General features: G+C 66.3%; 49 protein-coding genes and 7 pseudogenes (2 of these 56 running past the window's edge). 28 read left to right on the forward strand and 28 right to left on the reverse strand.

The window, feature by feature from the left end; translation table 11 throughout:
• A protein-coding gene (locus MSM1_RS16715) for a nitronate monooxygenase (RefSeq protein WP_213444657.1) crosses the window boundary here: on the forward strand, positions 1-732 show its 3' portion. 294 nt of this gene lie to the left of the window's left edge; 732 of the gene's 1,026 nt are visible here — the last part of the coding sequence; the start codon falls outside the window, past its left edge; it ends in the stop codon at positions 730-732.
• 35 nt (positions 733-767) lie between these two features.
• Here the strand turns inward: MSM1_RS16715 and ald are convergent, their stop codons facing one another.
• Positions 768-1,883, reverse strand: coding sequence for an alanine dehydrogenase (gene ald, locus MSM1_RS16720; RefSeq protein ID WP_213445655.1), 1,116 nt, complete (start codon positions 1,881-1,883; stop codon positions 768-770).
• A 98-nt stretch (positions 1,884-1,981) separates the two neighbouring features.
• On the opposite strand from ald, the gene MSM1_RS16725 reads away from it, so the two are divergent.
• Both MSM1_RS16725 and MSM1_RS16730 read left to right on the forward strand, forming a co-directional pair.
• Positions 1,982-2,497: an Lrp/AsnC family transcriptional regulator gene (locus MSM1_RS16725; protein ID WP_213444659.1), complete on the forward strand. Its 516-nt coding sequence runs from the start codon at positions 1,982-1,984 to the stop codon at positions 2,495-2,497.
• 318 nt (positions 2,498-2,815) lie between these two features.
• Entirely contained in the window at positions 2,816-4,213 is a 1,398-nt protein-coding gene (locus tag MSM1_RS16730; protein WP_213444661.1) for an IS1380 family transposase, read from the forward strand.
• A gap of 316 nt (positions 4,214-4,529) precedes the next feature.
• Here the strand turns inward: MSM1_RS16730 and MSM1_RS16735 are convergent, their stop codons facing one another.
• On the reverse strand, positions 4,530-5,399 hold the full coding sequence (locus MSM1_RS16735; RefSeq protein ID WP_213444663.1) for a DUF2971 domain-containing protein: 870 nt from the start codon (positions 5,397-5,399) through the stop codon (positions 4,530-4,532).
• Between the two features lie 522 nt (positions 5,400-5,921).
• Here MSM1_RS16735 and MSM1_RS16740 point away from each other — a divergent pair.
• From MSM1_RS16740 to MSM1_RS16750, 3 genes and pseudogenes are all read left to right on the forward strand, one after another.
• Positions 5,922-7,056, forward strand: a pseudogene (locus MSM1_RS16740) (IS3 family transposase).
• Between the two features lie 261 nt (positions 7,057-7,317).
• Positions 7,318-7,518, forward strand: a complete 201-nt coding sequence (locus MSM1_RS16745; RefSeq protein WP_236056819.1) for a hypothetical protein — start codon at positions 7,318-7,320, stop codon at positions 7,516-7,518.
• A complete protein-coding gene (locus MSM1_RS16750; RefSeq protein ID WP_213444665.1) occupies positions 7,515-8,294 on the forward strand; it encodes an ATP-binding protein in 780 nt (259 codons plus the stop codon). Before MSM1_RS16745 ends, MSM1_RS16750 begins: the two co-directional genes overlap by 4 nt.
• Positions 8,295-8,397: 103 nt before the next feature.
• Here the strand turns inward: MSM1_RS16750 and MSM1_RS22055 are convergent.
• Positions 8,398-8,530 (reverse strand): annotated as a pseudogene (locus tag MSM1_RS22055) (IS110 family transposase); the annotation flags it as partial.
• A 324-nt stretch (positions 8,531-8,854) separates the two neighbouring features.
• Here MSM1_RS22055 and MSM1_RS16755 point away from each other — a divergent pair.
• The gene (locus MSM1_RS16755; RefSeq protein ID WP_213440246.1) at positions 8,855-10,270 is read left to right on the forward strand and encodes an IS110 family transposase; all 1,416 of its coding nucleotides are present in this window, start codon (positions 8,855-8,857) and stop codon (positions 10,268-10,270) included.
• Between the two features lie 526 nt (positions 10,271-10,796).
• On the opposite strand, the pseudogene MSM1_RS22060 reads toward MSM1_RS16755, so the two are convergent.
• From MSM1_RS22060 to MSM1_RS22065, 4 genes and pseudogenes are all read right to left on the reverse strand, one after another.
• Positions 10,797-10,955 (reverse strand): annotated as a pseudogene (locus tag MSM1_RS22060) (glycine hydroxymethyltransferase); the annotation flags it as partial.
• A gap of 49 nt (positions 10,956-11,004) precedes the next feature.
• The gene (locus tag MSM1_RS16765) at positions 11,005-12,066 is read right to left on the reverse strand and encodes a PPE family protein (RefSeq protein ID WP_213444667.1); all 1,062 of its coding nucleotides are present in this window, start codon (positions 12,064-12,066) and stop codon (positions 11,005-11,007) included.
• A 14-nt stretch (positions 12,067-12,080) separates the two neighbouring features.
• On the reverse strand, positions 12,081-12,377 hold the full coding sequence (locus tag MSM1_RS16770; RefSeq protein WP_213444670.1) for a PE family protein: 297 nt from the start codon (positions 12,375-12,377) through the stop codon (positions 12,081-12,083).
• A 1-nt stretch (position 12,378) separates the two neighbouring features.
• Positions 12,379-12,600 carry a hypothetical protein gene (locus MSM1_RS22065; protein WP_236056821.1) on the reverse strand — a complete coding sequence of 74 codons (222 nt, stop codon included), beginning with the start codon at positions 12,598-12,600 and terminating at the stop codon, positions 12,379-12,381.
• A gap of 247 nt (positions 12,601-12,847) precedes the next feature.
• On the opposite strand from MSM1_RS22065, the gene MSM1_RS16780 reads away from it, so the two are divergent.
• Positions 12,848-13,615 (forward strand): methyltransferase domain-containing protein, encoded by a 768-nt coding sequence (locus tag MSM1_RS16780; protein WP_236056824.1) that lies wholly within the window; start codon positions 12,848-12,850, stop codon positions 13,613-13,615.
• A gap of 447 nt (positions 13,616-14,062) precedes the next feature.
• Here the strand turns inward: MSM1_RS16780 and arsM are convergent, their stop codons facing one another.
• Entirely contained in the window at positions 14,063-14,854 is a 792-nt protein-coding gene (arsM, locus tag MSM1_RS16785; protein WP_213444674.1) for an arsenite methyltransferase, read from the reverse strand.
• An 87-nt stretch (positions 14,855-14,941) separates the two neighbouring features.
• Between arsM and MSM1_RS16790 the strand changes: the two genes are divergently transcribed.
• Complete coding sequence (locus MSM1_RS16790) at positions 14,942-15,319, forward strand: helix-turn-helix transcriptional regulator (protein ID WP_213444676.1); 378 nt, start codon at positions 14,942-14,944, stop codon at positions 15,317-15,319.
• A gap of 72 nt (positions 15,320-15,391) precedes the next feature.
• Here the strand turns inward: MSM1_RS16790 and MSM1_RS16795 are convergent, their stop codons facing one another.
• The 5 genes from MSM1_RS16795 to MSM1_RS16815 all read right to left on the reverse strand — a co-directional run bounded on the left by MSM1_RS16795 (position 15,392) and on the right by MSM1_RS16815 (position 20,293).
• Positions 15,392-16,165: a methyltransferase domain-containing protein gene (locus MSM1_RS16795; RefSeq protein WP_236056827.1), complete on the reverse strand. Its 774-nt coding sequence runs from the start codon at positions 16,163-16,165 to the stop codon at positions 15,392-15,394.
• Positions 16,166-16,252: 87 nt separating this feature from the next.
• A complete protein-coding gene (locus MSM1_RS16800; RefSeq protein ID WP_213444681.1) occupies positions 16,253-17,659 on the reverse strand; it encodes an FAD-dependent oxidoreductase in 1,407 nt (468 codons plus the stop codon).
• A gap of 12 nt (positions 17,660-17,671) precedes the next feature.
• The gene (gene arsB / locus MSM1_RS16805) at positions 17,672-18,802 is read right to left on the reverse strand and encodes an ACR3 family arsenite efflux transporter (RefSeq protein WP_213444683.1); all 1,131 of its coding nucleotides are present in this window, start codon (positions 18,800-18,802) and stop codon (positions 17,672-17,674) included.
• Between the two features lie 106 nt (positions 18,803-18,908).
• Positions 18,909-19,283: a helix-turn-helix transcriptional regulator gene (locus MSM1_RS16810; protein WP_236056982.1), complete on the reverse strand. Its 375-nt coding sequence runs from the start codon at positions 19,281-19,283 to the stop codon at positions 18,909-18,911.
• A gap of 224 nt (positions 19,284-19,507) precedes the next feature.
• Positions 19,508-20,293, reverse strand: coding sequence for an IS5 family transposase (locus MSM1_RS16815; RefSeq protein ID WP_213444686.1), 786 nt, complete (start codon positions 20,291-20,293; stop codon positions 19,508-19,510).
• A 125-nt stretch (positions 20,294-20,418) separates the two neighbouring features.
• Here MSM1_RS16815 and MSM1_RS16820 point away from each other — a divergent pair, with 125 nt between their 5' ends.
• Positions 20,419-21,846, forward strand: a complete 1,428-nt coding sequence (locus MSM1_RS16820; protein WP_213444688.1) for an RNA-guided endonuclease TnpB family protein — start codon at positions 20,419-20,421, stop codon at positions 21,844-21,846.
• A gap of 121 nt (positions 21,847-21,967) precedes the next feature.
• On the opposite strand, the gene MSM1_RS16825 is transcribed toward MSM1_RS16820, so the two are convergent.
• Positions 21,968-23,083, reverse strand: coding sequence for a hypothetical protein (locus MSM1_RS16825; protein ID WP_213444690.1), 1,116 nt, complete (start codon positions 23,081-23,083; stop codon positions 21,968-21,970).
• Between the two features lie 63 nt (positions 23,084-23,146).
• Between MSM1_RS16825 and MSM1_RS16830 the strand changes: the two genes are divergently transcribed.
• The 4 genes and pseudogenes from MSM1_RS16830 to MSM1_RS16845 all read left to right on the forward strand — a co-directional run bounded on the left by MSM1_RS16830 (position 23,147) and on the right by MSM1_RS16845 (position 26,217).
• Positions 23,147-23,389 carry a transposase gene (locus MSM1_RS16830; RefSeq protein ID WP_213444692.1) on the forward strand — a complete coding sequence of 81 codons (243 nt, stop codon included), beginning with the start codon at positions 23,147-23,149 and terminating at the stop codon, positions 23,387-23,389.
• A pseudogene (locus tag MSM1_RS22545) lies at positions 23,386-23,493 on the forward strand (IS3 family transposase); the annotation flags it as partial. The gene MSM1_RS16830 and the pseudogene MSM1_RS22545, both read left to right, overlap by 4 nt.
• Positions 23,494-24,079: 586 nt before the next feature.
• Positions 24,080-25,342, forward strand: a complete 1,263-nt coding sequence (gene ltrA, locus MSM1_RS16840; protein ID WP_213444617.1) for a group II intron reverse transcriptase/maturase — start codon at positions 24,080-24,082, stop codon at positions 25,340-25,342.
• A gap of 47 nt (positions 25,343-25,389) precedes the next feature.
• Complete coding sequence (locus MSM1_RS16845; RefSeq protein ID WP_213444694.1) at positions 25,390-26,217, forward strand: IS3 family transposase; 828 nt, start codon at positions 25,390-25,392, stop codon at positions 26,215-26,217.
• Here the strand turns inward: MSM1_RS16845 and MSM1_RS16850 are convergent.
• Together MSM1_RS16850 and MSM1_RS16855 are read right to left on the reverse strand one after the other, a co-directional pair.
• Positions 26,189-26,788 (reverse strand): hypothetical protein, encoded by a 600-nt coding sequence (locus MSM1_RS16850; protein ID WP_213444696.1) that lies wholly within the window; start codon positions 26,786-26,788, stop codon positions 26,189-26,191. The genes MSM1_RS16845 and MSM1_RS16850 overlap by 29 nt on opposite strands.
• A 180-nt stretch (positions 26,789-26,968) precedes the next feature.
• Complete coding sequence (locus MSM1_RS16855) at positions 26,969-28,354, reverse strand: IS4 family transposase (protein WP_213440082.1); 1,386 nt, start codon at positions 28,352-28,354, stop codon at positions 26,969-26,971.
• A 174-nt stretch (positions 28,355-28,528) separates the two neighbouring features.
• Here MSM1_RS16855 and dapB point away from each other — a divergent pair, with 174 nt between their 5' ends.
• From dapB to htpG, 4 genes are all read left to right on the forward strand, one after another.
• Complete coding sequence (gene dapB / locus MSM1_RS16860; RefSeq protein ID WP_213444699.1) at positions 28,529-29,266, forward strand: 4-hydroxy-tetrahydrodipicolinate reductase; 738 nt, start codon at positions 28,529-28,531, stop codon at positions 29,264-29,266.
• Between the two features lie 52 nt (positions 29,267-29,318).
• Positions 29,319-29,774, forward strand: a complete 456-nt coding sequence (locus MSM1_RS16865; RefSeq protein ID WP_213444701.1) for a flavodoxin family protein — start codon at positions 29,319-29,321, stop codon at positions 29,772-29,774.
• 70 nt (positions 29,775-29,844) lie between these two features.
• Entirely contained in the window at positions 29,845-30,618 is a 774-nt protein-coding gene (locus tag MSM1_RS16870; RefSeq protein ID WP_213444703.1) for an SDR family oxidoreductase, read from the forward strand.
• A gap of 145 nt (positions 30,619-30,763) precedes the next feature.
• Positions 30,764-32,746, forward strand: coding sequence for a molecular chaperone HtpG (htpG, locus tag MSM1_RS16875; RefSeq protein ID WP_213444705.1), 1,983 nt, complete (start codon positions 30,764-30,766; stop codon positions 32,744-32,746).
• Between the two features lie 82 nt (positions 32,747-32,828).
• Here htpG and MSM1_RS16880 read toward each other — a convergent pair whose 3' ends face one another.
• Positions 32,829-33,578: a dienelactone hydrolase family protein gene (locus MSM1_RS16880; RefSeq protein WP_213444707.1), complete on the reverse strand. Its 750-nt coding sequence runs from the start codon at positions 33,576-33,578 to the stop codon at positions 32,829-32,831.
• Between the two features lie 110 nt (positions 33,579-33,688).
• Between MSM1_RS16880 and MSM1_RS16885 the strand changes: the two genes are divergently transcribed.
• The gene (locus MSM1_RS16885) at positions 33,689-34,489 is read left to right on the forward strand and encodes a thymidylate synthase (RefSeq protein ID WP_213444709.1); all 801 of its coding nucleotides are present in this window, start codon (positions 33,689-33,691) and stop codon (positions 34,487-34,489) included.
• A 60-nt stretch (positions 34,490-34,549) separates the two neighbouring features.
• Positions 34,550-35,038 carry a dihydrofolate reductase gene (locus MSM1_RS16890; protein ID WP_213444712.1) on the forward strand — a complete coding sequence of 163 codons (489 nt, stop codon included), beginning with the start codon at positions 34,550-34,552 and terminating at the stop codon, positions 35,036-35,038.
• A 338-nt stretch (positions 35,039-35,376) separates the two neighbouring features.
• Here the strand turns inward: MSM1_RS16890 and MSM1_RS22775 are convergent, their stop codons facing one another.
• On the reverse strand, positions 35,377-36,531 hold the full coding sequence (locus MSM1_RS22775) for a cobalamin-independent methionine synthase II family protein (protein WP_213444714.1): 1,155 nt from the start codon (positions 36,529-36,531) through the stop codon (positions 35,377-35,379).
• 443 nt (positions 36,532-36,974) lie between these two features.
• Between MSM1_RS22775 and MSM1_RS16900 the strand changes: the two genes are divergently transcribed.
• On the forward strand, positions 36,975-37,328 hold the full coding sequence (locus tag MSM1_RS16900; protein WP_213444716.1) for a hypothetical protein: 354 nt from the start codon (positions 36,975-36,977) through the stop codon (positions 37,326-37,328).
• A gap of 254 nt (positions 37,329-37,582) precedes the next feature.
• Here MSM1_RS16900 and MSM1_RS16905 read toward each other — a convergent pair whose 3' ends face one another.
• Positions 37,583-38,392, reverse strand: a complete 810-nt coding sequence (locus MSM1_RS16905; RefSeq protein ID WP_236056991.1) for an IS5 family transposase — start codon at positions 38,390-38,392, stop codon at positions 37,583-37,585.
• Positions 38,393-38,543: 151 nt separating this feature from the next.
• Between MSM1_RS16905 and MSM1_RS16910 the strand changes: the two genes are divergently transcribed.
• Complete coding sequence (locus tag MSM1_RS16910; RefSeq protein ID WP_213440920.1) at positions 38,544-39,794, forward strand: IS256 family transposase; 1,251 nt, start codon at positions 38,544-38,546, stop codon at positions 39,792-39,794.
• 499 nt (positions 39,795-40,293) lie between these two features.
• Here the strand turns inward: MSM1_RS16910 and MSM1_RS16915 are convergent, their stop codons facing one another.
• Positions 40,294-40,524, reverse strand: a complete 231-nt coding sequence (locus MSM1_RS16915) for a hypothetical protein (protein ID WP_236057275.1) — start codon at positions 40,522-40,524, stop codon at positions 40,294-40,296.
• Between the two features lie 65 nt (positions 40,525-40,589).
• Positions 40,590-40,874, reverse strand: a complete 285-nt coding sequence (locus tag MSM1_RS16920) for a hypothetical protein (RefSeq protein ID WP_213444720.1) — start codon at positions 40,872-40,874, stop codon at positions 40,590-40,592.
• Between the two features lie 211 nt (positions 40,875-41,085).
• On the opposite strand from MSM1_RS16920, the pseudogene MSM1_RS22075 reads away from it, so the two are divergent.
• The 4 genes and pseudogenes from MSM1_RS22075 to MSM1_RS16935 form a co-directional block, all read left to right on the forward strand.
• Positions 41,086-41,466: pseudogene (locus MSM1_RS22075) on the forward strand (DUF3027 domain-containing protein); the annotation flags it as partial.
• A 267-nt stretch (positions 41,467-41,733) separates the two neighbouring features.
• Positions 41,734-42,486 carry an FAD-dependent thymidylate synthase gene (thyX, locus tag MSM1_RS16925; protein ID WP_213444722.1) on the forward strand — a complete coding sequence of 251 codons (753 nt, stop codon included), beginning with the start codon at positions 41,734-41,736 and terminating at the stop codon, positions 42,484-42,486.
• A gap of 15 nt (positions 42,487-42,501) precedes the next feature.
• Positions 42,502-43,404, forward strand: coding sequence for a 4-hydroxy-tetrahydrodipicolinate synthase (dapA, locus tag MSM1_RS16930; protein WP_213444724.1), 903 nt, complete (start codon positions 42,502-42,504; stop codon positions 43,402-43,404).
• A 19-nt stretch (positions 43,405-43,423) separates the two neighbouring features.
• Complete coding sequence (locus MSM1_RS16935) at positions 43,424-45,100, forward strand: ribonuclease J (RefSeq protein WP_213444726.1); 1,677 nt, start codon at positions 43,424-43,426, stop codon at positions 45,098-45,100.
• Positions 45,101-45,116: 16 nt separating this feature from the next.
• Here the strand turns inward: MSM1_RS16935 and MSM1_RS16940 are convergent.
• A pseudogene (locus tag MSM1_RS16940) lies at positions 45,117-45,569 on the reverse strand (hypothetical protein); the annotation flags it as partial.
• Between the two features lie 82 nt (positions 45,570-45,651).
• Positions 45,652-45,966, reverse strand: a complete 315-nt coding sequence (locus MSM1_RS16945) for a putative quinol monooxygenase (protein WP_213444728.1) — start codon at positions 45,964-45,966, stop codon at positions 45,652-45,654.
• A 136-nt stretch (positions 45,967-46,102) separates the two neighbouring features.
• Here MSM1_RS16945 and MSM1_RS16950 point away from each other — a divergent pair, with 136 nt between their 5' ends.
• Entirely contained in the window at positions 46,103-48,583 is a 2,481-nt protein-coding gene (locus MSM1_RS16950) for a DNA translocase FtsK (RefSeq protein ID WP_213444729.1), read from the forward strand.
• Positions 48,584-48,597: 14 nt separating this feature from the next.
• Here MSM1_RS16950 and MSM1_RS16955 read toward each other — a convergent pair whose 3' ends face one another.
• From MSM1_RS16955 to MSM1_RS16970, 4 genes are read right to left on the reverse strand one after another with little or no spacing between them, the layout of a single operon-like run.
• Positions 48,598-49,674 (reverse strand): PDR/VanB family oxidoreductase, encoded by a 1,077-nt coding sequence (locus MSM1_RS16955; RefSeq protein WP_213444730.1) that lies wholly within the window; start codon positions 49,672-49,674, stop codon positions 48,598-48,600.
• A gap of 12 nt (positions 49,675-49,686) precedes the next feature.
• Positions 49,687-51,498, reverse strand: a complete 1,812-nt coding sequence (locus tag MSM1_RS16960) for an SDR family oxidoreductase (protein WP_213444731.1) — start codon at positions 51,496-51,498, stop codon at positions 49,687-49,689.
• Between the two features lie 22 nt (positions 51,499-51,520).
• On the reverse strand, positions 51,521-52,429 hold the full coding sequence (locus MSM1_RS16965; protein ID WP_213444732.1) for a metal-dependent hydrolase: 909 nt from the start codon (positions 52,427-52,429) through the stop codon (positions 51,521-51,523).
• A gap of 19 nt (positions 52,430-52,448) precedes the next feature.
• Positions 52,449-55,703, reverse strand: coding sequence for a thioester reductase domain-containing protein (locus tag MSM1_RS16970; protein WP_213444733.1), 3,255 nt, complete (start codon positions 55,701-55,703; stop codon positions 52,449-52,451).
• 688 nt (positions 55,704-56,391) lie between these two features.
• On the opposite strand from MSM1_RS16970, the gene MSM1_RS16975 reads away from it, so the two are divergent.
• A complete protein-coding gene (locus tag MSM1_RS16975) occupies positions 56,392-56,718 on the forward strand; it encodes a hypothetical protein (protein ID WP_213444734.1) in 327 nt (108 codons plus the stop codon).
• Positions 56,719-56,752: 34 nt separating this feature from the next.
• Here MSM1_RS16975 and MSM1_RS16980 read toward each other — a convergent pair.
• Positions 56,753-57,671, reverse strand: a pseudogene (locus tag MSM1_RS16980) (retinol dehydrogenase) (its annotated part continues 110 nt past the right edge of the window); the annotation flags it as partial.

The following is a 57,671-nucleotide window of genomic DNA, read 5'->3' on the forward strand; positions in this document are numbered from 1 at the left end:
GTGGGCCGCCCCCGCTTCGGCGACGACGACGGCTGGCAGCGCAAGCTGGAGGTGGTGGCCGATGTCCGTCCCGAGGTGGTGTCTTTCACCTTTGGCGCCCCGCCGCCGGACGTCATGCGGTGGCTCGGCTCGCTGGGAATCGTGCTGCTGGTCACGGTGACGTCGGCCTACGAGGCTGGTGTGGCGGTCGCCGCCGGCGCGGACGGCCTCGTGGTGCAGGGGCCGGGTGCCGGCGGGCACCGCGGCACCTTCGCTCCCGACGTGGAGCCCAACACCGAGTCGCTGAGCGAGCTGCTCGACCGCATCGGCAGCGCCCATGATGTTCCGCTTATCGCGGCCGGCGGTTTGGGCACCGCAGAGGACGTCGCCGGGGTGTTGCGCCGGGGAGCGGTCGCGGCGCAGATCGGCACCGCGCTACTGCTGAGCGACGAAGCAGGCACCAACGCCGCGCATCGCGCTGCTCTGCAGGACCCGTGGTTCGCCAATACGGTGGTCACCCGGGCATTTTCGGGGCGTTATGCGCGGGGCCTGGAAAACGATTTCACGCGACTGTTCGATGGGGTCGCCCCGCTGGGATATCCGGAGGTCAACCACATGACCTCGCCGATCCGCACGGCCGCCGCCGCATTGGACGACCCACACGGCATGAGCCTGTGGGCCGGGACCGGATACCGGGCGGCGTGCCGCGGGCCGGCGGCAGAGATTGTCAAAAGGCTTGGGACGGTGGGCTAGCGGTTGGGGTCGGACAGCGCCGGTGAGGCCCGGTGTCAGCGCAGGACGGTGGCCGGGTCGGTGAACGGCAAATCCAGGTCACTGGCCACCTGCCGGGACAGCAGCGCCCCATCGTGCGTCGAAAGACCTTTGGCCAGAGCCGGATCCGATCGGCATGCGGCCTTCCAGCCATAGTCTGCGAGCTTGATCACATACGGCATGGTGGCGTTGGTCAGCGCGGAGGTCGACGTTTTCGGCACGGCGCTGGGCATATTCGTCACGCAATAAAACAACGTGTCGTGTACGGGGAAGGTCGGCTGATCGTGGGTGGTGGGGTGCGAGTCTTCGAAGCAGCCACCCTGATCTATCGCGATGTCCACCAGAACCGCTCCCGGTCTCATCTGCGCGACAAGAGAATTTGATATCAGCTTGGGCGCTTTGGCGCCGGGCACCAGGACGGCGCCGATCACCAGGTCGGCGCGTTTGACGGCGTCTTCGAGCTCATAGGCCGAGGAGTAGCGGGTGCGGACGGTGCCGGCGAACTCGGCATCGAGCGCGCGGAGCTTGTTGATGTTGATGTCGAGAACGGTGACGGCCGCTCCCATACCGCTGGCGACCCGGGCGGCGTTGTAACCCGCCTTGCCGCCGCCCACCACCACGACGTCGGCCGGATCGACACCGGGTACACCGCCCATCAGCACGCCGCGCCCGCCGTGGGTGCGCATCAGGTGGTAGGCGCCGACCTGCGCCGAGAGCCGTCCGGCGACCTCGCTCATCGGGGCCAGCAGCGGCAGCGTGCCGTCAGCGGTCTGCACGGTTTCCAACGCGATTGACGTGATGCCGGATGCCAGCAGCGCGTCGGTGCAGGCGCGGGATGCGGCCAGGTGCAGAAAGGCGAACAAGGTCTGCCCGCGCCGCATGCGGCCGTATTCGGGCGGGGTGGGCTCTTTGACCTTGAGCACCAGATCGGCTTTCGCCCAGACCTCGTCGGCGCTGCTGACCAGCTGAGCACCCGCGGCCTTGAAATCCCCGTCGGTGATCGCCGAGCCCTCTCCGGCACCCGCCTGAATGAGCACCTCATGGCCACGGCGAGTCAGCTCGGCGGTCCCGGCAGGGGTGATGGCCACCCGGAACTCGTTGTTTTTGGTCTCGGTCGGAATCCCGACGCGCATCATCGCTCCTCGCCAGAACTCTGAAGATCCACTTCCAGTGTGAAGAACGTTCGATAACTGCGGCAATAACGATGATGAATATTCTGTAATATTGGTATATGCCTGCTAAATCAACAAAGTTGAGCGCTGGTCGCGGTGGTTCTGCGAAGGATGTTCGGCCCGTGGCGCTCGATGACGTGGACCGCGCGATCCTGAGCGCGCTGCATGCTGATGCCCGGATCACCAACAGTGCGCTGGCCGGGCGGGTGGGCGTCGCGCCGTCGACCTGTCACAGCCGGGTTCGGCGGCTGCTGGAGCTCGGTGTCATCCGGGGGTTTTACGCCGACATCGACCCGGCGGCGGTCGGGTTGCCACTGCAGGCGATGATCTCGGTCAACCTGCAGTCCACCGCGCGGGGGAAGATCCGCAGCTTCATCGAGCAGATCCGCAGTAGGCGCCAGGTGATGGACGTGTATTTTCTCGCCGGGGCCGACGATTTCATCCTGCACGTGGCCGCCCGCGACACCGAGGACCTGCGGTCGTTCGTGGTCGAGAGTCTCAACGCCGACGCCGACGTCGCCGGCACCCAGACGTCGCTGATCTTCGAGCACCTGCGCGGGGCGGCGCCGGTCTAGCGCCAAGGGCCGGTCTAGCCGGGGTCTAGCTGCCGGAGGAGGCGGCCGGTGGTGGCCCTGGCCCGCCTGATATGGGGTGAAGTTTGTCAAGTTGGCAGGGTGAAGCGGCGGCCACGACCGTCGCCGTGGCCGCCGCTTCGTTGGCCGGATGAGTTCGCGGGGGTGTCGAGCGTGTCGTAATCGACGCGGGTCAACTCTGACCCTGATTTTTCAGCCGGCTATGGATTGAGGGCCGCGTCGTAGCGCGGAAGTGCCCTTCCTGCAAGGGATAATCGTGTTTGTGGAAGGCGACGATGATCCCAGAGAAAGGGCACCCGTGTGGTGAATGCTACCGGTTTGTTGTTCGATGTCGATGATGTGGTGCTGGCGAGTCCGCAACACCCGGTGCCGCACCCGCTGATCGGCGCGGGCGAGGATGATCTGACGCCGGTGGCGGGGGTGGCGTTGTGGGGTCCGCTGCTGGACCGGCTGGGTGTGGTCGGCGAGGCCGATCGGCGGGGGTTGCGTCTGATCGGGCCGGGCGGCTATAGCGGTGGGCAGTGTTATCGGGCGTTGACCGAGACGCTGCTGGCCGGTGGGGACTTCTTGAGTGATCGGGTGGTGCTGGCCGACCCGGCGACCACGGTGCTGCGCGGGACCAACCCGTTGCCGTCGGTGCCCACGTTGTGGCGGTTTGTGGCGGGCGCGGATTTGGGTCGGGTGGCCAAGGCCGGCGCGGTCAACCGGGTGATGCTGCGCCGAGCCTGGGCTGCTGGCGCCGCCCCTGAAGGCGACCGGCTGACCATCGACCCTGATGCCACCCGGGTGGCGACCTACGGGGCGGGCAAGCAAGGCAGCGCATTCTCGCGCACCGGGCAGAGCGCGCTCTCCCCGCTGGTGGGCGTGTGCGGGGAGACCGGAGACGTGCTCGCACTGCGCGCCCGCGGCGGCGCAGCTAACGACGGGCCGGCGATGGGCAGCTTCATCGACGAGTGCGTGAGCGCGATCCCGGCCGGTTGCCGCGATACCTACCGGTTGTGGCCGCGGGTCGACTCGGCCGGCTACCAGCAGCAGGTGATCGAGGCCGCCGAACGCCACGGCGCGGACTACTCGGTCACGGTCAAACAGTACAAGCCGGTCGCGGCCGTGATCCACGCGCTGGCCACCGACCCGCACACCGTATGGGCCCCGGCAAAAGGGCAGGAGACCGACAAGGGCAGCCAGATCGCCGAGACCACCACCACGGTGCTGGGACGGCGTGTGCGGCTGATCGTGCGCCGCCAACCCAAACAGCCCGGTGAGCAGCTGGCCTTCGATGACCTGGATGGCTGGCGGCTGCACGCGATCATCACCAACGTGCCCGCCGAGCGGATGAGCGCCGCCGAGGTCGCCGCGCATCACCGGCTGCGCGGCGGCGTCCCCGAAGACACCATCCGGGCGCTCAAAAACGACTTCGGGATGATCCACGCCCCGGTGCAATCGTTCTTCGGTAACTGGCTGTACTGGCAGGCCGCCGCGCTGGCCCACAACATCGGGTGCTGGTTGCGCGCCCTGGCGTTGCCCCGCGCGGTGCGTCGAGCGCGGGGAAAACGACTACGCCTGGCATTTCTCAACGTCGCCGCCCGGCTGGTGCGTCACGGCCGACGCCTGCACCTGCGTTTTGCTGCCGCCTACCCCCACGTGGAGGCGTTCGCCACCGCGCTACCACGCATCCGGGCGCTACCGGCCTTCGGTTGACCGCCGCGAACCGGCCCGTCAACGCACACCTCGCACCCCATCTTCAACCCTCCACCGCCACAACGCGATCGACCTATCCCTAAAACCGGTCACCACAGCCCCGCGGCCGCGCCCACCCCCCAATTACGCCATCACCCAACAGCCTCCAACCCCCATCAGCGCATCCCAACAGCGCAGCCACCACCGCCCCGGCCACCGAAAACAAGATCATCACAGGCCGGCTGAAAAATCAGGGTCAGATTAGAGACGCTGGCCGGCCTGTGTGTCGTGCGGGTCGGTGGTGGGCGCTCTTTGCCCCATAACTCTCGATCGCGTACTAGCCGCGAAACGGGGCCGTGGACTGCGTAATGAGCACAGTGTCGGGGTTATAGTTACTAGCTCTTAATGCTGCACGCACGGCACGCTTAGCATGGAAGTCGCCACCCGGCCCTATTACGATTTCGGCGATGCAAGATGGATCGAACCGCAATTCCACATATGGAATTAACCGTGGCGAAGTACGCACCTTAACCGGAGGGCCGGTACCACCGTAATTCGACACGATAATTCGCCATTCGGCCTCCTGCTGGAATGCCTCATGCTTTACCGCGGCCAGAAGTGGCATACAGAAATTCATAGCATCGAAGTACCCATGTGTACCTGGATGCCCTACGAGTCGCCGGGTTTTGAAATAGTCAATTATGGTCTTGCAAATCTCATTAATGCCGTTCTCCCCATAGACGACTTTTTTGAGTTGCCCAGAAGTTTGTTCCAACCCCACCTTTCGGAATCCAATTGCGTACCCCCTCTGGCCATAGGCTCGCCATTGTCCAAGCTGATCGTGTTCTTCGCTAAGACACGCTACGTAGGTAGCGCCGTCGATATACTGGCCTGGATTGGGTGTCGGCATGTCTTTATCAAGGTGAGCGAATCGCTTGATAGCGTTCAGCGCGGACTTCACTATCGATGATCGGGTCATTTGCTGCGGATCGCGAGTCGCGTCGTCCTGACGCACAGACTCCAACAGCTCGCTCATTCGATCGATTAGCGGCTCGGCTGCGTAAATGATTTCCTGCCAGTCATTGAGGAATGCCGTGTCCGACGCTCGCAGCAATCGTTGCCTGAGGATGCCGTCCAGTCCAGCCGCCGAAGTGTAGTGGTATAGGCAAGTGCGCCGATCGAAGCCTTGTGGATCGTTCGTCTGCATAGTGCAGCAAGTTACCAGTCGATCTAAGTATAGGTGGCGTCCCTTGAGCGGTGTTAAAGTTCGGACATAGATTCCGCTGAATTGCGATTGCGATTCTATGCGATGGAACCGACAGAATCGACCGTCGTCGCTCCGGTCTCGATGTGTACTTCCGAAGTTCTTTGCGGCAGCTGAGTTGGCGGGTCCCGCAACGACCTCCACGGCTCCTGCAGCAACCGCAGGCCGGCCAGTGTCATGGTGAACCCGCGTCAGCTGGCCGAAGCGCGGCCGAGCACAGCTCACACCAGCTTCAGACAGGAGTGCTCGCTGGGAAGCCGACCGACGACCTTGACTCCGCGGGTCTCCCCCCAGCGTGAGCACCCACTAGATCAACGGATACAGCCCTGCAGATAACCCTGTCGCTGACGGTGATCATGGACCGAACTGCGGCGTGCCTCCCGCTTTCCGGACTGCGGACCAAATAAGGTCCGATCCGGAAAGGACGAGGGGAATTGGCCTGAGTTTCGTGACGAGGTTGCGAGGCTGGTAGTCGAGTCGAATCGGTCGATCGCGGAGGTTGCGCGCGAGTACGGGCTGAACGAGACGACTGTTGGCGGCTGGGTAAAGAAATACCGGGCCGCACACGCCGCTGATGAGCCGCCGCTGCAAGTGTCCGAACGCGCCCGGTTGCGGGAACTCGAACGCCGTACTCGGGAACTGGAAATAGAGAACGCGTTCCTGAAAAAGTAGCGGCGCGCTTCGCGAGGGAGCCACGGTGACCGAGAAATTCGAGTTCATCGATGCGAAGCGCGCCGCCGCTGAGCAAGGCGCGGGGCTCCCGACGGTTGCGCGGATGTGCGCACTGCTTAAGGTGTCCAAGTCCGGTTGCTCCCAGTGGTGGCATCGGCCGCAAAGCCTCACCCAACGACGCCGCGAGCCGCTCGCTGATAAGATCGCCACCTTGTTTGAGGCCTTCGGCGCCACGTGCGGCTAGCGGCGCATCCATGCCGAACTCGTCCGGGCCGGCGAACGGGTCGGGCCTGAGCTGGTTTGCAAGCTCATGGGTGAGATGGGCCTGACTAGGGCGCGGCCCCGACCGTTTCGCACCACCACCGAAGCGGACCCCCACGCGCCCGACACCGTTGAGCTGGTCAAGCGCGACTTCACTGCGCAGCAACCGGCAACCAAGCTCGTCGGGGACATCACGCACATCCGAACGTGGCAGGGCTGGTTGTATTTGGCTGTGCTGGCCGACTGCGCTACCCGCGAGGTGATCGGGTATGCGAGGGCTGAGCACAGGCGCACCGAACTCGTCGTCGAAGCGTTGCAGATGGCGATGCGCAACAGACGACTCGAACCCGATTGCATTATGCATTCCGACCGTGGCGCACAATATACGTCGGCGAAATACCGGGAGAAATTGGTCGAGCTGGGGTTGCGGCATTCGGTCGGGCGGACCGGCCAATGTGGGGATAACGCGCTCGCGGAATCGTTTTTCGCGAGCCTGAAGAATGAGCGGGTGCATCAGATGGTGTACCCTACCCGGAAGAAAGCGCGGGTCGATATTGCCAAGTGGATTGAGCTGCTCTACAATTACCGACGAATTCATTCCGCGCTCGGCTACCGGACACCGCATGAAGTCCGCACCGAGTACCTGAATTCACAGCTCGCCGCGTAAATGGACGCGAAATCCGCAGTCCGGAAAACGCGGGGCAGCCCACTGGCATCGTCAGACACAGTGGGATACACCCCTGACCAACCTACAGATAAAGCCGGCACGCGCGGGCGAGTACAACAGCCTCGCGCAAGGCACCGGTGGCTGGGCCCGGCTCGGTAAGCCGGAGGGGACCTAACGATGGCCTCCCTAGACATCTCATCGAAGACCACATCGATCCTGCTTAACACCGACGGCACCGACGATCCCGATTAGCTGGTCGGCGTGGCGGCCGGAGAGCTGTTCAAGTGGGCGTGGCTGATCGGCGAGTTCGCCGGCCGGCTCGAAAACGCCGACGAACACACCCGCGCCGACTTCGACCGATTCTTCGGCGGCTACCGCGCCGCGGACAAGACCGCCTGGTTCGCCGCGCACATCGCCGAGCGCATCGCCGCGCTGCTCGACGAGGATCGGGGCCAACCATGAGCACAACAACACCGCCACCACCGCCACTAGACGAGGAGCTGATGCGGCTGCTCAAACGGATGCGGCTGCCCTACATCCGCAACGCCGCGCCCGAGCTGCTGGCCACCGCCAAGGCGCAACGCTGGGAACCCGCCGAGGTACTCAAAGCGCTTCTGGCCGAAGAGGTCAACGGTCGAGACCGCTCCGCGCTGGCGACCCGCCGCACGCAAGCCGGGTTTCCCACCGGTGAAACCTTCGCCGCGTGGGAGCCGGCACTGTCGTCCATCCCGGCACCCATCCAGGCCGCGTTGCGCACCCTGGAATGGATCCACCGCCGAAAAAACCTGGTGGTCTGCGGGCCCTCCGGCACCGGCAAGACGTTCCTACTGGAAGCCCTCGGCCACCAAGCCGTCGAAACCGGGCTACACGTCGCGTGGTTTAGCCTCGAACAACTCGGCGCCCTGGTGCGCCGACACCGCGCCGATGACACCGTCACCAAGGCCATCGGCCGCATCCTGCGTGCTGATCTCGTCGCCGTTGATGACATCGGCCTGCTGCCGGTCGGTGCCGACGCCGCAGAAGGGCTCGACCGGCTTGTCGATGCCGCCTACGAGAAACGCTCGATCGCGTTGTCGAGCAATCTTCACCCCGCAGGATTCGACGAGCTGATGCCCAAGACGCTGGCCAGCGCCACCGTCGACCGGCTACTGCATCATGCCCACGTCTGCCAAACCAGCGGCGACAGCGTGCGGCTCACCCAAGCCATGGCCGGCAAGGGGGTGAACGCCTTGACCTAACCCGCCGGGCACGTCTGATGGCCACGACCGGGCAGATCTCGTGGCCACCAGCGGGCAGTTCTCATGACTGCCACTGGGCAGTTCCCCATGTCCCTTGACATCTCGCTATGATCTGGCGTCAACCGGCGTTCGAATAACTCTCCGGTTTCACCGTCCAACCCGCACGCGACAACCGATCGCGCGTGCACATCCAACCCAACACTCGTACGCTGACGCTTCACTGGGGCCTCCCACATCTTGTGGCTCTACCGGCCAGGACCACCCTGTCGGGCAACCCACGTTTACATGTGAGTTCCCTATCCCTTCCGGGGGACGCCTTGCGGGCGTGAAAATGGGGTCGGGTCGCCTGCCGACGCCGATGTTTCCTTGGGCGTGTGAGCCCGCATGTGAGTTTGGTGCCGGGGCCCGACCTGGAAGGGTCACGCACTGTTGCTTCGAGCACGCCGGTCAGAATTTCGGTTCCCTTGACCGAGGCCCCAGGCGACCCACCCGATATGGATGGATTCGATGGGAGGGTAACAGAAGTGGCGGCACGACGCAGGAGCAAGCAGAAGCAGGTAGTGACAGCCACGCCGCAGGAGATTCCCGACGGCGACCATGAGGTGGTGATCGAGCGGGCCGCGGCGGTCGACGTGGCCAAGGTGACCGGCACAGTGTGTGTGCGGCTGCCCGGCAAGTCCGGGAGGCGGTTTTCTCGGGTGTGGGAGGTGTCTGCACGCACCGGCGCGATCGGAGAATTGGCCCAGCAGCTGAGGCAGCAGGGTATCGAGAAGGTGACTGTCGAATCGACTTCGGACTATTGGCGGATCTGGTATTACCTGCTCGAAGACCAGGGTTTGGATGTGCAGCTGGTCAACGCCCGCGATGTCAAGAACGTGCCCGGCCGGCCTAAAACCGACAAACTCGACGCTGTCTGGCTGGCTAAGCTGACCGAGAAAGGCCTGCTGCGGCCAAGTTTCGTGCCGCCGGCGCCGATCCGGCGGCTGCGGGACTACACCCGGCTACGCGAAGACCTGACCCGGGAACGCTCGCGCTACTGGCAGCGGCTGGAAAAGCTGCTCGAGGACGCCGCGATCAAGGTGTCGGCGGTGGCCTCCACGCTGGACACCCTGTCCACTCGGGACATGATCGAGGCGCTCATCGCCGGGCAGCGCGACCCGCGCCGGCTGGCCGACCTGGCGCGGGGGCGGATGAAAACCAAGCGATCGGAGCTGATCGCCGCGCTCGACGGCCGTTTTGATGACCATCACGCCGAACTGGCGCGGATGCTGCTGGGCCAAATCGATGCACTGTGCGCCCAGATCGACACCCTGACCGCGCGCATCGAGGAGCTGATCGCCGAACTGCCCGACGATGCTGTGGCCATCGATTCCTCCGGCAGCGGCGATGGGCCCGGCACCAGCGCGGGTGCGGGCACCGACGCCGATCCTGACGCCGGCGGCAGCGATTCGGCCCCGCTCGATCCCGCCCCGGCGGCCGATGACCTGCCAGGTGTCATCGGCCGCCTTGATGAGATCCCGGGCATCGGCCAACGCGCCGCGCAGGCGATCATCGCCGAGATCGGACTGGATATGAGCAGATTTCCCACACCTGAGCATCTGGTGTCGTGGGCGCGGCTGTGCCCACGCACCATCCAGTCCGGGCCAATCACCCGCGGCGGCAAGACCGGCAAAGGCAACCCCTACCTCAAAGGCGCGCTCGGTGAGGCCGCGGTCGCGGCCGCCAAAACCGACACCTTCTTGGGCGAACGCTACCGGCGCATCGTTAAACGCCGCGGCAAACTCAAAGCCCTGGTCGCGGTCGCCCGCTCCATCCTGGTCGTCATCTGGCATCTGCTTTCCAACCCGGCCGCCCGCTTCTGCGACCTCGGCTCCGACTACCACACCAACCGCGTCGCCGTCGAACGCCGGGTACGCAACCACATCGCACAACTGACCGCGATGGGCTACCGAGTCACCCTGCAGGCCGCCGCCTAACCTAAACCGAGACCCTCAATCACATACCGCAGCAGCCGATCTCGCCTCTTAACAGCGGCGTGTCGCCCAATACCGCACTCACCAACTTGTGGTCACCTTGAGTGTTTTCCGGTCAGTGGGGCCCCAGCCCCCCATACCGTCTAAACATGATGCGTTACATGATGCGTTGTCACCCAACGCCGCACCGACGATTCTGACACTACGACCCCGTGGTCGGCGCGCAGCGCACCGGATCGTGGCGATTGTGACGCCTCGCGTCCAGTCAGTCCTTGATCCGGTCGCGATGCGGCTCGATCAGGGGCCACGTCGATGTCCGCGTGCCTGGATGTCGAGTCCGGGACACTATTCCGCGATCTACGCCGGCTACTGCTCGGCGGTCAGCGGTTTTCCGCCGGGATCGATTGCGAGGCCCGCGGTTGGCAGCCGCGCCACCCAAGGTGGGGAATTACCGGACAACCTGACAAGCAATGCGGAGAATTCCAGACGGACAATCCTTTAAACGTGGGGAATTACGTGTCCGGTGACAGTTGCGGCTGGTGATCACGCCAGCATCCAGCAACGCAGCCTCAGCCTGGCGCCCGGTCAGTCCGAACGAGGCGACATCCGGCATCATGATGTGATTGGCACTGCCTTCGGTAAACAGCCGCGCCCCACGCCGCAAGAACCCGTCGGCCAGCGTCTCGGCGATTATTGGCGGCGCTCCCCGCTGGTGTGCAGCGGCCAGGGGCCGGGGATCACGGCGCGGCGGCTCGGAAGGCGATATCGCTTACTGTGTGCGCGGCCAGGCCCGAAGCCATTTCACGCCCCGGCCCGCCCGTTTCGGCCGCAGCGGCTGCCGGGGCGCCAGCGAGGCTGGTGAGCGGGGACGCCGCAGCGGCAGGGCTAGTCGTCGGCGCCGCCGCGATCCAGCTCTGTGGCACCGACAAACCACCGATCGCGCCTGCCCGCGCCAAACTCACCGACACCCCATCAGGGCCGCCGTACAGACCCCCCAGGGTTTCCGCGGCGGCTGCCATCGGTTGCAACGGGCGCGGAGCGGCCGCGGCGGCGTGGACCGATTCCACTCCGGCCGCGATGAGCTGGCTCCGCGCCATCTGCACTATGCGGGTAGCCAAGTTGGGGGGGCCAACAGGGGGGCCAATGGAGGCCCAGATAACGTGGGGCGCGGTTTCCAGTACCGCCTCGGTCACCAGGTGTGCCGTCTGCGCGTTCGTGGCGGCAGCGGCGGAGGATTGGGCGAGCGCGGCGGCTTGGCCGGCCAGCCCCGCCGGGTTGGTGATGGGTGGTGCAGGAGTAAACGGCGTCAGCATCGAAGCGGCCGCTGACGCCTCCGCATAGCCAGACATCGCGGCAGCGTCCTGGGCCCACATCTCGGCGTAGTGCGCTTCGGTGGCCGCGATCGCCGGGGTGTTCTGACCGAAAAAGTTTGTCGCGATCAGCGTCATCAACAGGCTGCGGTTGGTCGCGATCACCGCTGGGTGCACCGTCATCGCAAACGCGACCGAAAAGGCGGCCGCAGCCGCCCTGGCCTGGATGGCCGTCTGCTCGGCCTGGGCGGCGGTGGCGTAAAGCCACGCCACATATGGGGTGGCCGCGGCCGCCATCGCCGCCGACGAGGGACCCAGCCACGGCCCGGCGGTAAGTCCCGAGACCGCCGATCCGTAAGACGCCGCCGCGGAATACAGCTCGTTGGCCAGCCTGTCCCAGGCAGTTGCCGCGGCCAACATCGACCCTGGTCCCGGACCGGCATACATCCGACCGGAGTTGATCTCCGGCGGCAGCACCGCGAAATCCATAGCCGACCCTTTCCTTAGAGCGCGACCATGCTGGTCGGCTCGATGGCCGCATACGAATCCGCGCTGATCCCCGATGCGGCGACACACAAGTCGTGAGTCGTTGCGGTTTGGGCACCGATCGTCTGGTCTAGGGCGGCGTGCGCGGCGAACCGCGTGGCGGTGCCCGCCGATACCTCATCAGCGGCTGCGGGAACACAATCGGTGGTCAGGCCCGCGTCAACCGCATTCCCGGCGCTCATCACCGAGCCGCTACCTGCCGCGTTGCCGGCCGCTAACATCACGGGCTCGGGCTGTGTGATCACAAACGGCATTTTATGTTCTCCCAACTTGACGGTAGTCGGTGTTCATAATTTTCTCGCTAGCCGCCGGCGGCCAAGCATCAGGTTCGCCCTGCCGGGCTGGACGCCCCGCGGTGGAGCCGATCGAGCGCGCATCGATGCCGATGCGCCCGCCGGGAACCAGGACGTGAAGCATCTCGGCACACGCGACGTCCACCGAGAGCTTGATCACGCAGTTGGGGATCAGCACGTCCATGGAGGCGTCAGGCGGCGGGATATCTTGTGCCCTTGCGGAATTCGACGTTGGTGACACCGGCTACGGCCCGGTTCGCCGCGGCGGGGGCCAGCATCTCCTCGGTCATGTCGATTCCGTAGGCGAACCGGGTCGGCCGACCCGACGCGCCGAGAGCAGCATGTCTGGCCGCCGGAGCCCAGGTCCGGCACCCGCTCGCCGTGCTTCGCCCAAGTATGTATCGGACTAATGTGGCCATATGGAACTACCGATGTCGGGGCGAAAGACGATTGACCTGCCCGGGCACTGGTTGCTGGCCAGATTGGGCAAACGCGTGCTGCGGCCTGGAGGCCGTGGGCTAACCGAACGGATGCTCTCCGGGGCGGGGCTGACGGGAGCCGACGTGGTCGAGCTGGCACCGGGTCTCGGCATAACCGCGATGGCGGTCTTGAACCGCAAACCCGCCAGCTATATCGCCGTCGAATTCGACGACGCCGCGGCGGCGCTGACCCGCGCGGCCGTCGGCGAACGGGGCCGCGCCATCCAGGGGGAGGCCGCCCACACCGGGTTGCCCGATGCGAGCGCAGACGTGGTGGTCGGCGAGGGGATACTGACCATGCAGACCGATGCCCACAAGCCCGAAATCGCACGCGAGGCTTACCGTGTGCTTCGCCCGGGCGGCCGCTACGCCATCCACGAGATGGTGCTGCAAGACGGAATCGACGACGACACCAAGTCCGAGGTTCGCCAGGCCCTGACACGGTCGATCAAGGCCACTGTCGATCCGCTGCGGGCCGCCGAGTGGCGGCAGCTGCTCACCGAGGCAGGTTTCCGGGTCGACACGGTGTTGTTCGCGCCGTTGCTGCTGTTGGAGCCACGCCGGGTGATCGACGATGAAGGGCTTTTGCGGGCACTGTATTTCGCATGGAATGTGGTGCGGGATCGCGATGCGCGTGAGCGTGTGCTCGACATGCGCAACACGTTCCGCAAGTACCGCGACGTCTTGACCTCGATCGCGATCGTCGCGACGAGGGTCTAGCCGGGCCTGCGGCCGCTGCCACCATTTCATCGGTTGCGGCCGGTGTCTGCGCAGCGCTGCGAGACCGCGCCCGCCGTTTGCGCACCCACGCAACCGGTAACGGGCGTGCTCGCCGTGTTTCAGCGTGGCCAGCGTCTCATCGAGTGATTCGACCAAGCGGGTCAACGCATTCCAGTGCTGCGCTGATCCGAGCTAGCCGGGTGGGCCCGAAGAATTGCTCGATATCTCACCGCCGCAGGCCCGGTGCGACAGGGCGGTCGACTGGAAAAAGAGCGTATTCCGCGGTCGCGAACGCTGCTGGCGAAAAGGCGAGCAAACCACTGCGGCACGGTGACCTGCTGGTTGCGCTGAAGCGAGCCGTATTACGTTGGACGGCAACATAGTTGGTGTCCATGCTGACGTATGCGGTAGGTCTGCTCGCGCTGATTGGTCCTCAGGGTGGCGGATTCAGTCCTTGGAGGATGCAGCCGGTTTGACCGCGCGGATGATCGCGCCGTGCATTCCGTCGGCCACCTGGTGGGTATAGGTGACCGAGGCGTCGGTGAATCCGGCGGCGGCCAGCCCGTCGAGGTATTCCTGCTTGGACAGGGCGCCGGCGATGCAGCCGACATAAGAGCCGCGCTCGGCGCGCTCGGCGGCGCCGAGCCGGTCCTCGGCGACGACGTCATCGATGCCGATGCGCCCGCCGGGAACCAGAACGCGAAACATCTCGGCGAACACGGTGGGCTTGTCCACCGACAGGTTGATCACGCAGTTGGAGATCACCACGTCCACGGAGGCGTCGGGCAGCGGGATGTCTTCGATGGTGCCCTTGCGGAATTCGACATTAGTGACGCCGGCTTTGGCCTTGTTCTCCTCGGCAAGGGCCAGCATCTCGTCGGTCATGTCGATTCCGTAGGCGAACCCGGTCGGCCCGACCCGACGCGCCGAGAGCAGCACGTCGATCCCACCGCCGGAGCCTAGGTCCAGCACCCGTTCGCCCGGGTGCAGCTCGGCGACCGCGACGGGGTTGCCGCAACCCAGGCTGGCCGCGAGGGCTTCGGCGGGTAGCTCGGAGTGCTCGTCAGCGCCGTAGAGCCCGGCGCCGAAGATGGTGCCGACCTCGGCGGCGTCGCTCGACCCGCAGCAACTGGCCGCGGTGAGCACATCGCTATTGGTGGCGCCACCGGTTATCGCGGTGGCGGCCGCGGCGTAGCGCTCCCGGACCTGTTCGCGCAGCTCGGTGTTTTTGGTGGTCATCGAACCTCTCATTTCATCGATGATTGTCTATATGACAAGAATGCACCAAGCATCGATATTTGTCAATTCATCTGCCAGACTGGTGCCATGACTCGTGACAGCACCATCAGCGCCGGCACGCCACCGGTCGCCGACTGGGCGGTGTGCTGCCCCCCGATCACCAGCGGTGTGCTCGATGGCGCTGCCGTCGAAAGGCTGGCCGGGGTGCTCAGGGCGCTGGGGGAGCCGACCCGGCTGCGGCTGGTGTCGTTGATCGCTGCCCAGCAGGGCGCCGAAGCGTGTGTCTGCGAGCTGACCGGCCCGGTGGGGCTGTCGCAGCCCACCGTCTCCCACCACCTGAAGGTGCTCGTCGAGGCCGGGCTGCTGGAGCGGGAGCAACGCGGCAAGTGGGCCTACTACCGTCTCGTGCCCGGAGTGTTGGATGTCCTGGCCGGCGTGTTGGCCAGCGCCGGTCGCGGCAGCTGAGGCCTGGCCGCTTCCTAGCTCGTGCCCGGGGGCGCGGGGCGTGCCGGACGGGCACTGCAGCCGGCGTCGGGTTTAACCGCCCGGGTGAGCGGCCGGTTTGGTGGCACGGATGATTGCGTGGTGTATTCCGTCGACGCGTTCCCGGGTGAAGGTGACCGACGCATCGGTGAAGCCGGCCGCGGCCAGCGCGTCGAGGTATTCCTGCCTGGACAGAGTCCCGGCGATGCAGCGAGCGTGCGTGCCGCGTTCGGCGCGGTCCTGCGGTGTAAGACGGTCTTCGGCGACGGTGTCAGATATCGCGATCCGCCCACCGGGAACCAAGACGCGAAACATCTCGGCAAACACGGCCGGCTTGTTGAGCGACAGGTTAATCGTGCAGTTGGAGATCACCACATCGACTGAGGCGTCGGGCATGGGGACGTCCTCGATGGCGCCCTTGCGGAATTCGACGTTGGTGACGCCGGCTTTGGCTTTGTTCGCCTCGGCCAGGGCGACCATCTCATCGACCATGTCGATTCCATAGACGAACCCGTTCGGGCCGACCCGGCGGGCCGCCAGCAGCGCGTCCATCCCGCCGCCAGAGCCCAGGTCCAGTACCCGTTCACTCGGGCGCAACTCGGCGACCGCGGTCGGGTTGCCGGTGCCCATGCTCGCCTCAACCGCCTCGACGGGCAGCCCGGCTTGCTCGTCGGCGCTGTAGAGGACCGCGGCATCGACCGAGCCCCGCGGGCCGTGGTGGTTTTCCGCGGCCAGGGCGTCCCTCTTGCTGCGGCCGGCGGCCACCGCGCTTGCCACCGCGGCGTAGTGGGCCCGAACTTCCTCTTGCAACTCGCGATTTTCGGCCATCGGCCCTCCCATCGATAGGTAACTATCCGATAAGTTCGCACTGCGGTGCGGTCACCTCGAGCGACCGGACGTCACGAACGCCCCCGGTCAATTGGTGGGCCCGCGGTATTGGCGCACCCAGTCGTGGGCCGCAATTTGTGTTGCGTCCCATGGTGAGCCCAGCGGTGGGGTGTAGGAAAGATCAAGGTCGCCGATGGCGTCGACCGTCAGGGCGTTAAAGATGGCGGTGGCGAAGATGTCGACGCGCTTGGCGATCTCGGCGCTGCGGTGTCCGACGAGCTGAGCCCCCAGCAGCATGCCGGTGCGCGCGTCGCCGGTGATGCGGATGTGGATGGGGGTGGCGCCCGGGTAATAGGCCTTGTGGTCATCGGGACTGCTGGCGCTGGTGGCCGGCGCCCAACCGCGATCCGCCGCACGGGCCTCGTGGTCGCGCAGTCCGGTGCGCGCCGCCACCAGGTCGAACACCTTGACCACTTGGGTGCCCAGGCTCCCGGCGAAGCGCGCCTCACCGCCGACGGCGTTTTCGCCGGCGACCCGGCCCTGTTTGTGGGCGGTGGTGCCCAACGGCAACCAGGTCAGTCCCAACAGGCGGTGGTGGGTGTGTACGCAATCACCGGCGGCGAAAACATCCGGCACATTGGTGCGCATGGCCTCATCGACCGCGATGGCGCCCTTGACGCCGCAGTGCACCCCAGCGTTGGCGGCCAGGTCGGCATCGGGCCGCACCCCGACCACGACCAAAATGAACTCTACTGTGCGGGTGATGATTTGGTCATCGTGACGCGCGGTGACGGTGAGCGCCCCGGTGTCGGCTCGGGTGATCGCGGTGACCGTGGTGTTGGTGAGCACCTCGACCCCGTGGCGCTCGAGCTCAGCGCGGATGAGGGCGCCAAGTTGGGCGTCGACGGTGGGCAGCACCTCGGGAAGGGCTTCGATCTGGGTGACCGCGATGCCGCGCATGGTGAGCGCTTCGGCCATCTCCAGCCCGATATAGCCGGCCCCGATAATGGCTGCTGTCTTCGGGTTTCGGGCGGCCAGCGACTCCATGACAGTGACGGTGTCGCCCATCGAGTGCAGCAGGTGCACCCCGTCTTGCGGACCGAGTCGCCCGGAGCCGGTGAGTCCGCTGATGGGTGGGCGCGCGCTGGTGGCACCGGTGCCGATGATCAAGGCGTCGTAGGGCAACCGGCCCGGTTTGCCGGCGGCATCCAGGATCTCGAGAGTGTGGGCGTCGGGGTCGATACGGGTGGCGCGGGTGTTGGTGAGCACTCGCATGCCGGTGGCCGCCAGCTCGGCGCCGGTGCGATGCGCCAGGTTGCTCCAGTGGGTGACCTCCCCAGAGACATAGTAGGGAATGCCGCAGATCGAGAAGTTGGGGTAGACGTCAGCGACCACCACCGTCACCGCGCTCGTGGGGTCTAGTTCGCGGGCGCGCAGGGCCGCACTGATGCCGGCGTCGCTGCCGCCGACGGCGATGATATGACGGTTTGCCATGAGCGGTCTTCCTCAGCGGTAGGCCGGCCCGCGGTGGGTGGCGCTGCGCTTGGTCTCTTGCGGCCAAGCCAGCCGGCGTTGCAGCCACAGGGCCACGTAGACCAGGCCGAGCAGCACCGGGACCTCGATCAGCGGGCCGACGACCCCGGCCAGGGCCTGGCCGGATGTGGCACCGAATACGCCGATAGCGACCGCGATAGCGAGCTCGAAGTCGTTGCTGGCGGCGGAAAACGCCAGCGCCGCAGCGCGCGGATACGGCAGGCGCAGCCAGCGGGCGACGGCGAGCCCGCCGGCCCACATCACGGCGAAGTAGGCCAGCAGCGGCAGCGCTATCCGGGCCACATTCACCGGTTGAGAGGTAATCGTCTTGCCCTGCAGCGCAAACAGCACCACCACGGTGAACAACAGCCCATAGAGGGCGAGTGGCCCAATGCGCGGTAGCAGCCGGTCCTCATACCATTGCTGGCCGCGGGCGCGTTCCCCGAGTGTCCTGGTGAGGAATCCGGCGACCAGCGGGATGCCCAGGAACACCACAACGGTGACGGCGATGCCGGCGAAGGAGACGCGCAGGCTCTGGGTGGGCAGGCCGAGCCAGCCGGGCAGCACGTTGAGGTAGAACACCCCGAGCGCGGCGTAGGCCAGCACCTGGAAGATGGCGTTGAGGGCGACCAGCACGGCGGCCATCTCCCGGTCACCGCAGGCCAAGTCGGTCCAGATGAGCACCATGGCGATGCAGCGGGCCAGCCCGACCAGGATGACGCCGGTGCGGTAGGCGGGCAGGTCGGGCAGCAGCAGCCAGGCCAGGGTGAACATCACCGCCGGGCCGATGACCCAGTTGAGGATCAGCGACGCGGTGATCATGCGGCGATCCGCCGTGATCCGCCCGACCTCCCGGTAGCGGACCTTAGCCAGCACCGGGTACATCATCAGCAGCAGCCCGATGGCGATCGGCAGGCTGGTGCCGTGGATCGACACCGCGTCCAGCCCGCTGGCCAGACCGGGAGTCCAGCGCCCCAAGAGCAGCCCGGCCGCCATGGCCAGCCCGATCCACAACGGCAGGAAACGGTCCACGGTCGACAGCCGGTCCGCGACATGGGCGCTGGCCGGCGAGCTGGGGAGGGGCTGGGCGGGGTAGTCGCTCATCTAGTCAAAACCCTTCTCTTCGTCGGACGAGGTTTGCTGCGCTGGAGTGGCGAGACTGCTGCCCGGGAACCCCGGCCGTCGGGCCGCCGCGCCAGCCCGCCAAGGTTCACCGGGCGGCTCCGTGGAGGCTTTCGGCATGAACATGAAGGAGAGTGGAAAGCTGTTGCAGCGCTTCGGGGACTACCCGGTAGTACACCCACGAGCCGCGGCGTTCGCTGGTAAGCAACCCCGCGGTCTTGAGCGTCTTCAAGTGATGTGAAATGGTGGGCTGGCTTACTGCAACACCAGCGGAGAGCTCGCAAACGCACACCTCGCCGCCGCGGTGGCTGGCCACAAAGCTCAACAGCCGCAGACGCACCGGATCCGATAATGCTTTCAGCTTGCCGGCCAGCTCGCTGGCTGCCTCGGGGGAGAGCGGCGCACGCGTCAACGGCGCAACCTCGCAGCCCGAGACAGTGGTAAGCACGTCATCGGTGGTCAACACATATCTATATTGACATAAATCAAATCAGTGCCAGCCAACACCGTGTGAACAGCACGTGAATAGCGGTGCCGGGGGTCTTCGGCGGCCAGGCGGTGATAACGTCGCCGTCGCTATCGCCCGCTCGCGGTGGACGTCCCGCGCATCAGCGTGCCCAACCGGGCAAGGGGCAGCGTGCCCAACCGGGCAAGGGGCAGCGGGCAAGGGGCAGTGGGCGGCGCGGGCTAAAGCGTGTCGAGCAACTGGCTGCGGTCGAGTCGTCGAAGTAGTAAAGCGATTTGGCTGAGGTAGGGGAAGCCTTCGTGGGCGGCCAGGGTGGTTTCGTAGTGGCGGTCGATGCGGCGGCAGTGGTTGATCCAGCCGTTGGTGCGTTCGACTACCCAGCGTGGGGGCTGGACGATGAACCCGTGGCCGGGTTTCGGCCCGGACACCACGTCCACGGTGACACCGGCCTTGGCTGCTGCGGTGGTGACGGCCTGCCCGGTGTAGCCGTTGTCCACCCACACGTGGCTGATGGTGGGGGCGACCCGCTTGGCCTTACCCAGCAGCGTGGGGAATGCTGCCCGGTCGGTCACGTCGGCTGCGGTGACGACAGCGGCGACCAGCACAGCGGTGGTGTCGACGAGCACGTGGCGTTTGACGCCGTCGACTTTCTTGGCGCCGTCGAAGCTGCGCGGCCCGGCCATCGGGGACGCTTTGAGGCTGGAGGAATCAACGACGGCCGCGGTGGGCCGGCGGTGCCGCCCCGATCGGGCGCGGACCTCGCCGCGGACCGTGGTGAGGATTCGCGCCCAGGTGCCGTCGCGGCACCAGCGTAGGAAGTGTTTGTGCGCGGCCGACCAGGACGCGGTGACGTCGTGCGGCAGGTGCCGCCACGCGCACCCGGCGCGCAGCACATACAGGCAGGCGTCGAGGTGCTCGCGCCACCGCTGCGGTGGGCAGGGCCGAGCGCCTTTGGGATGTTTCGGGACGAGGAAGCCGGCGATGCGCGCCCACGCGGTATCAGACACATCGGAGCGGTACCGGCGCCGCCCGGGCAGGTTGGGGTGACAGGAGCGTCGATGGTGATCCGATGCTCCGACACGTCGTCGCTGGCCAGGGCGCTTGTCGGTGTGGTGTGCGACGCTGATCGGCGATGAGCCGCCACACCACATTCCGATTTCGTCTCGACCCCACCGTCGAGCAGTGTGAGGTGCTGGCCCGCCACGCCGGGGCGTCGCGGTTCGCGTTCAACCAGTGCCTACGGATCGTCAAGCCTGCTCTCACGCGACGTCGCGCCGATCGGCGCGTTGATGTGCCCTGGGCGGGGTTTGATCTGATCAACACCTTCAACGCGGGGAAGAAAACCAAGGACGCCGGGCGGGTGTTCGCTGTCGATGCCCACGGCGCCGCCGAGGTGGTGGTGACCGGTTTGTGCTGGCGGAGCCAGGTGTGCCAGCAGGTGTTCGAGGAAGCCGCTGTAGACCTCGGCAAAGGGCTGAAAGCCTGGTCGGATTCACGCTGCGGTAAGCGCAAAGGCCGCCGGGTCGGGTTCCCGCGGTTTAAGAAAAAGGCCGGCGACATCCCGTCGTTTCGGCTGCGCAACAAGCACCCCAAAGGCAAACCTGAGGCGATCCGCATCGGCGACAACGACCGGCCCCGCTCGCTCACGCTGCCCGGTAGTGGTGCTGTCGCGGTGCGTGAGGACACCCGCCGCCTGCGGCGCATGATCGCCAAACAGCGAGCGACAATCTTGTTCGCGACCATCAGCCATCACGGGGGCAGGTGGTGGTGTGCGTTGAATGTCGAGGCCGCCGACGTGCACCCCGCCCATCAGCACCCGGCCCGCACCGACGATGCCGGCGACTGGGTGGGGGTGGATCGCGGCCTGTCGGCGTTTGTGGTCGCCGCCACCGCCGAGGGCGCCGAGGTCGCCCGTATCAGTGACGCGCCCAAGGCGCTGGCCACCGGCATCGCTCATCAGCGGCGGTTGTCGAAATCGTTGTCACGCAAGAAGAAAGGATCACGCAACCGCACCGATGCCGCCGCCCGGTTGGGCCGGCGTCATCACCGTGTGGCAGGCGTGCGCCGCCATTTCCTGCACCAGGTATCCGGCGAGCTGGTCAAGACCCACGACCAGATCGTCATCGAAAACCTCAACGTGACCGGAATGCTGGCCGACCATCGGCTGGCCCGCGCGATCTGCGATGCCGGCTGGTCAGAGTTCGCCCGGATGCCGTGCTACAAGCAGGCGTGGCGCGGCGGGCAGCTCATCGAGGCCGACCGCTGGTATCCCTCGACCCGGCTGTGCCCGCGATGCGGGGCGGTCACCACCGAGCTGGCCCTGGCCGATCGGGTGTTCAGCTGTGGGTGCGGGCATACCGGCGCCCCAGACACCAACGCCGCGACAAATCTGGCCCGCTGGGGCCAGGCCCATCATGACCCAAACCGATCCCCGGACCCCCAAGCAGCAGGCCGGGCCACCAATGCCCGCCGACGGGACGGCGCTGGCCAACACCCACGTGTTGGTGAAACCAGCCCGGATGACGCGGGAACCGACCTTCACGCCGCACCAGCGGCCTGAACCGACGACGCCCGAGAAGGGCGGTGCCGAACACTTAACAGAGTTGTTCGACACGCTTTAGCTAGCTTAGGCGTCCTCGCCGTGAATATTGAGTCAAGTATGGCGAACGAGTCGCGAATGCTCAGGCGGCGTGTAGGGCCTGTCGGGTGAGTTCGTCGATGGCGGCTTGATATGCGCGGGAGGCGTTGTGCAGCTTGGATTTTCGCGGTGGGCTGGGGTCGCTGACCTGGGCGAGTCCGGCGCGCAGCAGGTGGTCGTGGACGCGGGTGAATAAGAATGCGTGTTGCAGTCCGGTTGCGGTGACGGTGTAGCGGCGGGTGTGGGGGACGCGTTGGATGAGGCCGTGGGCGCGCAGGCGTCGCAGGTCGTAGGTCATCTGGCCGGCGGTGATGTGTTCGGCGGTCTTGCCGAGCAGGGGCGCGATCAGGGTGCGCAGGTCACGGCTGGTGAAGCCGTGGACCAGGAGCCGGTGGACGAGCAAAACCTGCAGCAGGGCGTGTACTCGGATGTCACCGAAACGCAGCCCGGGTATGCGGGTACCGGAGTCGGTGAAGACTGGTGTGGTCAGGTCGGTGAATGTTTTGGCGCCGCGGATCGGGTCGTGGCTGATGGTTTGGACGCCCAAAAGGCGCCGGTTGGCCGAAAAGCCGAGCTGCCGCAGGTCGGGCAGGCTGGTCAGCCGTTTGGTGACACCGAAGTCGTGGGGGTTGTTGATGGTGGTCTCAGTGCGCAGCGCCCTCCCTTGTTTGTAGTACTGCTTGATTTTGGCGTTCTTGTAGTCGACGTGCAGTGACGGGATGACGCCGTTGGTGATCACCCGGGTGCGGAACCGGCCCGGGGTCTTGTGTTTTCCGGTGCGCACAATGCGGCGGTGGAATATCAACGCGACGTTGTCCGGGCGGCCGATGTCGAGGTTGTCGCGGATGACTTGCTCGAAGAAGATCCGGCCCGACACCGGCGCGTCCAACATCTGGGTCAGCGAGAACTCGGCCTGCAGGATCGACAGCTCGTAGCGATAGCCGGCCGCTTCATCCTCGCCGGTGAACGGGTTGGGCAGAATGCGCAGCCACTTGCGCAGCAGCGCGTCGATCTGCTCGGGTCCCAGGCTGTCGCAGATCGCCTGCACGGCCGTCACATCATCGACCGCGGCGAACCCATTGTCGAGCGCTTCGAACCCGATGCCGGCCTTCGCCGCCTGGCGTTTGGGGAAATCCCCCGAAAGTGTGGAGGCATGCACTATGAGGTAAGGGCATGTCAGAGACGCGCAGGAAGTTCGACCGGGAGTTTGGGGGAGGGAGCGGTGCGGATAGTCCGGGATACCGGTAAGCCGATCGCGCAGGTGGCCCGAGACCTCGGGATCCATCCGGGCACCCTGGGTAATTGGGTTGCCAAAGATCGTGCTGAGCGGGAAGGCGCCCAGGGGCTTTCCACCGGTGATATCGCCGAGTTGAAGCGGCTGCGCGCCGAGGTCGCCGAGCTGCGCATGAAGCGTGATGTGCTCAAGCGATCCGTGGTCGGCTGGGTAAAGGAGGCGACGAGGTGAGTGTGGCCCGCTTTATCGCCGACCAGAGGACCTTGCATCGGGTGCCACACACGGTGTGCTGCGCGCTTTTGGGGGTCAGCGTTTCCTGGTTCTATAAGTGGGTGCGTCCCGAACGTGGAAGGGAGTGAGATGTAGGTAGAGCTTCCAGAAGCGGTGCTGTGCAGAAGATGAAGGATTGTCGGCCCTTCGGAGCCGCCCTGCGGGGGGAGGCTTCAAACCACCACATGCTGCGGAATCGGAGACGTGACCGTGGTGAGCGATGTGGACACGGCGCGCATGACGTGTCAGGTGGGGATCGGGAAGGCGAGCGCGAGCGAATCGCTGTTGACGTGTCGAAATAGAAACAGGTGGCATCGAAACCGGGGTGTCCATTTGATCCCGGGATCAGTCTGGCGGGTGCCCGCTGATTGGCCAGGCGGTGTCCGGCATGGAGGCGACGCGAGCCCGGTCTGCGGCTTCTGCATGGAACGGGAGAGAGCCGGAGCCGATACGTTTCGTTCGGGTTTCCGAGCGGGCGAGAGGGAGTAGCCCGCGCCTGGCGTGGGTGTGAGTACCGTCGCGGGTCCGGCTGGCGGACTGGCTCGTAGTAGTGATGAAGCTCCTGTAATGGGGGTGGAGCGAAGGGGCCGGGTCATCTGTGACGGTGTTCGTTAGAGCAACTGAAACCCGCTGGGGTTCAGGAGGAGTCGCATGAACGCGTTGAAGTTGCCGGACAAGCCATTCGAGATTTCGAAGTGGGCGGTCCAGGAGGCATGGGAGAAGGTCAAGGCGAACAAGGGCGCACCGGGCGTGGACGAAGTAACAATCGAGGCATTCGAGGCCGACCTGCAGGACAACCTGTATAAGGTGTGGAACCGGATGTCGTCGGGCAGTTACTTTCCGCCTCCGGTGCGTGCGGTGGAGATACCCAAGCCGCACGGCGGCGGGACCCGAATGCTGGGCGTGCCTACCATCGCTGACCGGGTGGCGCAAACGGTGGTCGCAGAGCAGTTGAAGCCGAGGGTCGAGACGATCTTCCACGACGACTCTTATGGCTACCGCCCGGGCCGCTCGGCAGTGGACGCGGTGGGCGTATGCCGGCAACGCTGCTGGAAAACCGACTGGGTGATCGATTTGGACATCCAAAAGTTTTTCGACAGCGTGTCTTGGGACCTGATGCTCAAGGCGGTGCAGGCCAACACCGATTTGCCGTGGGTGATGTTGTATGTGCGCCGGTGGCTGCAAGCCCCGGTGCAGTTGCCCGACGGCACCCTGCAACAGCGAGACCGGGGCACCCCGCAGGGTTCGCCGGTCTCGCCCGTGCTGGCAAACCTGTTCTTGCACTACGCGTTCGACGCGTGGATGGGTCGGGAGTTCCCGACCGTCCGGTTCGAGCGCTATGTCGATGACGCGGTGGTGCACTGTGTCAGCGAGCGCCAGGCCCACCGGGTGTTGGCCGCGCTGCAAGACAGGATGGTCGACGTCGGGCTGCGGCTGCATCCCGACAAGACCCGGATCGTGTACTGCAAGGACGGCAAACGGCGCGGTGACTATGCGCACACGTCGTTTACCTTCCTCGGCTTCACGTTCCGGCCACGGGGAGCGCGGGCCAAGGACGGGAGCATGTTCGTCTCGTTCTCGCCTGCGGTCAGCAGGGACGCCTTGACGAAGATCGGACGCGAAGTACGGTCCTGGCGACTGCACCAGCGCACCGGGCAATCCTTCTCCGAGCTCGCACGGTGGCTCAATCCCATCGTGCGCGGCTGGATGAATTACTACGGCGCTTTCTATCGGTCGGCGCTGTATCCCCTCCTGACACGCATCAATGCCTACCTGATGCGTTGGGTCCGCAAGAAATACCGGCGGCTGCAGGGACGCCGTGCGTTTCAGCAAGCGTGGCAGCGGGTCACCACTCAGTACTCGCGGTTCTTCGCCCACTGGGCCTGGACCACTGCCGTCCCGGCCGTCTGGTGATCAAGGTGACAAGAGCCGTATGAATCGAGAGGTTCACGTACGGTTCCGTGGGAGCCGGAGGGTGCGACCCCCTCCGGCCACCCGACCTGGACCGCGAGCCCACTGAGCGGCAGCGACGCCGCGCGCAGCTGGATGCGCGAGTGGCGGAGCTGTTCGAGCGCTCCCAGCGCACGTACGGCTCGCCGCGGATCCACGCCGACCTGCTCGCTGAAGGCTGGAAGGTCAGCGTGAACACGGTGGCCGACTCGATGCGCCGGCACGGGCTGGCCGGGCGCAAGCCTAAGCGCCCCAGGGGGTTGACCCGCCAGGACAAGAAGGCACCTAAGTTCCCCGACCTGCTCAAACGGGACTTCACCGCCGCAGCGCCCGACCGTAAGTGGTGCGGTGATATCACCGAAATCCCCACCGATGAGGCCAAACTGTATTTGGCTTCGGTCCTGGACCTGTGCGGGCGACGTTTGCTGGCTTGCCCGATGTCGGAGCACCCCGATGCGGAGCTTGCCAGCGACGCGATCAAGATGGCCGTCGCAGTACGTGGCGGGCGCGCAGCGATCGCTGGCGTGATCTTTCACACTGATCGCGGATCTACCTACACCGCCAATGATTTCACTAAGCTGTGCCGCAAGCTCGGGGTGCGCCAATCGATGGGACGTGTCGGGTCGTGCTTCGACAACGCCGCCCGCGAGGCGTTCTTTTCCACCCTCGAACACGAGGTGCTGTCCCGCCACCACTTCGCCACCAAGGCACAAGCACGCGAGGCCATCACCACCTGGTGCTACGAGTTCTACAACACCCGACGCCGGCACAGCTCAGCCGGGTTGCTGCCACCCGTCGAATACGAAAAAATCACGGCCATCCAACCGGAGGCCGCATAACGGAAACCTCCACGTTTTCAGGGGAAACCCATTTGGCGCATTCGTTGCCGTTAATGCACAACTTGGCGGTGTAGGGGAAGTAGGTGCTGAACTTGATGAAGAACGGACCGAAATCGGCATCCAAGCAATAAAAATAAAAGTAGTTAATAAACGCCGTGGAGCGCACCAGCCAGGCGTAGGGCTCCCCGGCCTGGCTGTAGCGACGCTGGGTGCGCCACACCAGCGCCTTCTCCTGCGCCCGCCCGACGAACAACACCCCCTCGGTGCCGGTGAACCGGGCCAGGAACTGCTGGGCCACATCGTCCTTGCGCTCCTTGCCGAACGACACCAACTCCAGACCTCGTGCGGCGACGAAGCCGTGGATGCCGGCGACGAACGCCTTGGTCATCGGATCCATCAACGCGGTGGAGGCGTAGAGGTGGCCGCGGTGACCAACGAAGAACCCCTGCACCCCGGCGCCGTAGGCCAGCCGCGGGACCCACACGTTGAGATACATCCGGTCGATCGACTCGATCTCGAACACCGTGTGATCGGACAAGACATCGCCGGCACTGCGCGCTACGGTCATCATGGGCTCCGGTTCGGACGGGCGGTCAGCAACGACCCACCAACCGCTACAGGCGGTTCATACACCCGATCGACACGTTTCGACCAGGGTCTTCATCCCGTCCGAACCGAAGCCCCCAAAACGACACCAGCCAGCATGCCCGTCGGGATGGGGCGAAGCCCGGCTAGGGTCAATGCCGGGTAGTTAAGGTCCGAGGGCTGTTGTCAACGATTTCGACTCGTGTGTCGCATGTTTGGGTTCGGGGTCGTTGATGATGGCGGTGATGCTGGTGATCGGTGTGCTGCGTTCGGGCCGATAGGGGTCTTTCTTGTTGTAGCGCGACAGTGGGGATTTGACCTTGCGGACGCTGGTACGTGGTCGCCGGGGTGGGAGCAGGTCAGCGAGCACGGCGCGGCCGATGTGCCCGACGAGGTCGGTGTCGTTGGTCACGTTGGCGGCGTTGACCAGCAGGTCTTTCGCCGTTTCCAAAGCGGTGGTGAAGCTGGCCCGGTCCGGGTCAGTACCGGGGCGGGATTCGACCGCACTGACCATGGCACGCCGCAGCGCCTGGTAGACGGTCAGCAGCGCCCACATTTCCTGTTCGAGTCCGGCCGGGTCGGTCGATCGCAACACGCGGCCGGCGGCCAGAGTGTGCCGCAGCGCCAGGTAGGCGATCTCGTGCTCCCAGCGCTGGTGATAGACGGCGATGAACCGCCGCGCGGGATAGCGGCGCGGGTCGCACAAGGTGGTGGCCAACCGGTAGGCCGCTGTGTAGCGGGTGCCATCAGCGCAGGTGACGGTGATATCGGCGGTGATGATCCGCACCGGCAATGTTCCGATGCGCGACAGGTAGGAGCCGTCGTCGAGGCGCGCGAGTACGGGCAGGCGGCGGGTGGCGCACAGCCGGACGAGGAACTGCGCGCCGGTGCCGGCCAGCTCGGTCAGGAAGGTTTCACCGTCGAATCCGCGGTCGCATAGCACCAGCATCTGTGCGTTGAGCAGGTGCAACAGTCGCCGGGCGTAGTCGGTCTCGCCGGTGGACGGCGGTCCGAACACCGCCCCCAGCAGCGCCCGGGTACCGGTCTCGACCACGCTCATCAGCCTGATCACCGGATACCCGGTGACCCCGAGCGAGGCCTTGAGTTTGCCCAGCCAGCAGCGGTTGCGGTCGCTGTCAGCGACCTTGAACGACACGCACCCATCGAACGCGACGGTGCGATAGTGCCCGAACCGCACGCCTGGGGTGTCCGGTGCGGCCACCGGGCCGGCCAGCACTTCGAATAACGACCGCATCGGTGCGGCGCCAAGGCGGCGACGCAGATCTCGAAGCGCCTTGTCCGACAACGATCTGCGGCGGCCCGGCAGGGCTGCGGTGAGCTTGGCCCAAACCTTGCGGTAACCCAATCCGGGGAATAGGCACATCGCCAGCACGAAGTACACCCCCACCCGCGAGGGCAGCACCCGCAGCCGCCGCTGGGTGCTGCCGGTCTCAGCCAGCACCGCGTCCACCAACTCCACCGGGATCTGCCAGGTCAGCTCGCCCAGATGACCTGGAGCCAAGAGTTCGGCACGACGTACGGATTCGGGCATGGCAGAATTCGGCACCGCGACTCCTCGGTAGCAGAATTGGATCTTCGTCGACCGTTCTTCTACCAGGAGTCGCACCCATATCGTTACACAACACGCGCCACATAAGCACCGCGTGTCACCTTGACAGCTCCCGCGACGCCTTAACTACCCGGCATTGCGGCTAGGGTTAACGCCATGCGGGTGGCAGTGCTGGGAGCCAAAGGCAAAGTAGGCTCCACAATGGTGCGCGCCGTGCAGGAAGCCGAGGACCTGACGCTCTCCGCCGAGGTCGACGCCGGTGATCCGCTGAGCCTGCTGACCGACAGCCAGACCGAGGTCGTCATCGACTTCACCAACCCCGACGTCGTGATGAACAACCTGAAGTTCGTGATCGACAACGGGATTCATGCAGTGGTCGGGACCACGGGCTTCACCGGCGAGCGGCTGCGGCAGGTGCGCGCCTGGCTGGCCGCCAAACCCGGCACCGCCGCGCTGATCGCGCCCAACTTCGCGATCGGGGCCGTGCTGTGTATGCATTTCGCCAAGCAGGCCGCCCCGTTCTACGACTCGGCGGAGATCGTCGAGCTGCACCACCCGCACAAGGTTGACGCCCCGTCGGGCACCGCGGTGCGCACCGCCACCCTCATCGCCGAGGCGCGAAAAGACCTGCCGCCCAACCCCGATGCCACCCGCACCGGTCTCCCCGGTGCCCGCGGCGCCGATGTCGCGGGAATCCCGGTGCACGCAGTGCGATTGGCCGGGCTGCTCGCCCACCAGGAGGTGCTTTTCGGCACCACCGGGGAGACGCTGACCATCCGCCACGACAGCCTGGATCGCACCTCATTTGTGCCCGGCGTCCTGATGGCGGTGCGCCGCGTCAAAGAGCGCCCAGGCCTGACGGTCGGTCTGGAGCCCCTGCTTAACCTGAGATGACCGGAGCGAAACCCGCAAGTGGCGCGCCGTCATGACGACCCTCGGGGAGCGTATGAGCAAAACCTTGCTGGTGGTCCACCACACCCCGTCGCCGACCACTCGCGAACTGCTCGAGGCCGTGCTGGCCGGAGCCAATGATCCCGAAATCGAAGGCGTCGACGTGGTGGTCCGCCCGGCGCTGGCCGCGACGGTCTCGGACATGCTTGCCGCCGACGGCTACCTTTTCGGCACGACCGCCAACCTCGGTTACATGTCCGGCGCGCTCAAGCACTTCTTCGATATCGTCTACTACCCGAGCCTGGACTACGTGGCCGGGCGGCCCTACGGTCTGTGGGTGCACGGCAACAACGACACCGTGGGCGCGGCCGCGGCGGTGGACAAGGTCGCCACCGGGCTGTCGCTGACCAAAGCCGCCGACGCGCTCGAGGTGGTCGGCGCGCTCGACGCGGTGATTCGCGAGCGGGCCTACGAACTGGGTGGGACGCTGGCCGCGACGTTGATGCCGTGATGACGACAGGTCCGCGACAACCGCCGCGCGTCGCGTGCCGCACCCGGGACGCATCGCAGAAAGGGTACCGATGAGCGCTGTGGACTTGGCCGGACGCACCGCGATCGTCACCGGCGCGTCGCGGGGAATCGGGCTGGCGGTCGCGCGCGAACTCGCCACCGCCGGCGCCAACGTGGTGCTCACCTCCCGCACCCAGGAGAACGCCGACGCGGCGGCCGCGCAGGTCGGTGGCAACGCCCTCGGCGTCGCCGCCCACGCGGCCGACGGTGGTGCCGCTCAACACTGCCTCGATATCACGCTCGACCGTTTCGGCAGCGTGGACATCCTGGTCAACAACGCCGGCACCAATCCCGCGTTCGGTCCGCTGATCGAGCAGGACCATGCCCGCTTCGCCAAGATCTTCGACGTCAACCTGTGGGCCCCGCTGCTGTGGGCTTCGCTGGCCGTCAAGGGGTGGATGGGTGAGCACGGCGGGGCGGTGGTCAACATCGCCTCCATCGGCGGCCTGCACGTCGCGCCGAACCTCGGGCTGTACAACACCACGAAAGCCGCGCTTATCCACGTCACCAAGCAACTGGCGCTGGAGCTGTCACCCCGGGTGCGAGTCAACGCGATCTGCCCGGGAGTGGTGCGCACCAGGCTCTCGCAGGCCCTGTGGAAGGACTACGAGCAGGCGCTGTCGGCGTCCACCGCGCTGGGGCGGATCGGCGAGCCCGCGGATGTGGCGGCCGCGGTCGCCTTTCTGGTCTCCGATGCGGCCAGCTGGATTACCGGCGAGATCATGGTCGTCGACGGTGGGCAGCTGCTCGGTGACGCGCGGTCGTTCCGGCCGGAGGACAGGTGACCGGCCGGCGCCGCGTCGGGGAACCGACCGGGTGCTGGCCGGGGATCGGGGGCGGCTTTCCCGTCTCTGCTGAATCCTGACGAGGCTGCTCGCCGACGCGCTGGGGATAATGTTTGCGGTATCGAAACGGAGGTAACGCACTCGCATGACGGCACACGTGGAAGAGTTGGAGTTTCAGGCGGAGGCGCGCCAACTGCTGGATCTGCTGGTCCACTCGGTGTACTCGCACAAGGACGCGTTTCTGCGGGAGTTGATCTCAAACGCCTCCGACGCGCTGGACAAGCTGCGGCTGGAGGCGTTGCGAAACAAGGACCTGGACCCCAATAGCATTGACGTGTCCGATCTGCACATCGAGATCGAGACCGACAAGGGGGCGCGCACCCTGACCGTCCGCGACAACGGTATCGGTATGTCGCGCGAGGAGGTCGTGGACCTGATCGGAACCCTGGCCAAGTCCGGCACCGCCGAGCTGCGTCAAAAATTGCGTGAGGCCAAGCAGGCGGTCGCCTCCGAGGAACTGATCGGCCAGTTTGGCATCGGCTTCTACTCGACGTTCATGGTGGCCGACAAGGTCGAGCTGCTCACCCGCAAGGCCGGCGAGAGCACGGCCACCCGGTGGGTGTCCAGCGGTGAGGGCACCTACAGCATCGAGTCCGTCGACGATGCGCCGCAGGGAACGGCGGTGACACTGCATCTCAAACCCGCAGACGCCGAGGACGAGCTGCATGACTACACCGCGGAGTGGAAGATCCGCCAACTGGTCAAGAAGTACTCCGATTTCATCGCCTGGCCCATCCGGATGCAGGTCGAGCGGCGCAGCCCGGCCCCCAATGAAGGCGGCCAGGAAGGCGCCGAGGGCCGCCCAGCGGGCCCGGAGGTGATCACCCTCGAAACCGAGACCCTCAACTCGATGAAGGCGTTGTGGACCAAGTCCAAAGACGAGGTCAGCGACGAGGAGTACAAGGAGTTCTACAAGCACATCGCCCGCGCCTGGGATGACCCGCTGGAGGTCATCGTGATGAAGGGCGAGGGCACCTTCGAGTATCAGGCCCTGCTGTTTATCCCGTCGCACGCGCCGTTCGACCTGTTTAGCCGCGACGCCAAGGTCGGGCTGCAGCTGTATGTCAAGCGGGTGTTCATCATGGGCGACTGCGAGCAGCTCATGCCCCGCTACCTGCGTTTCGTCAAGGGGGTCGTCGACGCAGAGGACATGTCGCTCAACGTGTCCCGCGAAATGCTGCAGCAGGACCGGCAGGTCACGGCGATTCGCCGGCGGCTGACCAAAAAAGTGCTCTTGACGATCCAGGAGCTGCAGTCCCAGCGCCCGGAGGACTACCGCACGCTGTGGACCCAGTTCGGCCCGGCGCTCAAAGAGGGCCTGATATCCGACTTCGACAACCGAGACACGCTGTTGCGTATTTGCTCGTTTGCCTCAACCCACAGCGACGAGCAGCCCACCACCCTGGCCGAGTACGTCGAGCGCATGAAAGACGGCCAGCAGCAGATCTTTTACGCCACCGGTCAATCGCGTGAGCAACTCCTCAACGCGCCGCACCTGGAGGCGTTTAGGGCCAAGGGTTATGAGGTGCTGCTGCTCACCGACCCGGTCGATGAGATCTGGACGGGATCGGTGAGCGAGTTCGACGGCAAACCGCTGCAGTCGGTGGCCAAGGGCGAGGTGGACCTCGACTCCGACGAGGACAAGAAAGCGCACGAGGCCGAGCGCGAGCAACAACGCCAGGAGTTCGCCGACCTGCTGAGCTGGTTGAAGGAGACGTTGAGTGATCACGTCACCGACGTCCGGTTGTCCGCACGGCTGACGCAGTCCCCGGCGTGCCTGATCACCCCCACCTTCGGGTTCACCCCGGCGCTGGCGCGCTTGTACCGGGCTTCCGGGCAGCCGGTTCCCGCCAGCAAACGGATACTCGAACTCAACCCGAAGCATCCGCTGGTCGTCGGCCTGCACCAGGCTTACACGAACCGCCCGGACGATGGCTCACGCTCCGGGGAGCTCGCCGAAGCCGCGGAGTTGCTCTACGGCACCGCCCTGCTCGCGGAGGGCGACGTGCCCGAGGACCCGGCGAAGTTTGCCGGCCTGCTCGCGAGCCGGCTAGCCCGCACCCTGTAGCGGCGCCGCCGCTGGGGCTGCGGGCGACGGCCGGCCCTACCCGGCCCCGACGGCCGCAGCCCCGGGGGCGATGACCCGGCGGTCATCGGGGCAGCGCGGAGCCGAAGAACTGTCGTGTCGCCGCCCAATGCCGCTCGGCCGCGGCGGGGTCGTAGGGCGCGTTGTCGGGCACCGCGAACCCGTGCGCGGCGGGATAGGTCTCGATGGTGTGCGGCACGCCGGCCGCCGTGAGCGCTTTGTCGAGCTGTTCGGCCTGCTCGGGGGTGAACGAGCCGTCGTTTGTCGCCGCGGCCACATAGACCGCGGCCCGGATCCTGTCGGCCAGCAGATGCGGGCTGTCGGGCTTGTCGGTCGCCAGCCCACCGCCGTGGAACGACGCGGCGGCTGCCACCCGCTCCGGAACCCGTCCGGCCACCACCAGCGACGTCCGCCCGCCCATGCAGTAACCGGTGGTGCCGAACCGCTCGCCGGTGACCTCGGGGCGGGCGGCCAGGTAGTCGAAGAACGCGGCGGCGTCGCTGGCCATCATGTCCGGGGTGACGCTGGCGATCATCGACATCAGCCGCTGGCGCTCCCCGGGGTTGCCGAACACGGTGCGCATGTCGAAGGGAGCCCAGGCGCCGTGCCGGTAGTAGATATCCGGCAGCAGCACCGCATATCCGAAGCCCGCCAGCTTGGCGGCCATCTGGAAGAAGGTGTCTCGCACGCCGCCGGCGTCGGGGTACATGACCACACCCGGCCAGGGGCCGCCGGGATCGGGGTCGTCGGGGGTGAACAGCTGTACGGTGCACACGCCGTCGGCGGTGCCGATGGTGTCGGTGATGTGAGGCATGGCTTCCGTTGTACTCCTCGGTGTTCGGCGCACATGCGGCGCACACTCATCGGCGCCGACCCGCCCGCAGCGGGCTTCGCCGCGCCTGTGATCGCCGCTAAGCTGGGCGCGTGCCCGTTCCCACGCCTTACGAGGATTTGCTGCGCCTGGTGCTGGAGCGGGGGGTACCCAAGGCCGACCGCACCGGCACCGGAACCCGCAGCCTTTTCGGCCGGCAGATGCGCTATGACCTCTCGGCCGGCTTTCCGCTGATCACCACCAAGAAGGTGCACGTTAAATCGGTGATCTACGAGCTGCTGTGGTTTTTGCGCGGTGATTCCAACATCGGCTGGCTACACCAGCACGGCGTCACCATCTGGGATGAATGGGCTTCTCCCACCGGCGATCTCGGACCGATCTACGGGGTGCAGTGGCGGTCATGGCCGACACCCTCGGGGGAGCACATCGACCAGATCAGCGCGGCGCTGGAGCTGCTGCGCACCGACCCGAATTCGCGGCGCATCATCGTCTCGGCGTGGAACGTCGGCGAGCTTCCCAACATGGCGCTACCGCCGTGTCACCTGCTGTTTCAGTTCTACGTTGCCGGGGGAAGGCTGAGCTGCCAGCTGTATCAGCGCAGCGCGGATTTGTTTCTCGGGGTGCCGTTCAACATCGCCAGCTACGCGCTGCTGACCCACATGATGGCCGCCCAGGCAGGCCTGGACGTCGGGGAGCTCATCTGGACCGGCGGAGACTGCCATATCTATGACAACCACGTTGAGCAGGTGCGGCTGCAGCTGTCGCGTGAACCGCGGGCCTACCCGGAGCTCGCTCTGGCTCACCGTGATTCGATCTTTGACTACACGTATGAGGACATCGTCATCAAGAACTATGACCCGCACCCGCCGATCAAAGCTCCCGTCGCGATATGACCGCGCCGCCGACGACGCCGAAGCGCGGCGATGAGGCAGCGATGACGAAGGATGGCGCGCATGGCCGATGTGGCCCTGATCTGGGCTCAGTCGACGTCGGGTGTCATCGGCCGCGGCGGCGCCATCCCGTGGCGGCTGCCCGAAGACCAGGCCCACTTCAAGGCGCTCACCATGGGTCACACCGTGGTGATGGGCCGGCGCACCTGGGAGTCGCTGCCCACTAGCGTGCGCCCGCTTCCGGGCCGGCGCAATGTCGTGCTCTCCCGCCACCCTGGCTACGTAGCCCACGGTGCGGACGTGGTGGGCAGCCTGTGCGAGGCGCTGAGCGAGGGGCAGATCTGGGTGATCGGCGGCGCGCAGCTTTACGCGCGAGCACTGCCACTGGCCACCCGCTGCGAGGTCACCGAGGTCGACATCGACCTGCCCCCCGAAGATGGGGACGCGCTGGCCCCGGTGCTCGACGACACCTGGGTGGGGTCCGTGGGGGAATGGCAGATCAGCAGCAGCGGATTGCGCTACCGGTTCGCCAGCTACCGGCGTGCCGTGTGAGGTTTGACCAGCGTCGTCTCAACTAGCGAGGGTAATAACTCGTGAGGGTAATCTATCCCGCCGACGACATGCCGCTACCGATGCACCTGTGGCGTCATTTCCTGTCGCGAGGGGAGTGGTGGTCCAGGCGATTTGACTGCCCTTGTTGGTCTCCTCTGTCTTCGCATCGCCACCCATACGGTGCGCGGGTCGCCACCCCCGCCACTCCGCCTGCATCATTGGCTGGCTACGCAAACGTGCGTTCAAAACATCGTCTGCCAGGTCTTCTTGGGTTCGCCGCCACCTCACCGCGGTGGAGCAGAGTCGGATACGGAAATTAGCGTTTCAAGGTGATCGTGTCAGTGCCAGAGACGTTGCGTGGCAAGCCTTGCCCCTTCGGCCATCGCCTGCAACTTCGCCCACACCACGCTGGGAACGACGAGCTGGTAGCCCGCAAACGTGCTGAAGCCGCAGTCGGTAGCCGCCATCACGTTCTCGCGGCCGACAACACCGGCGTAGCGGGTTAGGCGTTGGGCAACGACCTCAGGATGCTCGACCACGTTGGTGGTCGGGTCCAGCACACCTGGAAGCACGTACTTGCCATCAGGTAGCTTAACGTCTTCGAAGACGGCCCATTCGTGGGCATGGCGGCCACTCGAAGACATCAGCATGATCCCGGCGGGCTTGGCCTTGAGCACGATGTCGATGATGCTTTTGAGTTCGACGTCACTGGTCCGAGGCATCTCAAGGTTGCCCCAGCAAACGTGAATGCGCATTGCTTCGGCAGGGATGTTGGCGACGGCGTGATTCAGCGCCTCAACGTGCAGCTCGATCTGCTTGCGGAAATTCTGCAGCGAGCCGGCGCCAGGCGCGGTCATTGCCAGGTCGGGGCAGTCCAGCTGCAGCAGGAAACCGGCTCGGTGGATCGCCTCGTATTCTTCACGCATCGCGTCGGCGATCGCCGCCAAATACTCTTCCTCGCCGGAGTAGTAGCGGTTGGGCGAGAACACCGAGATGACGCCAGGCGAGGCCGCAGTCATAAACGCGCCCGCCGGCGAGGCGCCCGCCACGGCCGCCTTCAGGTTGTCGATGTCGGTCTGCAGTGCGTCGTGGCCGGTGTACGCCACCGGCCCGTCGCAAGCGGTGAATCTGATGTTGGCGAGCGACTCGACGATCGGCGGGACACGCTCGGCGGCGAAGTCGGGAAACTGGCTTAGGTCCAGAATCAGCGGAACCAGCTCCTCGAGTGAGCCTTCACCACCGAAGCCGGTCAGGCGATCCTTGACATAGGTGGCATAGGAGGGCTTTGAGACCTCGCCGTCGTTGACCACGTCGACGCCGGCATCGAGTTGCTTACGCACGGTCTCGTTGACCGCGGAGCGCACGTCGGCTCCCACCTTGGCTGTGTCGACCGGCTCACCGACTTCCTGAGCGTATACCTGCGCAAGCAACTCCGGCGGTCTGGGGAGACTGCCGGCATGGGTCGTCAAGATACGCTCGGCGCTTGGCCGCACGGCTCCACCTCCCGGAAAAGTAGTGACGCCGCCACCGTGACCGGCCCCCAGCGTCAAGCGAAAGCGTGCGGACAACGGCCACCGCCCCATGGTCACAGAGCGCCACGAACCAGTCAATACGGCGTATTGGCCAGAACACGCGCGTGGGGATCGTCGCCTCACCGGAGAATGCGCCCGTGCGACGCATCTCATCCGGCAGTTGACGCAGCCTCAAAAATAGCCCCGTGTCGCCGGGCGGATTTTAAATTTAGTAATGAAATTCTAACGTAAATAAGCAAATCTATAGAGTCAGGATTGTGACGGGTTCGTGTCACAACGGTGATTATAAAATAGCACCTTCGGATGCGATTGGTAGTTTCGCGCGCAGTGGCCGTGCGCCACCCATTCGAGACAACGGAAAGGAACTTATGGGGCACAATCGGACTTTCGGGGCGGGACTGGCAATGTCCGTCGGTCTGATCGCTGCGGCCGCCGTCTGGGCCGCTCCGGTGCAGGCCGACCCTACCAACGACTCGAGACAGTCGGTCTGCCCGATGATGACCCAAGTGGGCTCGTCATTTGCGTCGTTAATGTCCACGCTCATCAATGCGACGTCCGACATTCACGGAAAAACCACCATCAACCCCGACATGGCCGGGATGTTCAGCAAGATGGGAATATCGAATTACTGCCCGGACGCAGAGAGGTCGCTGCGCAACAACCAGCTGCCGAACGTGCCCGGGATCATCAGCGACAGGCCCGACGTGCATGGCATCGTCGGTGGCGTGCCCTCGAGCCCAGGGGCGCCCAGCCAGTAATCAGTTCTGGCCAGAACGTCCAATGCGAAAATAAGACGGTAAGGGGCCAGTGGCTGCTTATCTCTGCTCGCGTTATCTCTGCTCGCGCAGCGCGGCCAGCGCGAAACCGGTCGAGGACCTCGCTCACCTAAGCTTGGCTCACATGTCGGCTATCGTCTCGAGCGAGCCGGCTGCGGGCCAGCTCCGCACATCGGGCAAGCCTCCGGCCACGCACTGAAAACTCAAATTAGGTCTCAGAGCCTGTTCACAAACGTTTAGGCTGCCTGCTCGATGGGCGCGGGCGGGCCGGTGCGAGGGCGTCCCCATCGAGGATTCGGTCGCGCCCCTGGGGTCGCTTGGTGGAGTTTGCGGGTCATGATCGTGACGTTGACCCAGAGCACCATGGCTTCGTGGTGGTCTGGGCGGCGTTCGTAGTCGCGGACGAGTCGGCGGTAACGCAGCATCCAGCCAAAGGTGCGTTCGACGACCCAGCGGCGCGGCAGCACCGTGAAGCCAACCATGTCGTCGCTGCGCTTGACGACTTGGACGGTCAGTGCCAGAACGGATTTCGCCCAATCGACCAAACGCCCGGCATAGCCGCCGTCGGCCCATACCAGCGAGATCATGGAGAAGCGTTCCCGCACCACGCCCAGCACCCGAAACGCGGCGTCTCGATCCTGCATCGAGGCCGCGGTGACGACCACGACCAGCAGCAGGCCCAGCGAGTCCACCACGATGTGGCGCTTTCGGCCATTGATCTTCTTGCCGGCGTCGTAGCCGCGGGTGGTGGCGCCCACGGTGTCGGCGGCCTTGACCGACTGCGCGTCGATCACCCCGGCGGTGGGCAGCGGAGCCCGACCCCACGCGACACGCAGCCGAGCGCGCAACCCGTCGACCAGCCGCTGCGGCATCCCCCGCTGGCTCCAGCGCTCAAAGAACGCATACACCGCCCGCCACGGCGGGAAATCTGCTGGCAGAGCCCGCCATTCGATGCCGTAGCGGGTCACGTAACCGATCGCATCCAGGACCGCCCGCAGATCGTGGACCATCGCCCGCCCACCTGGGCCGCGGCGTAACTCGGCCATCACCGCCTCGACCTCCGGGCGCAAAAGCTAGTTGCGTCCAGGGAGGTGGTGTACGACCCGCTGATTAGCGGGTGTGTCGCAGCCCAGTAGAGGGCGGTCATCGCGTGATCCTTCGAAACGACGGATCAGTCACCCGAAGGAGAACAACGCGATGACCAACCACCACCCTATCGATGTTGAGAAGCTGTTGGAGGAGCAACTCGCCACGGCGAGCCCGGATTTGCTGCGGGCGCTGTTGTCGACGTTTATTCAGGCCCTGATGGGCGCGGAGGCCGACGCGGTGTGCAGCGCTGGCTATGGGCAACGTAGTCCGGGTCGCACCAATCGGCGCAACGGGTATCGGCCTCGGGATTTCGATACCCGCGTCGGCACGATCAAGCTGGCAATTCCCAAGTTGCGCCGGGGGAGCTATTTCCCGGACTGGCTGCTGGAGCGGCGCAAGCGGGCCGAGCGGGCGCTGACCAGTGTGGTGGCGACCTGCTATCTGCTCGGTGTGTCCACCCGGCGCATGGAGCGCCTCGTCGAATCCCTCGGCGTGACAGGCCTTTCTAAATCGCAGGTCTCGGTCATGGCTGCCGAGCTCGATGAGGCGGTGGAGGCGTTTCGCACCCGCCCACTGGATGCCGGCCCCTACACGTTTGTGGCCGCGGACGCCCTGGTGCTCAAGGTGCGCGAGGGCGGGCGGGTGGTCGGGGTGCACACCCTGATCGCCACCGGCGTCAACGCCGAGGGCTACCGCGAAATCCTGGGCGTGCAGGTCACCTCCGCCGAGGATGCAGCGGGCTGGTTGGCGTTCTTCCGCGACCTGGTGGCTCGCGGGCTGTCCGGGGTGGCCCTGGTCACCAGTGACGCCCATCCCGGGCTGGTCGAGGCCATTGGCGCCACCTTGCCCGGAGCGGCCTGGCAGCGCTGCCGCACCCATTACGCGGTCAACCTGATGACCGTCACCCCGAAATCGTCCTGGCCGTGGGTGCGCACCCTGCTGCACTCGATCTTCGACCAGCCTGACGCGGAATCTGTTGCAGCTCAGTATGATCGAGTACTCGACGCGCTGAGTGGCAAGCTGCCGAAAGTGGCTGAGCACCTTGATGCCGCCCGCGCCGAGCTGCTGGCGTTCACCGCCTTCCCCAAACAGATCTGGCGCCAGATTTGGTCGAATAATCCCCAGGAGCGGCTCAACAAAGAGATCCGGCGCCGAACCGACGTGGTGGGCATCTTCCCCGATCGCAGTGCGATCATCCGCCTCGTCGGCGCGGTGTTAGCTGAACAGCACGACGAATGGATCGAAGGCCGCCGCTACCTTGGCCTCGACGTGCTCACCCGATCCCGCGCAGTGCTGGCCACCACCGACCAACCGGTCGATGACCAGTCCGGCACCACCACGCCGGCATTGATGGCCTAAACTCCCACCCGAAGGGTCACGCATCGAGCGAACTCATACACCACCACTCCGGACTTGGCCCAAAAGCTTCCACTGCTCATCGCTCAGATCCGATGGATACTGCGGCTTTCGGTCACGACAAAGGCAACCCGCCGCGGCGCAACTGGTTTTCCTGGACTCGACGGGGTAGACAGGCATTCACGGGGCTCCGGCAGCAGGGGATTTGGTGTCTACCTGCTATCGCGAGCCCCGTCTTGTGCCGTTGAACGACACCCAATCGTTATCACACTGTTATCACCAGTCACTACTGCCACACAAGTTTGTGAACAGGCTCTCACAGGAGTAAGCGGACGGCGATCAAGATCTTGACGCCTTGACGCGCTGGATGCGTGGCCACGGTACGGGGCCGAGTGGTGGAATGTGGCCCTCTGCGGCTGGGCGCCGAACCCGAAGCGCGCGGTGGCGTCCCAACAGCGGTGTAAAAGTCGAACACAGATTCCGCTGACTTGCGATTGTGATGCTATGCGATGGCGCCGACAGAATCGGCCGGCGCCGCTCCGGTTTCGATGTGTAGTTCCGAGTCCCGTTGCGGCAGTTGAGTCGGTGGGTCATGCAACGACCTTCGCAGGTCCTGCGGTAGCCGCAGCCCGGCGGGCGTCATGGTGAACCCGCGCCATGCTGCCAAGGCCCGGTCGAGCACCGCCCACACCAGCTTCAGCCAGGAGTGCTCGCCGGGCAGCCGACCGATCACCTTGACCCGACGGCGGGTCTGCTCGAACGTCTGCTCGATAAAATTTGAGTGCCGTACCCTGCTAGCTACACCGTCAGCGAGTCACGGTCATCGAGCAGGGCCCGCACCGCCGCCGGATAGGAGTCGCGCCAGCGTTTGGCGAACGCGTCGATGCGGTTTTGGGCGAGTGTGACCGCATCCAGGCCGGGTTGGATGTTGTCGGGCAGGTCAAAGATCGCCCAGTAGTCGGCCATGACCTCGGCACCGAGCCGGGCTACTTCCTCGATCGCGCCCGCCAGGTCCTCTCCACCGGCGAACACCCCATCAATTTCTGCCTGCAACCGCTGCGCAGGCGATAACCTTCTCGACACGCACGTAGGCTCCATCCTTCAGACTTGCGCGTCTTCGAGGGAACCTACGTCCGAACCCTTTTACACCGCCGCAGGGACACGACCGAACCGCGATTCCGTGGCGACTTGGCCGATGGCACGTTTACCATCGAGCCGGCAGCAACAGGATTGGCTGCGGATCGCCGAACTTGTTGCGCGGTACCGAAACCGCCGCGTGGCGCGGTAGACGCCTCCGTGGGATCGGCGGATCCGGCCCGGTGGCCGGTTGGCGCCGTGGTCCGACGATCCGCTTCTAATGCCGTCTAATGTCGAGTTTCCCGGCCAGTGGTGATCAGCAGGCCGACGATGCCGCCGCTGAGATCGGAGAGGGACGGCGCCGGCCGACGAGCGCTCAAGGTCGTTCCGCGGCCGCGCGCCGGTGGCACGACGCGACTCGGTCCCGATTCACCGACGGCTCGCTCTACCCACATGGGCGTGCCGCGATAGCGGTTGCTATCTGCCGCTGGCCGGTTCGCTGGGCGCGACATTCGGGGTGTGCGGCAATGAGCTGCCAGCATATGACCCCGACGAATGGGCGCTCGACGTCACGGACACACCGGCGGAGTCGAGCTAGCGACCGCGGCGTTCGTCGCCCGGGACGTCTGGGTCGTCGATGGTCTCCAGGTAGGGCTACACGCCTGTGGCAGGGCCGAATGACGATTCGATCCACGCCCGGCCTTTGCGTGCACCGGGGCATCCGTGGCGCGGGACGATGGCCATCGGCACCACGAACTCACCGGTGTCGTGGGCGATCAGCGGTGCGCCGTTGTCCGATGCGGCGCGCAGGCTCGGCCGGCGCGGGTCGTCGGGTCACCGTCCACCGCCGGCTATGGTGAGCGCTGTGGCCCACACCGCCCCGCTGCGCGTGCGCCTGATCGCCCAGACCGCGTTCAGCGCGCCGGACGACGTGCCGTGGAGCACCGACGCCGACGGCGGGCAGGCGCTCACCGAGTTCGCCGGGCGGGCCTGCTATCAAAGCTGGTCCAAACCCAACCCGAAGACCGCGACCAACGCCGCCTACATCAAGCACATCATCGACGTCGGGCATTTCTCGGTGCTCGAGCACGCCAGCGTGTCCTTCTACATCACCGGCATCTCCCGATCCTGCGCTCACGAGCTGATCCGGCACCGCCATTTGTCCTGCTCACAGCTCTCCCAGCGGTACGTTCCGGACGGTGACTCGTGGATCGTCGTGCCGCCGGGCATGTCAGACGAGCCCGAGCTGCAGCAGCTCCTCGCCACGGCCGCCGACACCAGCCGCGCCGCCTACGCCGACCTGCTGGCCAAGCTGGAGGCCAGGCTCGCCGATCAGCCCAACGCGGTGTTGCGCCGCAAACAGGCCCGCCAGGCGGCCCGCGCCGTGCTGCCCAACGCCACCGAGACCCGCCTCGTGGTGACCGGCAACTACCGGGCGTGGCGGCATTTCATCGCGGTGCGCGCCAGCGAGCACGCCGACGTCGAGATCCGGCGGCTTGCCATCGTGTGCCTGCGTCACCTCCTCGAGGTGGCGCCCGCGGTATTCGCCGATTTTGAGATCACCACCCTCGCCGACGGCACCGAGGTCGCGACGTCCCCCCTGGCGACCGAGGCGTGACGTAACCTAGGGACCGTGAGCACCGCCGGATTCGACGCCCCGGCACGCCTGGGCACGCTGCTGACCGCGATGGTGACTCCGTTCGGTGCTGACGGCTCCCTGGATACCGCCGCCGCGGCGCGGCTGGCCAACCACCTCGTCGACTCCGGATGCGACGGGCTGGTGGTGTCCGGCACCACCGGGGAGTCACCGACCACCACCGACGAGGAGAAACGCACGCTGTTGCGTGTCGTGTTGGAGGCGGTCGGTGACCGTGCCCGGGTCATCGCGGGCGCGGGCACCTATGACACGGCGCACAGCGTGCGGTTGGCGAAGGCCTGCGCGGCCGAGGGGGCACACGGCCTGCTGGTGGTCACGCCGTACTACTCGAAGCCCCCGCAGAGCGGGCTGATCGCGCATTTCACGGCCATCGCCGACGCCACCGCGCTACCGGTGCTGCTTTATGACATCCCGCCGCGCTCGGTGATACCGCTTGCTCCGGACACCATCCGCGCGCTGGCGTCACACCCCAACATCGTGGGGATCAAAGACGCCAAGGGAGATCTGCACACCGGCGCTCAGCTGATGGCCGAAACCGGGCTGGCCTATTATTCCGGCGACGATGCGCTCAACCTGCCCTGGCTGGCAATGGGGGCAAGCGGTTTCATCAGCGTCATTTCGCATCTGGCGGCGGGCCAGCTGCGGGAGATGTTGTCCGCCTTCCACTCCGGCGACATCACCACCGCTCGCAAGATCAACGTCACCCTCGGCCCACTGTGCGACGCGATGAGCCGCACCGGCGGTGTGACGATGGTCAAAGCGGGTTTGCGGCTGCAGGGCCTGGACGTCGGCGATCCACGGCTACCGCAAATGCCCGCGACACCTGAACAAATCGAGGCGTTGGCCGCCGACATGCGCTCCGCCTCAGTGCTCCGCTAGGCGACGGGTGAGCTTGCAGGTGACCGACAACCTTAACCCGCCCGGACCGCTGACCCCGGGCGGGGTGCGTGTTACCGCCCTGGGCGGTGTCGGCGAAATCGGGCGCAATATGACCGTCTTCGAGCATCTGGGTCGGCTGCTGATCATCGACTGCGGGGTGATGTTCCCCACCCACGACGAGCCCGGGGTCGACCTCATCCTGCCGGACCTGCGGCACATCGAAGACCGCCTCGATGACATCGAGGCGCTGGTGCTCACCCACGCGCACGAGGACCACATCGGGGCGGTCCCGTTTCTGCTCAAGCTGCGGCCCGACATCCCGGTCGTCGGCTCGAAGTTCACCCTGGCGCTGGTCTCCGCCAAATGCCGTGAGCACCAGCTTAAACCGGTGCTCCTCGAAGTCGCCGAGGGCCAGCGCCGCACGCACGGCGTGTTCGAGTGCCAGTACTTCGCGATCAACCACTCCATCCCGGACGCGCTGGCGATCGCGGTGCACACCGGGGCGGGAAGCATCCTGCACACCGGAGACATCAAACTCGACCAGTTGCCGCTGGACGGACGCGTCACGGACCTGCCCGGCATGTCCCGGCTCGGCGACGCCGGTGTCGATCTTTTGCTTTGCGATTCGACCAACGCCGAGATTCCCGGTGTCGGGCCGTCGGAAAGCGAAGTGGGCCCGGCGCTGCATCGCCTGATCAGGGGCGCCGAGGGCCGTGTCATCGTGGCGTGCTTCGCTTCCAACGTAGACCGGGTGCAGCAGATCATCGACGCCGCCGTGGCGCTGGGGCGGCGGGTGGCATTCGTCGGCCGATCCATGGTGCGCAACATGGGGATCGCCCGTGAGCTTGGTTTTTTACGCGTGGCCGATTCCGATCTGATCGACATCGCCGCCGCCGAGATGATGCCGCCCGGACGAGTGGTGTTGATCACCACCGGCACTCAAGGCGAGCCGATGTCGGCGTTGTCGCGAATGTCCCGCGGAGAGCACCGCAGCATCACGCTCACCTCCGACGACCTGATCATCCTGTCCTCCTCGCTGATCCCCGGCAACGAGGAGGCCGTCTACGGTGTGCTCGACGAGCTGTCCAAGATCGGCGCCCAAGTTATCACCAATCAGCAAGTGCGCGTGCATGTTTCAGGTCACGCATACTCCGGTGAGCTGCTGTTTCTGTACAACGCGGTGCGACCCCGCCACGTCATGCCCATCCACGGCACCTGGCGAATGCTGCGGGCCAACGCCAAACTGGCCGCGCGCACCGGGGTGGCGCAGGAGTGCATTCTGTTGGCGGAGAACGGCGTCAGCGTCGACCTGGTCGCCGGCAAAGCCGGCATCGCGGGCGCGGTGCCGGTCGGCAAAATGTTCGTCGACGGGCTGGTCACCGGCGACGTCGGGGAAATCACCCTGGGTGAACGGCTCATTTTATCGTCGGGCTTCGTTGCGGTGACCGTGGTGGTGCGACACGGCACTGGGCGTCCCGCGGCCCCGCCGCACCTGCATTCGCGGGGTTTCTCCGAGGACCCCAAGGCCCTGGAGCCCGCGGTCCGCAAAGTCGAGGAAGAGCTGGAATTGCTGGCCGCCGAGAACATCACCGACCCCACCCGGATCGCCCAGGCGGTGCGCCGCACGGTCGGCAAGTGGGTGGGAGAAACCTACCGGCGCCAGCCGATGATCGTGCCCACGGTGCTGGAGATCTGAAGCCGGATCGGCGGGGACGCGGGCCGGCACTCAGGTTTTTTTCCGCATCCGCCGACCATTCGATCTGCGAGGCTGTGAGGTTGCGGCCGGTCGGTGCGACATAGCGGTGCACGATTTGCTCGGGCCCTACCTGCTCAACCAGCCGCCAGCCGTATCCGGCGAGAAACCCCGCCACCTCCCCGGGTGGTAATCCGAAGTGCCACAGCTGCCGTCGTTGGCGCGTTATGCGGTAGAGCGTGGTGGTCCCGTACAGATTCGTGCCATCAGGTCCGGCACGCTCCAGCGCCGTGATGAACAGCCGACGCAGCAGGGCTGATCGGGTGGCAGCGGTCAGCCACCGCGCGGGCGGCGGCAAAAAGGCTGCCGCCAGATCGTCGTTCACCAGCCGCCGCCCGGGCGGCTCGTGCTGCTCGACAGCCGCCAGGACCAGCGGCCCTAAGGCCGTCTGCGCCGCGGGGTTGCGCACAATCGGCTACCTCTTGTCCAGAAAAGCCCCGCAGCGACGGCCACGGCGATGCCGGTGGGCAAGCGCCGGGCCGGGCACCGGCACGTCAGCGACGCAGCTGGCCTTTGTCCGGGTCGCCCGCGGGAATGGGGGTCAGCGTCTTGATGTCGGGCGCGGCGGTCAGGTGCTCGCCGGTCTCCTTGAGCAGCCGGGTCAGGGCCGGAGCGGTGCTGTGGGCCTGGAGCGCCGCGGCGTCGGCCCACTGCTCGACGAAGACGAAGGTGTCCCCCGATTCATGCAGCGAGTAGAGCTGGCATCCCGGCTCGTTGTGGACCTCTTCGACCGCGCGGGTGAGGATCTCGCGGACGGTGTCGACGGACTCGGGCTTGGCGGTCAGGGTAGCGACGACAACGACGGGCATGTGGGCCTCCTGAGCCTCTCGGGGTGATCACCTGACGCCTCGCACCCTACCCGGCGGCTCCGACACCGAACCGCCAGCGGCCGTAATCAGTGTGGCAAATGATGCAGACGGTGTGTTTGCGATTAGGCTTGCCGGCATGTCCAACAAGACCGCCACCCGATCCGGCGCCCGAGCAGCCAGGTCGAAGGCCATGTCACGGCCCACCCGGCGGCGCCCGGCTCGCCCGCGCCGCAATCGGTCTGTGCCCGTGGCCACCGGGCTGGCCGCCGGCCGGCTCGCCCGCGGCATCTGGCTGACCCTGGCCAGGGGCGCCGGCACCGCGGCGCGATCCGTGGGGCGCGCCCGTGACATCGAGCCCGCACACCGCCGCGACGGGATCGCGCTGCTGCTGCTGGGCCTGGCCGTCCTGATCGCGGCAAGCTCGTGGTTGCACGCCGCCCGCCCGGCGGGGGCGTGGGTCGACACGCTGCTGCGGACGTTGATCGGCTCGGCAGTTGCGGTGCTGCCATTGGTAATCGCCGTCGTCGCGGTGGTGCTGATGCGAACGGAGCCCGATCCCGACGCCCGCCCGCGGCTGATCCTCGGCGTGGCGATGATCGCCTTTCCCGCCCTGGGGCTGTGGCACCTGGGGGCGGGGTCGCCGGACACCCCCGACGCGCGCCGCCACGGCGGGGGGTTTATCGGTTTCGCCATCGGCGGACCGCTGGCAGACGGGTTGACCGCCTGGATCGCCGCGCCCCTGCTGTTGATCGGGGTGCTGTTCGGCTCGCTGCTGCTGACCGGGACCACGCTTCGTGAGGTGCCCGGCAAGCTGCGCACCATGTGCAGCGCCGGGCTCCTCCCGCGTCGTGGCCAGTTCTCCGGGGCCGGCCCGAAGTGCCTCCGCGACAACGCCGCTGACGTCGCAGATGTCGACGATATTGCCGCCGACGACTTTTCCGACGGCTACTACGATGATCCGCCGTACCTGCCCGGTGACGGGGCAAGCGCCTGGCCGCCCGGCGAGCATGCCCCGAGGGCGGCCGACACCGCCATCGTCGCGGAGCCCGATGGCACGCGCCCTCGCCGGCGTGCCGCAAAATCCCCTGGCGTACTTGACCAACCGGCGCTGGATCGGGTCATCGACGGGCCCTACACCGTGCCGTCGCTCGACCTGTTGCTCCCGGGGGACCCGCCCAAGAAACGCAGCGCCGCCAACAACCACATGGTCGGTGCCATCAACCAGGTGCTCGCCCAATTCAAGGTCGACGCGGCCGTCACGGCGTGCACCCGCGGGCCGACCGTCACCCGCTACGAGATCGAGCTGGGGCCCGGCGTCAAGGTCGAGAAGATCACTGCGCTGCACCGCAACATCGCCTACGCGGTGGCCACCGAGAGTGTACGGATGCTGGCACCGATCCCCGGCAAATCCGCCGTCGGCATCGAGGTGCCCAACACCGATCGCGAAGTGGTGCGGCTGGCCGACGTGCTCACCGCGCCGTCCACCCGCCGGGACCACCACCCACTGGTGATCGGACTGGGCAAAGACATCGAGGGGAACTTCATCTCGGCCAACCTGGCCAAGATGCCGCACCTGCTGGTCGCCGGCTCCACCGGCTCCGGCAAGTCCAGCTTCGTCAACTCGATGCTGGTGTCGCTGCTGACGCGGGCCACCCCCGAGGAGGTCAGGATGATCCTCATCGACCCGAAGATGGTGGAACTGACGCCCTATGAAGGCATCCCGCATCTGATCACCCCGATCATCACCCAGCCGAAGAAGGCGGCGGCCGCGCTGGCGTGGCTGGTCGATGAGATGGAGCAGCGCTACCAGGACATGCAGGCTTCGCGGGTGCGCCACATCGATGACTTCAATGCTCGGGTGCGCTCCGGTGAGATCACCGCGCCGCTGGGCAGTTCGCGCGAATACCGGCCCTACCCGTACGTGGTGGCCATCGTCGACGAGTTGGCCGATCTGATGATGACCGCGCCGCGCGATGTCGAGGACGCGATCGTGCGGATCACCCAGAAAGCCCGCGCCGCGGGTATTCATCTGGTGCTGGCCACCCAGCGCCCGTCGGTGGACGTGGTGACCGGGCTGATCAAGACCAACGTGCCTTCCCGGCTGGCGTTTGCGACCTCGTCGCTCACCGACAGCCGGGTGATCCTCGATCAGGCGGGTGCGGAGAAGCTGATCGGCATGGGCGACGGCCTGTTTCTGCCGATGGGCGCCAGCAAGCCGATCCGGCTGCAGGGGGCGTTCATCACCGATGAGGAGATCCACGCCGTCGTCACCGCCTGCAAGGAGCAGGCCGAACCCGAATACACCGAGGGGGTCACTACCACCACACTCACCGGGGAACGAAAGGACGTCGACGCGGACATCGGCGACGACATGGACGTGTTCTTGCAGGCGGTAGAGCTGGTGGTCACCAGCCAGTTCGGGTCCACGTCGATGCTGCAGCGCAAGCTTCGCGTCGGGTTCGCCAAGGCCGGCCGGTTGATGGATCTGATGGAAACCCGCGGCATCGTCGGGCCGTCGGAGGGATCCAAAGCGCGCGAGGTGCTGGTCAAACCCGACGAGCTGGCCGCGACCCTGGCGTCGATCCGGGGCCTCGACACCGCCCCAGCCTCCGATTAACGGCCGACGGCCGGTCAGGCGTCGATGACCACGCGGTGGCCTTTGGCCCGCGAGACGCAGACCAGCATCTCGTCATCGCCTTCGGTGGTGCGCCCCCGGCGATCGACGTCCCCGGCCAGCACCTTGACCTTGCAGGTGCCGCAGAATCCTTGCCGGCACGAATACGGGGTCGCCGGGTTGTGGTCGAGCATGACGGCCAGCGCCGAGCGGTTCGGCGGCACGGCGAGCACCCGCCGCGAGCGCGCCAGCACCAGCTCGAAAGGGGCACCGTCGATGACCGGCGGCGGGGCGAAGCGCTCGTAGTGCAGGGGCGCGTCGGCGTGCTGGTCGCGCGCCGCGCGCACCGCCTCCAGCATGCCGGCCGGCCCGCAGACGTACACCGCCGTGGTCGGTCCGGCGCCGGCGAGCAGGTCGGCAGCGGTGGGAATGCGGCCGCGTTCGTCGTCGGCCCAGACCGTCACCCGATCCGGCGCCACCGCGAGCACCTCGTCCAGCAGCGGCATATAGTCGCGGCTGCGCCCGGCATACACGGCCCGCCAACGTATTCCGTGCTGCTGGGCCAGCCGGATCATGGGCAGGATCGGCGTTACCCCGATGCCGCCGATCACGAATAGCACGTCGTGCTCGTCGGTGACCAGATAAAAGGCGTTGCGGGGACCTTCGAAAACCAGGGTGTGGCCCACGTCGACGGTGTCATGCATCTCGATCGAGCCGCCGCCGCCGTCGGCGATGCGGCGCACCGCGATGCGGTAGTCGGTGCGCCGCCCGGGCGGACCGCACAGCGAGTACTGGCGACGGCGGCCCGAGGGCAGCCGGACATCGATGTGCGCGCCCGGTGTCCAGGACGGCAGCACTGCGCCATCCGGGTCGGCCAGTGTCAGCGCGACCACGTCTGGTGCCAGCACTTGCCGTTTGGTGACCACTGCGCTGATCGTGCGCTGTACCGGGGCGACCCGGGAGGGCGTCCAGCGGGACAGCGCGGCCAAGCCGCCGAAGAGAACACGGGCACCCCAAAACGCGGTGAGAACGCGATCGTGTTTGCGGCGGCCGTATAAGTCTGCCGGCCTGCTGCCCCAAATATTCTGTGACACGGGTAGTCCCGCTTAGGTTGTTGCGCGGCGACCCGCTGCTCCCGGCTCCGCCGCGGTGGCGATCGCCGTGGTCGGTCGAATGTCGAACCGGGCGAACAGCCGAACCAGCGACGGACTGATGCGGCGCAGCGCGTAGCCGATCTTGGACTCGGCGGCGACCGGCAGCACCGCCGGAGCGGTCTTGACCGCCTTGACGATCGCCGTGGCCACCGCTTCCGGGGTGTAGTTACGGCGCCGATACGCGGCGTCGGCCTTCTGCCGGGCGCGCTCCTGCTGCTCGGCCGTCATACCGGCGTAGCTGGTGCTCTTGGCGATGTTGGTGTTGACGAAACCCGGGCACACCGCGGTGACCGTGATGCCTTCGTCGGCGAGGTCGGCGCGCAGCGATTCGCTGAGCGCGAGCACCGCCGCCTTCGTGGTGCCATAGGCGACTAAGGATTTCGACGGCAGGAACGCCGCCGCGGAGGCCACGTTGATGATCGTTCCGCCCTGGCCGCGCTCGACCATCTGGGCGCCGAACGCCCGGCACCCGCTGATCACCCCGCGCAGGTTGACGCCCAGGAGGGCATCCCAGTGCTCGGGCGTCGTCTCCAAAAACCGGCCCGCCATCCCGATGCCGGCGTTGTTGACCAGGATGTCGACCACGCCGTGCGTGTCGTGCACCTGTGCGGCAAGGTTATTCATCGCCGCTTCGTCGCTGACGTCGACCTGGTAGACGGCGGCCTCGGCTCCGGCCGCCCGCACCGCCGCCGCGGTTTCGTTGGCGCCGTCGAGGTCTCGGTCGACAACCACGACGGTGGCCGCGCCCCGGCGGGCCAGCTGCACCGCGGTGGCCCGACCGATCCCCGCACCCGCACCGGTGACCAGCGCCAGTTTGCCGTGCACATCCCGCGGGCCGGTGTGCACGACGGACTCACCCGCCGGTGCCGTGCCCTCGACGACTAGGTCGACCCACTCACCGGTGAGCCGGGCGATCACGTCGGGACGCGAGGTCAGCACCCAATGCCCGCCCTCGATCGGAACCACCCGGCCGCCGGGCGGAATCGAGCCGGTGAACCGCTGCAGGGCGGGCGTCACGAAATAGTCCTTGCGCGCCACCAGCACCTGCACCGGGACGCTGGTCTGCGCCAGCCGCTTTCCGGGAGCCAGCAGCGGCCCGGGCATGTTGGCACGGTACAGGTTGAGCCCATTGAGGTAATCGTGGATCGACCGGTACGTGGCGTCGGGCTGGCCGCGGGTGCGTGATCGGCCGATACGTTCAACTCCCTCAATGACTTTCACCGCCACCCGGGAGCGGATACTCCACTCCGGCGCGCCCGGGCACAAGAAGAACCAGATGTAGGAGGACGCCAGAACCTGTTTGGCGACGTCGGCCACGGCGCGCGGGGTGCGCGGTGAGCGCAGGAACCTGCCGGCATAGTTCAGATGCGGCCCGGAGATCGACGTGAACGAGGCGATCCTGCCCACCAGCGAGTGGTCGGTGACCGCCGCCCAGCATTGGATCGAGCCCCAGTCGTGGCCCAACAGGTGCACCTGCTCCACCCCCAGGGCGTCGATCACCGCGCCGACATCGGAGACCAGCTGGGGCAGCCGATAACCGGAACGGTCTGTCGGCGTTGCTGATGCCCCGGCGCCGCGGACGTCGTAAGCCACGAAGTTGTATCGGTGGGCAAGCTTGGCCGCGACCCCGTCCCACACGTGGTGGTTATCCGGGTAGCCGTGCACCGCCAGGATGGTCGGGCGTCCCCGGTCGCTCTCGCCATAGGCGTGCACGGCGAGGGCGACCCCGTCTGAAGCCGTCACGGTGATGCTGGGCTGATTCATTTGCGAGTCCCCCGCGCGGTGCTCAGTGAGACGCGCGGGCGGCAGGGGAGCGGGCCAAGTACTCGACCGCGCGGGCCACCCCGCCCAGCTGAGACGGATGAAAGCCCGGCCGGTAGTAGGCGCCGATGACCCGCACGAATTGGAATGGCCCGGGCACCAAACCCCGGCGCGCCGCGTCGAAGTAGTCCCGCCAGCGCGGCGCGGTTCCCGGCGGCAGGTATGGGTCGACGGAATACATGAATCGGATGCCGCGTATCCACAACCACAGCATCGCCGGGGTCACCAGCAGCTGGGTGCGCACCTGGCGCCAGTATCCGGCCCGCAGATGCTTCATGGTGTCGAAGGCGACCGCCTTGTGTTCGACTTCTTCGGCGCCGTGCCAGCGCAGCAGGTCCAGCATCACCGGGTCGGCGCCGAGGGCGTCCAGGTGCGGGGTGTCGAGAATCCATTCACCCAGGATGGCGGTGTAATGCTCGATGGCCGCCACGATCGACACCTGCTCTGCCAGCCACTTCTGCCGTCGTCGCGGGCCCCACCAGGGCCGGTCGCCGAGTAGCTTGTCAAACAGCCACCGGATCTGGTCCGTGAACGGTGTCAGGTCGATGCCCCTGGCCGCGAAATGCTCGAGCACACCTGCGTGTGCTTGGGAGTGCATGGCCTCCTGGCTGATGAATCCCTGCACGTCCAGCCGCAGCTGGTCGTCCTTGATCAGCGGCAGCGCCCTCGTGAATACCTCGACGATCCACTTTTCGCCCGCCGGCAGCAGGAGGTGCAGGACGTTGCAGAAATGGGTGGCGAAGGGCTCGTGGGGCACGTAGTAAAACGGCAGCGTCGCCCAGTCGAACGCCACGTCGCGCGCCTGCAGGACGATTCGTTCGTGATCCAGTGACGCGTCATGCGAACCGGCCGCCCGCTCATCGACACTAAACATCGTCAACCCCCCGGAGTCACTAGGCAATGCATTGGGTATCAGCCTCGGTGATCAGGCGCTCGCTGCGCAAGAACCGTACCAGGTCGTCGACGATGGCGGTCAGGGCCGGCTCGTGCAGGCGGACGTCGGCCGCCGCACGCGCCTGCCGGTAGCGGGTGTTGTCGTAGCGCTTGTCGCGCATCGCGGCGATCTTGCCGGCCGAGCGGGTGAGGAAATCGACCAGCGGATACAGCGGATCCCGCGGCGTGCAGTGGCGGTTTACCTGTTCGGCGAAGGACGCAATGTCGTGGTAGGTGAACCGGTAGCCGTGCCGTTCCGACAACACCCGCGTGATATCCATCAGGCTGTAGTAGTGATCCGCGGTCATATTGAAGACATGACCGCAGGCGGTGTCCGCGCTCGGCAGGCCCATCATCGCGACAATGTGGTCGCCGACCAGGTCCGCCGGCAGCAGGCTGATCTGATTGTGGGCGTTCACCGCCAGGCCGTGCTCGATCATAAACGCCGTCAGGCGCACCACGATATCCTCGCGGCTGCCGCAACCCGCGCTGGTGGGGCAGATCAGTGAGGGACGGTAGACGCGCACGTCGAGCCCTTGGCGGGCCGCCGCCAGCGCCAGCTGCTCGGCGACCCATTTGGTCTGCGAGTAGCCGAAGTCCAGGCCCGCCATCTCCTCGTTGACGTCCCACTCGCCGACGACGGGCTTGGTGCTCCAGCCGTAGACAAAGGTGCTGGAGACCAGGTGAAAGGCCTTGCGGCGCGCCGTCATCGCCAAGCGCAACAGCTCGTGGGTGCCGGCCACGTTGGTGGGCCGCAGGGCGTCGTAGGTGCGGACGTAGTTGACCAGGGCGCCGTTGTGCACGACGGCCGCGACGGACTCGGCCAGTCGCCGATACCCCGCCTCGCCGATTCCCAGGCCAGGCGCGGCGAGATCCCCGCAGATCACGCGGACCCGCGCGCGGACCTCGGCTTCCAGAGCGGGCGACCAGAGCCGGGCCCGGCGCAGCCCGGCGACGACGCGGTCCAGCCCGTGGGCCGTATCGGCGGCACGCACCAGGGTGTGGATCCGCCAGGAGGTCCGTTGCAGCAGGCTGGCCAGCAGGAACGGCCCCAGCAAGCCGGTCGCTCCGGTCAGCAGGATGTCGCTGGGCCCGTGTTCACGTGCGGGTGGAAGCGCCGGGAGGGGCAGTTGTGCGTCGGCGCGCATCTGGCTGGTTTCGTAGGCCTGGTAGTCGGCGGCAATCTGATCCAGCGCGCGGCGCAGCGCCGGCAGCGGTCGCCTTGACCCCCCGCCGAACTGGCGCACCAGCCGGAAGAACTCGGCGACCGTCAGCCGCTGCAGCAGCCGGGTGTCGACCTCCTCGGCCAGCTCGGTCGCGCCATGCTCTGCCAGCAGGGCCTTCAGGTCGGCGCGCAGCTCGGCCAGCGACAGCGAGTCGATGCCAAGATCCGCGAAGGAGCAGTTCTCGGCGCCGGTGAGGTCGTAGCTTTCGATGAGGTGACGGAAGCGTTGCAGCGGACCTGCCGTGGTGTCCCGGTCCCGGTGGGTTCGGTGAGTCATCTGATTAGTCCAGCGCGCCAGCACGGGCAGCTTGGTTTCTAGCCAGAGCCGGCGGGTTTGTGCGCGCCGGATTTTCCCCGATGTGGTCTTGGGAATGCTGTGCGGCGGCACCAACAGGATGGTGTGCGGGTCGATATGACAGTGCCTGCGGATGGTGCGCGCCAGGTCCGCGGCCTCCGGGAGGGCGCGCTCGTCGCGAACCTCAGCGACCACGACCAGTACTTCCTGCTCCTCGTGCTCGACCGGGAAGGCGGCCACACAGCCGTTACGGACTTGCGCGGCCGACCGTTCCACGACGGCTTCGATATCCGAGGGATAGCAGTTGACGCCGCGGACGATGATCAGATCCTTGCTGCGCCCGCAGACGAACAGCTCGCCCTCATACAAGAAGCCGAGATCCCCGGTGCGCAGGAAGGTGTGCTCGTCATCGCCGACGATGCGGGCTTCGAAGGTCTGCGCGGTGAGCCCGGGACGGCGCCAGTAGCCGCGCCCTTTAGAGGGCCCGTCCACCCAAATCTCGCCGATGCGGCCTTCGCCCAAAGCCTGCCCCGATTGGGGATCGACGATGCGGACCACGTTCCCATCAAGAGGCTTGCCGCAGCTCACCACCGGGGTCTGGTTGCTGTTTTCGGGCAGGGCCTTTTCGACCCGCACAGCATTGCGCTCCAGCGCTCGCTTGTTCAGAGCCAGGGTCTGGCGCCCCCGCAGGGACACGATCAGGGTGTTTTCGGCCAATCCGTACGCGCCGGTCAGTGCGCCGGGTCTCAGGCCGTAGGGCGCGAAGCGCTCCCGGAAGCTGGCGAAGGTCTTGGCCCGCAGCGGCTCTGCACCGATGACCATGCTCTCCAAGCTGCTCAGGTCGACGCCGGCCAGCTCGGAGGTGGGGAGCTTGTCCTCGCGCAGGCAGTACTCGAGGGCGAAGGTCGGTGCGGGTGTGTGGGTGGCGCGCACGTCGCTGATGAGCCGCAGCCAGGCCGATGGCCGCTGCAGGAAGTCGGCCGGCGACATTGCATGCGTGCTGCCGCCTTTGACCAGTACGAACAGGTATGCCGAGATCAAGCCCATATCGTGGTGCTGGGGGAGCCAGCTGACGCACACTTCCTCGCCGGTGAAGGCCGAGCCGTTGGCGATGACGTTGGCGTGGCTGACGATCACCCCCTTGGGGTCGCCGGTGGAGCCGGAGGTGTACTGCAAAAACAGCACCGGCCCGGGGGTGTCCGCCACCGGGGCGCCGCCGAAGTCCTGCGTGGTGTCCGTCGCGAACCAGGGCAGCTCCGCGGGCGGCTCGGGGTCCGGCCACGGCGGCGCGTCCTGCCGGTGACCGAGGAGCAGCCGGTAGTCATACTCGAACTGCTTGGTGGACAGCACCGTCTTGGCCTGGCAGTCCCGCGCGATAAAGCCGAGTTTGGCCAGCCCCGCGTCAAACGCCATCGGCAACGGCGGGCTGACCGGTACGGCGATCACCCCGAGGCGCGCGCACGCGAAGAACGCCGCCACCATCTCCAGGCCCGGCGGGTAGACCAGCAGCGCGCGGTCGCCCGGCCGAAGGCCGGCCTCGGCAGACAAGTAGGCGGCCAGCTCACGCGTGCGTTCGCCAAAGCCCTGGTAGGTGTAGTGCTCGAGTTCACGGCCGGTGGCATCGACGAACCGGTACAGGGCCTGGTCGGGCCTTCGCGTTTCCCACGTCCGCAGGTAATCGATGAGCGTCTCCATCGCAGTCCCTCCCACCTCCGGGTCGGCGCTAGCCGAAATCAGCGAAACAACTTCTTTTCGCGGTCTAGTAGCGCTCCGCGCCGTGTCAAGCAAAAGCTATTAACGCTATTTATATTCTCACATGCTAGCCTCAATTGGCCAATTTAGCTACGAACGGCAAGGTCATGCGCTGGACCGTGCGACCGGATCGTTCGAGGCCATGCGCATCTGGCCACATATCTCCGTAAAACCGATGATCAGTACCTCAGTAAACATGTGTGAGCAGCGAATATGCTACGGATATACGGATATAATTCGTTACTGATGTCCGTATAACAGTAGTTCAGCACCACCCGATGCCGCCCAGATATCCCGACCCTAGTCATGAATCAGAAACAGGTATTATGATTCGTTCTGCAAACATACAATAAACCTTATTGCGCTTTTATATTCTCAGGTTCTATGACCTGTAGCAATCGTGTTCGGTGCCAGTGGCTTAAACAAGTAGCTGGTGTCATGACTCCCGAAACGGGTCCGAAGCCGAAGGAGGGCCGGCGTTGCCGTCATCGGCTTCTGTGTGACTCGCCGCCATGGTGAACCCGGTTCGCGGCAACTCCGGCATTGCCAAGGCTCCTCATGTACGCCTATACTGACGTACTGATGTACTGATATATGTCTGGTGAGGCGTCACTCGGAGGAGGTCCCCGCGATGAGCGACATCGATCGCGTCAAAGCCCACGCTGAACGGTCCCACAGCTACGTCGCGCCCGCCGGACGGCTGACGCCCTCGGTCGCGGCGGCGCCCACCGAACCGGTCGCCATCGGGCGAACACGCAGCGCACGAACCCGGCGAACGGTCGACCTCACCCCCGCGCAGCACCGCGCGCTCGACATATGGCAGCGGGAAGCCGCCGACCGTCTCGGACTCGCCCGCGTCACCGGACAGGAGGTCCTCGCCGCACTCGTCGACCAACTGCTGACCGACCCCAAGCTCTCCGCGCAGATCACTCGGGCCATCCAGGCGGGACGGCGGTGAGCTTACGCGCCGCGCCTCCGCGGTTGACGCCTGCCGCGATGACCCGGCTGCGTTTCGGCCCGCGGGTCGACGACCGGACCTGAGCGATGCGGATGGGCGGGCCGGCGCGAATCACCAGCCTGGCGATACCGGCGAAACGCTCGCCGTCGATGATCGGCGAAAGCGCCTGCTCCTCGGCCTCGATGATCATCTCCGCGCCGGTGACGTCCCATACCAAAGGACCGCGGACGGTGCCGATGGTAAGCGCCGCGGCGAGCTGGGCGACGATGCTCGAGGGCCTGAGCTCTCCGGCTTGGAAATGCAGCGCACCGGGTTTGGCAGCCTTTGGGAAGAGCCGAAACGGACCGGCGATACGGAGGTCGATCGCGCCGGCGTGCAGCAAGCGATGGGCGCGCGTCGGAACTTCCCGGCCATCGATGATGACGCGCGCGCGGGTGGGTGCGAACAGGCGGGTCGCGTAGTTCGGCCTGCTCGAGCGCCCGGGAACGACCTTAGAGGTGAGGTAGTCGCCGACGGTGTGCGCGATCACGCGGGCGACGGCCATGCGGCCATGATCGGGATGGTCGTAGTACGCGTCATAGAACCGGTTGCCAACGCCTCCGGCGGCCAGTCCGAAGCACAGCCGGTGAAAGGGTGTGCCGTCATCGGTGACGCCGTCGAGCTGCAACGTGTCGAGGCAAACTTCGGGCGGCGGCCGGTCCGCCTCGGCGGCGGCCGTCAGTGCGCGCAGAATCGCATCGGCCCGGCCACGGACCCGTGCCTTGCGCGCGACAGCATTGACACTGCCGCCGTTGGTGGGCACAAATGTCGGCCAGCGTCGCGGATCGGTCACGCACTGCTGGATTTCGTTGAGCAACCAATGCAGCGCCCCGTCACCGCCGTCGCCCACGAGGTGGCTGACCCGCGGATAAAGCCGCGCCAGGATCCCGCGGAGCTCCGTGACGGACGCCGTT

This window comes from Mycobacterium sp. SM1 (assembly GCF_018361265.1).
GTDB lineage: Bacteria > Actinomycetota > Actinomycetes > Mycobacteriales > Mycobacteriaceae > Mycobacterium.

Coding starts and splice junctions, on each gene's coding strand:
- MSM1_RS16975 (WP_213444734.1), top strand. CDS start 56,392: ATGAGCGACATCGATCGCGTCAAAGCCCACGCTGAACGGTCCCACAGC.
- MSM1_RS16735 (WP_213444663.1), bottom strand. CDS start 5,399: ATGCAGACGAACGATCCACAAGGCTTCGATCGGCGCACTTGCCTATAC.
- dapB (WP_213444699.1), top strand. CDS start 28,529: ATGCGGGTGGCAGTGCTGGGAGCCAAAGGCAAAGTAGGCTCCACAATG.
- htpG (WP_213444705.1), top strand. CDS start 30,764: ATGACGGCACACGTGGAAGAGTTGGAGTTTCAGGCGGAGGCGCGCCAA.
- MSM1_RS22065 (WP_236056821.1), bottom strand. CDS start 12,600: ATGGACGTGCTGATCCCCAACTGCGTGATCAAGCTCTCGGTGGACGTC.
- arsB (WP_213444683.1), bottom strand. CDS start 18,802: ATGAGCGACTACCCCGCCCAGCCCCTCCCCAGCTCGCCGGCCAGCGCC.
- MSM1_RS16965 (WP_213444732.1), bottom strand. CDS start 52,429: ATGTTTAGTGTCGATGAGCGGGCGGCCGGTTCGCATGACGCGTCACTG.
- MSM1_RS16970 (WP_213444733.1), bottom strand. CDS start 55,703: ATGGAGACGCTCATCGATTACCTGCGGACGTGGGAAACGCGAAGGCCC.
- MSM1_RS16850 (WP_213444696.1), bottom strand. CDS start 26,788: ATGATGACCGTAGCGCGCAGTGCCGGCGATGTCTTGTCCGATCACACG.
- MSM1_RS16855 (WP_213440082.1), bottom strand. CDS start 28,354: ATGCCCGAATCCGTACGTCGTGCCGAACTCTTGGCTCCAGGTCATCTG.
- MSM1_RS16950 (WP_213444729.1), top strand. CDS start 46,103: ATGTCCAACAAGACCGCCACCCGATCCGGCGCCCGAGCAGCCAGGTCG.
- MSM1_RS16890 (WP_213444712.1), top strand. CDS start 34,550: ATGGCCGATGTGGCCCTGATCTGGGCTCAGTCGACGTCGGGTGTCATC.
- MSM1_RS16910 (WP_213440920.1), top strand. CDS start 38,544: ATGACCAACCACCACCCTATCGATGTTGAGAAGCTGTTGGAGGAGCAA.
- ltrA (WP_213444617.1), top strand. CDS start 24,080: ATGAACGCGTTGAAGTTGCCGGACAAGCCATTCGAGATTTCGAAGTGG.
- MSM1_RS16880 (WP_213444707.1), bottom strand. CDS start 33,578: ATGCCTCACATCACCGACACCATCGGCACCGCCGACGGCGTGTGCACC.
- MSM1_RS16790 (WP_213444676.1), top strand. CDS start 14,942: ATGACTCGTGACAGCACCATCAGCGCCGGCACGCCACCGGTCGCCGAC.
- MSM1_RS16870 (WP_213444703.1), top strand. CDS start 29,845: ATGAGCGCTGTGGACTTGGCCGGACGCACCGCGATCGTCACCGGCGCG.
- MSM1_RS16750 (WP_213444665.1), top strand. CDS start 7,515: ATGAGCACAACAACACCGCCACCACCGCCACTAGACGAGGAGCTGATG.
- MSM1_RS16780 (WP_236056824.1), top strand. CDS start 12,848: ATGTCGGGGCGAAAGACGATTGACCTGCCCGGGCACTGGTTGCTGGCC.
- MSM1_RS16770 (WP_213444670.1), bottom strand. CDS start 12,377: ATGCCGTTTGTGATCACACAGCCCGAGCCCGTGATGTTAGCGGCCGGC.
- MSM1_RS16820 (WP_213444688.1), top strand. CDS start 20,419: ATGAGCCGCCACACCACATTCCGATTTCGTCTCGACCCCACCGTCGAG.
- MSM1_RS16865 (WP_213444701.1), top strand. CDS start 29,319: ATGAGCAAAACCTTGCTGGTGGTCCACCACACCCCGTCGCCGACCACT.
- MSM1_RS16905 (WP_236056991.1), bottom strand. CDS start 38,392: ATGGCCGAGTTACGCCGCGGCCCAGGTGGGCGGGCGATGGTCCACGAT.
- MSM1_RS16960 (WP_213444731.1), bottom strand. CDS start 51,498: ATGAATCAGCCCAGCATCACCGTGACGGCTTCAGACGGGGTCGCCCTC.
- ald (WP_213445655.1), bottom strand. CDS start 1,883: ATGCGCGTCGGGATTCCGACCGAGACCAAAAACAACGAGTTCCGGGTG.
- MSM1_RS16725 (WP_213444659.1), top strand. CDS start 1,982: ATGCCTGCTAAATCAACAAAGTTGAGCGCTGGTCGCGGTGGTTCTGCG.
- MSM1_RS16795 (WP_236056827.1), bottom strand. CDS start 16,165: ATGGCCGAAAATCGCGAGTTGCAAGAGGAAGTTCGGGCCCACTACGCC.
- MSM1_RS16945 (WP_213444728.1), bottom strand. CDS start 45,966: ATGCCCGTCGTTGTCGTCGCTACCCTGACCGCCAAGCCCGAGTCCGTC.
- MSM1_RS16900 (WP_213444716.1), top strand. CDS start 36,975: ATGTCCGTCGGTCTGATCGCTGCGGCCGCCGTCTGGGCCGCTCCGGTG.
- MSM1_RS16765 (WP_213444667.1), bottom strand. CDS start 12,066: ATGGATTTCGCGGTGCTGCCGCCGGAGATCAACTCCGGTCGGATGTAT.
- MSM1_RS16800 (WP_213444681.1), bottom strand. CDS start 17,659: ATGGCAAACCGTCATATCATCGCCGTCGGCGGCAGCGACGCCGGCATC.
- arsM (WP_213444674.1), bottom strand. CDS start 14,854: ATGACCACCAAAAACACCGAGCTGCGCGAACAGGTCCGGGAGCGCTAC.